Annotated in this window: 52 protein-coding genes (2 of these 52 running past the window's edge); 21 read left to right on the top strand and 31 right to left on the bottom strand. The window is 67.7% G+C overall.

What is annotated here, in order from left to right:
- The 3 genes in view from nadC to nadA are tightly spaced (each overlapping or abutting the next) and all read right to left on the bottom strand, a layout consistent with a single transcriptional unit that may run on beyond the window.
- On the bottom strand, positions 1 to 786 hold the 5' portion of the coding sequence (nadC, locus tag OG921_RS23020; RefSeq protein WP_266114860.1) for a carboxylating nicotinate-nucleotide diphosphorylase. Its footprint begins 78 nt before the window's first position; 786 of the gene's 864 nt are visible here — the first part of the coding sequence; it begins with the start codon at positions 784 to 786; its stop codon lies beyond the left edge, outside the window.
- Positions 786 to 2,381 carry an L-aspartate oxidase gene (locus tag OG921_RS23015; protein ID WP_266114859.1) on the bottom strand — a complete coding sequence of 532 codons (1,596 nt, stop codon included), beginning with the start codon at positions 2,379 to 2,381 and terminating at the stop codon, positions 786 to 788. The genes nadC and OG921_RS23015 overlap by 1 nt, the downstream gene beginning before the upstream one ends.
- Complete coding sequence (gene nadA / locus OG921_RS23010) at positions 2,378 to 3,400, bottom strand: quinolinate synthase NadA (RefSeq protein WP_266114858.1); 1,023 nt, start codon at positions 3,398 to 3,400, stop codon at positions 2,378 to 2,380. Before nadA ends, OG921_RS23015 begins: the two co-directional genes overlap by 4 nt.
- A gap of 78 nt (positions 3,401 to 3,478) precedes the next feature.
- Here nadA and OG921_RS23005 point away from each other — a divergent pair, with 78 nt between their 5' ends.
- Positions 3,479 to 4,192 (top strand): NUDIX domain-containing protein, encoded by a 714-nt coding sequence (locus tag OG921_RS23005; protein WP_266114857.1) that lies wholly within the window; start codon positions 3,479 to 3,481, stop codon positions 4,190 to 4,192.
- Here the strand turns inward: OG921_RS23005 and OG921_RS23000 are convergent.
- From OG921_RS23000 to bioB, 5 genes are all read right to left on the bottom strand, one after another.
- Positions 4,126 to 5,253, bottom strand: coding sequence for an NAD(P)/FAD-dependent oxidoreductase (locus OG921_RS23000; protein ID WP_266114856.1), 1,128 nt, complete (start codon positions 5,251 to 5,253; stop codon positions 4,126 to 4,128). The genes OG921_RS23005 and OG921_RS23000 overlap by 67 nt on opposite strands.
- A gap of 107 nt (positions 5,254 to 5,360) precedes the next feature.
- Positions 5,361 to 6,986, bottom strand: a complete 1,626-nt coding sequence (locus OG921_RS22995; protein WP_266114855.1) for a LuxR family transcriptional regulator — start codon at positions 6,984 to 6,986, stop codon at positions 5,361 to 5,363.
- Between the two features lie 92 nt (positions 6,987 to 7,078).
- Positions 7,079 to 7,603, bottom strand: a complete 525-nt coding sequence (locus tag OG921_RS22990; protein WP_266114854.1) for a DUF2567 domain-containing protein — start codon at positions 7,601 to 7,603, stop codon at positions 7,079 to 7,081.
- Positions 7,603 to 7,833, bottom strand: coding sequence for a hypothetical protein (locus OG921_RS22985; RefSeq protein ID WP_266114853.1), 231 nt, complete (start codon positions 7,831 to 7,833; stop codon positions 7,603 to 7,605). The genes OG921_RS22990 and OG921_RS22985 overlap by 1 nt, the downstream gene beginning before the upstream one ends.
- 9 nt (positions 7,834 to 7,842) lie before the next feature.
- A complete protein-coding gene (gene bioB, locus OG921_RS22980) occupies positions 7,843 to 8,877 on the bottom strand; it encodes a biotin synthase BioB (RefSeq protein ID WP_266114852.1) in 1,035 nt (344 codons plus the stop codon).
- A 159-nt stretch (positions 8,878 to 9,036) separates the two neighbouring features.
- On the opposite strand from bioB, the gene OG921_RS22975 reads away from it, so the two are divergent.
- Both OG921_RS22975 and zwf (OG921_RS22970) read left to right on the top strand, forming a co-directional pair.
- Positions 9,037 to 9,642 (top strand): TetR family transcriptional regulator, encoded by a 606-nt coding sequence (locus OG921_RS22975; RefSeq protein WP_266114851.1) that lies wholly within the window; start codon positions 9,037 to 9,039, stop codon positions 9,640 to 9,642.
- A gap of 36 nt (positions 9,643 to 9,678) precedes the next feature.
- Positions 9,679 to 11,169: a glucose-6-phosphate dehydrogenase gene (gene zwf, locus OG921_RS22970; RefSeq protein ID WP_266114850.1), complete on the top strand. Its 1,491-nt coding sequence runs from the start codon at positions 9,679 to 9,681 to the stop codon at positions 11,167 to 11,169.
- A 25-nt stretch (positions 11,170 to 11,194) separates the two neighbouring features.
- Here zwf (OG921_RS22970) and OG921_RS22965 read toward each other — a convergent pair whose 3' ends face one another.
- From OG921_RS22965 to OG921_RS22945, 5 genes are all read right to left on the bottom strand, one after another.
- Positions 11,195 to 12,844, bottom strand: a complete 1,650-nt coding sequence (locus OG921_RS22965; protein ID WP_266114849.1) for a cytosine permease — start codon at positions 12,842 to 12,844, stop codon at positions 11,195 to 11,197.
- 63 nt (positions 12,845 to 12,907) lie between these two features.
- Positions 12,908 to 14,320: a Si-specific NAD(P)(+) transhydrogenase gene (gene sthA / locus OG921_RS22960; RefSeq protein WP_266114848.1), complete on the bottom strand. Its 1,413-nt coding sequence runs from the start codon at positions 14,318 to 14,320 to the stop codon at positions 12,908 to 12,910.
- A 31-nt stretch (positions 14,321 to 14,351) separates the two neighbouring features.
- Positions 14,352 to 15,047 carry a dethiobiotin synthase gene (gene bioD, locus OG921_RS22955; RefSeq protein ID WP_266114847.1) on the bottom strand — a complete coding sequence of 232 codons (696 nt, stop codon included), beginning with the start codon at positions 15,045 to 15,047 and terminating at the stop codon, positions 14,352 to 14,354.
- Entirely contained in the window at positions 15,044 to 16,186 is a 1,143-nt protein-coding gene (locus OG921_RS22950; RefSeq protein WP_266114846.1) for an 8-amino-7-oxononanoate synthase, read from the bottom strand. Before OG921_RS22950 ends, bioD begins: the two co-directional genes overlap by 4 nt.
- Positions 16,187 to 16,444: 258 nt before the next feature.
- Positions 16,445 to 17,725 carry an adenosylmethionine--8-amino-7-oxononanoate transaminase gene (locus OG921_RS22945; protein ID WP_266114845.1) on the bottom strand — a complete coding sequence of 427 codons (1,281 nt, stop codon included), beginning with the start codon at positions 17,723 to 17,725 and terminating at the stop codon, positions 16,445 to 16,447.
- A 77-nt stretch (positions 17,726 to 17,802) separates the two neighbouring features.
- On the opposite strand from OG921_RS22945, the gene glgX reads away from it, so the two are divergent.
- Genes glgX through treZ form a run of 3 tightly spaced genes read left to right on the top strand, consistent with a single transcriptional unit; the run spans position 17,803 to position 24,046 of the window.
- The gene (glgX, locus tag OG921_RS22940) at positions 17,803 to 19,935 is read left to right on the top strand and encodes a glycogen debranching protein GlgX (RefSeq protein WP_266114844.1); all 2,133 of its coding nucleotides are present in this window, start codon (positions 17,803 to 17,805) and stop codon (positions 19,933 to 19,935) included.
- On the top strand, positions 19,932 to 22,307 hold the full coding sequence (gene treY / locus OG921_RS22935) for a malto-oligosyltrehalose synthase (protein ID WP_266114843.1): 2,376 nt from the start codon (positions 19,932 to 19,934) through the stop codon (positions 22,305 to 22,307). The genes glgX and treY overlap by 4 nt, the downstream gene beginning before the upstream one ends.
- Before the next feature lie 11 nt (positions 22,308 to 22,318).
- A complete protein-coding gene (gene treZ, locus OG921_RS22930) occupies positions 22,319 to 24,046 on the top strand; it encodes a malto-oligosyltrehalose trehalohydrolase (protein WP_266114842.1) in 1,728 nt (575 codons plus the stop codon).
- A 22-nt stretch (positions 24,047 to 24,068) separates the two neighbouring features.
- On the opposite strand, the gene ilvA is transcribed toward treZ, so the two are convergent.
- Complete coding sequence (gene ilvA, locus OG921_RS22925; RefSeq protein WP_266114841.1) at positions 24,069 to 25,388, bottom strand: threonine ammonia-lyase IlvA; 1,320 nt, start codon at positions 25,386 to 25,388, stop codon at positions 24,069 to 24,071.
- Between the two features lie 61 nt (positions 25,389 to 25,449).
- Entirely contained in the window at positions 25,450 to 25,884 is a 435-nt protein-coding gene (locus OG921_RS22920) for a nitroreductase family deazaflavin-dependent oxidoreductase (RefSeq protein ID WP_266114840.1), read from the bottom strand.
- A 129-nt stretch (positions 25,885 to 26,013) separates the two neighbouring features.
- On the opposite strand from OG921_RS22920, the gene OG921_RS22915 reads away from it, so the two are divergent.
- Positions 26,014 to 26,268, top strand: a complete 255-nt coding sequence (locus OG921_RS22915; protein ID WP_266114839.1) for a hypothetical protein — start codon at positions 26,014 to 26,016, stop codon at positions 26,266 to 26,268.
- Here OG921_RS22915 and eda read toward each other — a convergent pair.
- The 3 genes from eda to zwf (OG921_RS22900) are packed head-to-tail and all read right to left on the bottom strand — an operon-like array spanning position 26,265 to position 30,201.
- Positions 26,265 to 26,879 carry a bifunctional 4-hydroxy-2-oxoglutarate aldolase/2-dehydro-3-deoxy-phosphogluconate aldolase gene (gene eda / locus OG921_RS22910; RefSeq protein ID WP_266114838.1) on the bottom strand — a complete coding sequence of 205 codons (615 nt, stop codon included), beginning with the start codon at positions 26,877 to 26,879 and terminating at the stop codon, positions 26,265 to 26,267. The two genes, OG921_RS22915 and eda, sit on opposite strands and share 4 nt — an antisense overlap.
- Positions 26,880 to 26,890: 11 nt before the next feature.
- A complete protein-coding gene (gene edd / locus OG921_RS22905; protein WP_266114837.1) occupies positions 26,891 to 28,723 on the bottom strand; it encodes a phosphogluconate dehydratase in 1,833 nt (610 codons plus the stop codon).
- Positions 28,720 to 30,201 (bottom strand): glucose-6-phosphate dehydrogenase, encoded by a 1,482-nt coding sequence (gene zwf / locus OG921_RS22900; RefSeq protein WP_266114836.1) that lies wholly within the window; start codon positions 30,199 to 30,201, stop codon positions 28,720 to 28,722. Before zwf (OG921_RS22900) ends, edd begins: the two co-directional genes overlap by 4 nt.
- A gap of 129 nt (positions 30,202 to 30,330) precedes the next feature.
- Between zwf (OG921_RS22900) and OG921_RS22895 the strand changes: the two genes are divergently transcribed.
- On the top strand, positions 30,331 to 31,503 hold the full coding sequence (locus OG921_RS22895) for an ROK family protein (protein WP_266114835.1): 1,173 nt from the start codon (positions 30,331 to 30,333) through the stop codon (positions 31,501 to 31,503).
- Positions 31,504 to 31,506: 3 nt separating this feature from the next.
- On the opposite strand, the gene dnaE is transcribed toward OG921_RS22895, so the two are convergent.
- Together dnaE and OG921_RS22885 are read right to left on the bottom strand one after the other, a co-directional pair.
- Positions 31,507 to 35,043, bottom strand: coding sequence for a DNA polymerase III subunit alpha (gene dnaE / locus OG921_RS22890; protein ID WP_266114896.1), 3,537 nt, complete (start codon positions 35,041 to 35,043; stop codon positions 31,507 to 31,509).
- A gap of 97 nt (positions 35,044 to 35,140) precedes the next feature.
- Positions 35,141 to 35,305: a DUF5302 domain-containing protein gene (locus tag OG921_RS22885; protein ID WP_266114834.1), complete on the bottom strand. Its 165-nt coding sequence runs from the start codon at positions 35,303 to 35,305 to the stop codon at positions 35,141 to 35,143.
- A 193-nt stretch (positions 35,306 to 35,498) separates the two neighbouring features.
- Between OG921_RS22885 and OG921_RS22880 the strand changes: the two genes are divergently transcribed.
- Positions 35,499 to 36,914, top strand: a complete 1,416-nt coding sequence (locus OG921_RS22880; protein WP_266114833.1) for an alkaline phosphatase PhoX — start codon at positions 35,499 to 35,501, stop codon at positions 36,912 to 36,914.
- Here OG921_RS22880 and rarD read toward each other — a convergent pair.
- Positions 36,840 to 37,802, bottom strand: coding sequence for an EamA family transporter RarD (rarD, locus tag OG921_RS22875; protein WP_266114832.1), 963 nt, complete (start codon positions 37,800 to 37,802; stop codon positions 36,840 to 36,842). The two genes, OG921_RS22880 and rarD, sit on opposite strands and share 75 nt — an antisense overlap.
- A 37-nt stretch (positions 37,803 to 37,839) precedes the next feature.
- Between rarD and OG921_RS22870 the strand changes: the two genes are divergently transcribed.
- Positions 37,840 to 38,700 (top strand): PhzF family phenazine biosynthesis protein, encoded by an 861-nt coding sequence (locus tag OG921_RS22870; protein WP_266114831.1) that lies wholly within the window; start codon positions 37,840 to 37,842, stop codon positions 38,698 to 38,700.
- Complete coding sequence (locus tag OG921_RS22865) at positions 38,697 to 39,617, top strand: alpha/beta fold hydrolase (RefSeq protein WP_266114830.1); 921 nt, start codon at positions 38,697 to 38,699, stop codon at positions 39,615 to 39,617. The genes OG921_RS22870 and OG921_RS22865 overlap by 4 nt, the downstream gene beginning before the upstream one ends.
- A gap of 2 nt (positions 39,618 to 39,619) precedes the next feature.
- On the opposite strand, the gene OG921_RS22860 is transcribed toward OG921_RS22865, so the two are convergent.
- Genes OG921_RS22860 through lspA form a run of 3 tightly spaced genes read right to left on the bottom strand, consistent with a single transcriptional unit; the run spans position 39,620 to position 41,662 of the window.
- The gene (locus tag OG921_RS22860) at positions 39,620 to 40,276 is read right to left on the bottom strand and encodes a hypothetical protein (protein ID WP_266114829.1); all 657 of its coding nucleotides are present in this window, start codon (positions 40,274 to 40,276) and stop codon (positions 39,620 to 39,622) included.
- On the bottom strand, positions 40,269 to 41,195 hold the full coding sequence (locus OG921_RS22855; protein ID WP_266114828.1) for an RluA family pseudouridine synthase: 927 nt from the start codon (positions 41,193 to 41,195) through the stop codon (positions 40,269 to 40,271). The genes OG921_RS22860 and OG921_RS22855 overlap by 8 nt, the downstream gene beginning before the upstream one ends.
- Positions 41,192 to 41,662: a signal peptidase II gene (gene lspA / locus OG921_RS22850; RefSeq protein WP_266114895.1), complete on the bottom strand. Its 471-nt coding sequence runs from the start codon at positions 41,660 to 41,662 to the stop codon at positions 41,192 to 41,194. Before lspA ends, OG921_RS22855 begins: the two co-directional genes overlap by 4 nt.
- A gap of 234 nt (positions 41,663 to 41,896) precedes the next feature.
- On the opposite strand from lspA, the gene OG921_RS22845 reads away from it, so the two are divergent.
- Positions 41,897 to 42,820, top strand: a complete 924-nt coding sequence (locus OG921_RS22845; RefSeq protein WP_266114827.1) for a hypothetical protein — start codon at positions 41,897 to 41,899, stop codon at positions 42,818 to 42,820.
- Positions 42,808 to 43,545: a hypothetical protein gene (locus OG921_RS22840; protein ID WP_266114826.1), complete on the top strand. Its 738-nt coding sequence runs from the start codon at positions 42,808 to 42,810 to the stop codon at positions 43,543 to 43,545. The genes OG921_RS22845 and OG921_RS22840 overlap by 13 nt, the downstream gene beginning before the upstream one ends.
- A 71-nt stretch (positions 43,546 to 43,616) precedes the next feature.
- Here OG921_RS22840 and OG921_RS22835 read toward each other — a convergent pair whose 3' ends face one another.
- The 4 genes from OG921_RS22835 to OG921_RS22820 are packed head-to-tail and all read right to left on the bottom strand — an operon-like array spanning position 43,617 to position 46,420.
- Entirely contained in the window at positions 43,617 to 44,114 is a 498-nt protein-coding gene (locus OG921_RS22835; protein WP_266114825.1) for a hypothetical protein, read from the bottom strand.
- Positions 44,115 to 44,165: 51 nt separating this feature from the next.
- A complete protein-coding gene (locus tag OG921_RS22830) occupies positions 44,166 to 45,509 on the bottom strand; it encodes a DNA polymerase IV (RefSeq protein ID WP_266114824.1) in 1,344 nt (447 codons plus the stop codon).
- On the bottom strand, positions 45,506 to 45,946 hold the full coding sequence (locus tag OG921_RS22825; RefSeq protein WP_266114823.1) for a TfoX/Sxy family protein: 441 nt from the start codon (positions 45,944 to 45,946) through the stop codon (positions 45,506 to 45,508). Before OG921_RS22825 ends, OG921_RS22830 begins: the two co-directional genes overlap by 4 nt.
- Before the next feature lie 12 nt (positions 45,947 to 45,958).
- Positions 45,959 to 46,420 (bottom strand): hypothetical protein, encoded by a 462-nt coding sequence (locus OG921_RS22820; protein ID WP_266114822.1) that lies wholly within the window; start codon positions 46,418 to 46,420, stop codon positions 45,959 to 45,961.
- A 120-nt stretch (positions 46,421 to 46,540) separates the two neighbouring features.
- On the opposite strand from OG921_RS22820, the gene OG921_RS22815 reads away from it, so the two are divergent.
- From OG921_RS22815 to OG921_RS22785, 7 genes are all read left to right on the top strand, one after another.
- Entirely contained in the window at positions 46,541 to 47,434 is an 894-nt protein-coding gene (locus tag OG921_RS22815; RefSeq protein ID WP_266114821.1) for a TIGR03619 family F420-dependent LLM class oxidoreductase, read from the top strand.
- A gap of 234 nt (positions 47,435 to 47,668) precedes the next feature.
- Complete coding sequence (kdpF, locus tag OG921_RS22810) at positions 47,669 to 47,767, top strand: K(+)-transporting ATPase subunit F (protein ID WP_266114820.1); 99 nt, start codon at positions 47,669 to 47,671, stop codon at positions 47,765 to 47,767.
- Between the two features lie 3 nt (positions 47,768 to 47,770).
- The gene (gene kdpA, locus OG921_RS22805; protein ID WP_266114819.1) at positions 47,771 to 49,456 is read left to right on the top strand and encodes a potassium-transporting ATPase subunit KdpA; all 1,686 of its coding nucleotides are present in this window, start codon (positions 47,771 to 47,773) and stop codon (positions 49,454 to 49,456) included.
- Positions 49,453 to 51,576 carry a potassium-transporting ATPase subunit KdpB gene (kdpB, locus tag OG921_RS22800; RefSeq protein WP_266114818.1) on the top strand — a complete coding sequence of 708 codons (2,124 nt, stop codon included), beginning with the start codon at positions 49,453 to 49,455 and terminating at the stop codon, positions 51,574 to 51,576. The genes kdpA and kdpB overlap by 4 nt, the downstream gene beginning before the upstream one ends.
- 5 nt (positions 51,577 to 51,581) lie before the next feature.
- Entirely contained in the window at positions 51,582 to 52,247 is a 666-nt protein-coding gene (locus OG921_RS22795; protein WP_266114817.1) for a potassium-transporting ATPase subunit C, read from the top strand.
- Positions 52,228 to 54,786, top strand: coding sequence for a sensor histidine kinase KdpD (locus OG921_RS22790; protein ID WP_266114816.1), 2,559 nt, complete (start codon positions 52,228 to 52,230; stop codon positions 54,784 to 54,786). Before OG921_RS22795 ends, OG921_RS22790 begins: the two co-directional genes overlap by 20 nt.
- Positions 54,783 to 55,463, top strand: a complete 681-nt coding sequence (locus OG921_RS22785; RefSeq protein ID WP_266114815.1) for a response regulator — start codon at positions 54,783 to 54,785, stop codon at positions 55,461 to 55,463. Before OG921_RS22790 ends, OG921_RS22785 begins: the two co-directional genes overlap by 4 nt.
- Positions 55,464 to 55,765: 302 nt before the next feature.
- Here the strand turns inward: OG921_RS22785 and OG921_RS22780 are convergent, their stop codons facing one another.
- The 3 genes from OG921_RS22780 to OG921_RS22770 form a co-directional block, all read right to left on the bottom strand.
- Entirely contained in the window at positions 55,766 to 56,623 is an 858-nt protein-coding gene (locus tag OG921_RS22780; protein ID WP_266114814.1) for a hypothetical protein, read from the bottom strand.
- Positions 56,624 to 56,760: 137 nt separating this feature from the next.
- On the bottom strand, positions 56,761 to 57,168 hold the full coding sequence (locus OG921_RS22775) for a type II toxin-antitoxin system VapC family toxin (RefSeq protein WP_266114813.1): 408 nt from the start codon (positions 57,166 to 57,168) through the stop codon (positions 56,761 to 56,763).
- Positions 57,165 to 57,401, bottom strand: coding sequence for a type II toxin-antitoxin system Phd/YefM family antitoxin (locus tag OG921_RS22770; RefSeq protein WP_266114812.1), 237 nt, complete (start codon positions 57,399 to 57,401; stop codon positions 57,165 to 57,167). The genes OG921_RS22775 and OG921_RS22770 overlap by 4 nt, the downstream gene beginning before the upstream one ends.
- Before the next feature lie 132 nt (positions 57,402 to 57,533).
- On the opposite strand from OG921_RS22770, the gene OG921_RS22765 reads away from it, so the two are divergent.
- On the top strand, positions 57,534 to 57,671 hold the start of the coding sequence (locus OG921_RS22765; protein ID WP_266114811.1) for a hypothetical protein. The gene runs 270 nt beyond the window's last position; 138 of the gene's 408 nt are visible here — the first part of the coding sequence; it begins with the start codon at positions 57,534 to 57,536; its stop codon lies off the right edge, out of view.

The following is a 57,671-nucleotide window of genomic DNA, read 5'->3' as shown; positions in this document are numbered from 1 at the left end:
GGCGTAGTCGGCGGCGACGTCGAGGGTGAGCCCACCGGAGGACTCGAGCTTGGTGCGCGGCGAGGTCTTGTTGCGCCGCTGCACCGCTGCCTGGGTCTGCCAGAGCGGAAAGTTGTCCAGCAGCACGAGTTCGACGTCCTCGGCGAGCACCGCGTCGAGCTGCTCGAGGCTGTCCACCTCGACCTCGCATTCGATGTCGGGACGCAACTCGCGGACGGCTCGGAGCGCGGCGACCACCGAGCCGGCGGCGACGACGTGGTTGTCCTTGATCAGTGCCGCGTCGCCGAGCCCCATCCGGTGGTTGACCCCGCCGCCGACGCGCACGGCGTACTTCTGCAGCGCCCGCAAGCCGGGCAATGTCTTGCGGCTGTCGCGGATCCGGCAGTCGGTGCCCGCCACCGCGTCGACCCACGCCGCCGTCGCGGTCGCGATTCCGGACAGGTGGCACAGCAGGTTCAGCATGGTCCGCTCGGCGGTGAGCAGTCCTCGGGTGGGCGCGTGCAGGGTGAGCACCGCCTGGCCCGGTGCGACGCGGGTGCCGTCTACGACCCGGTCGAGCACCTCGTAGCCCCCAGCGCCGAGAACCTCGTCGAGTACGAGCAGGCCGATGTCGATCCCGGCGACGGTGCCCATCGAGCGCGAGACGACTGCGGCCTTCGCCGACGCCTCTGCCGGAACCGTTGCGGCGCTGGTGATGTCGGGACCATAGCGCAGGTCCTCATCGAGAGCGGTGCGGATCAGGGCCAGCACCTCGTCGCGAACGGGACCGTCGAGCACGGAATCCATCAGGGCACTCCTGCCAGTGTCGAATCGACGGCGAGTTCACCGTCGGCGTTACGCCGCACCACGGTGCTGCGGCGCTGCGTGTCGTCGGTTTCGGGGTGGTCCGCGCGGGTATGGCAGCCTCGGCTCTCGGTGCGCACCGACGCCGCGAGCACGAGCGCCCGCGCCGTAACAGTCAAGGCCGAATCCTCCACCGCGGCAATGTCGGTGGACACCACCGCGTCGGCAAAGTTCAGCTGCGCCGTGGCATCGTCGAGTCCGAGACCGTCGCGAACGACACCGGCTTGCTCGGTCATCACGCGCTGCACGTCGGTTCGTGCGAGCACCGGTTGCGGCACGAGCGTGGCGTCGCGCACCTGCGCCCGTACGTCGCGCCGTTCGGCGGCCGCCGCACCGGCACGCTCACCGATCACGAGGCCTTCGAGCAAGCTATTGGACGCCAACCGGTTTGCGCCGTGCAGGCCGGTCCGGGCCACCTCGCCCGCGGCGTACAGGCCGGGCACATCGGTGCGGCCGTACAGGTCGGTCACCACGCCGCCACACTGATAGTGCGCGGCCGGAGCGACCGGGATCAGGTCGCGGCGCGGGTCGATCCCCGCGGCCAGACAGGAGGCGGTGATCGTCGGGAACCGTTGCGGGAAGCCATCGATCGCACGGGCATCGAGGAACACGTGGTCGGTTCCGGTCGCACGCAAGCGGGCCGCGATCGCCTTCGACACGACGTCGCGCGGCGCGAGATCCCCGAGCGGATGCACCCCTTCGGTCACCGACATCCCGAAAGCGTCGACGAGTCGTGCCCCTTCACCGCGAACGGCCTCGCTGATCAGCGGGCGACGACCGAGCCCACCGGCGGCAAACAGCACGGTCGGATGAAACTGAACGAACTCGAGGTCAGCGACCGCCGCGCCGGCGTCGAGCGCGAGCGCAACCCCGTCAGCCGTCGCCCCCGCCGGGTTGGTGCTGCACGCATACAACTGGCCGAGCCCACCGGTGGCCAGCAGCACGGCGGGTGCGTGGATCACCCCGCAACCCCGGTCCGACAACGCAATCACGCCCTGCACGCCGTCGCGCCCGGTGACCACCCGTGCCGCGGCGGCGCCGAACAGCACCGGCATGCCGGCGGCACCGAGCGCCCGCTGCACCTCCGCACCGGTGGCGTCGCCGCCCGCATGGATGATCCGGCGCGTGCTGTGCCCGCCTTCGCGGGTCCGCAGTACCCGGCCGTCACCGCCGTGGTCGAACACGGCGCCGAGGTCGGTCAGGATGCTCACCGCGTGCCTGCCGGCACCGACGATGGACTTCACCGCCTCCGGGTCGCACAGCCCCGCGCCCGCCGCGATCGTGTCCGCCGCGTGCGAGTCCTCGGTGTCGTCGATATCGGCAACGACCGCGATCCCGCCCTGGGCGTACTGCGTCGAGGTGTCGGTCGGCCCGCCCTTGCTGAGCGTGAGCACGCGCAGCCCGAGCAGGGTCGCGGTGCGGGCCGCGGTCAGCCCGGCGACGCCGCCGCCCACGACGACGAAGTCGGCGTTCGCCTCCCAGGTGACAACCAGGTCCGCCTCGGCCTCCCAGGAGGCCGCACGGCGGACCACGGTCACTCGCCCCCGCCCGGGTTACCGATCTCGATCATCCGCTGCACGGAGGTACGCGCCCGCGCGGCGGTCTCGGGATCGACGTGCACCTCGTCGGCACCCTCGGTGAGGCAGCGCAGCAGCGCCGCGGGGGTGATCATCTTCATGTACTTGCACGACGCGCGGTCGTTGACGGCCTGGAAGTCGATACCGGGCGCGGCCTTGCGCAACTGGTGCAGCATGCCGACCTCGGTGGCGACAAGCACCTGCGTCGAGCGCGACGCTTTCGCCGCGTCGATCATGCCGCCGGTGGACAGGATGTGCACCCGGTCGGCGGGGAACGAGCCCTCGCCGGCGAGATAGAGCGCCGAGGTGGCGCAGCCGCACTCGGGGTGCACGAACAGCTCGGCGTCCGGGTGGGTGCGCGCCTGTTCGGTGAGCTCGTCCCCGTTGATGCCGGCGTGCACGTGGCACTCGCCCGCCCAGATCTGCATGTTCTCTCGGCCGGTGACTCGCTTGACGTGCGCGCCGAGAAACTGGTCGGGCAGGAACAGCACTTCGCGCTCCGGGTCGATCGAGGCGACGACGTCCACCGCGTTGGACGAGGTGCAGCAGATGTCCGTGAGCCCCTTCACCTCGGCGGTGGTGTTCACGTAGGACACCACGACGGCGTCCGGGAACTCGGCCTTCCAGGCGCGCAGATCGTCGGCGGTGATCGAATCGGCCAACGAGCAGCCCGCGCGCTCGTCCGGGATCAGCACGGTTTTCTCCGGGCTCAGGATCTTGGCGGTCTCGGCCATGAAGTGCACGCCGCAGAAGACGATGGTCTCCTCGGGCACCTCGGCCGCAATCCGGGACAGGGCCAGCGAGTCGCCGACATGGTCGGCGATGTCCTGAATCTCGGGCAGCTGGTAGTTGTGCGCAAGGATCGTGGCGTTGCGCTGCCGCGCGAGGCGTTTGATCTCCTCGGCCCATTCGGGAGTGGCCGAAACGCCGCTGAACCCTTCCGGGCCGTTGTGGATCCGCTCCAGTGTCGACGTCGCCATGTCGAACTTCCTTCCCAGCGTCACCGGCCCGCGTGGCCGATTAACACCAATCGGAGTTTTCGACTTATGATCGAAAACATGCCACATGGTAGCACCGTTCACGAAGCGCTCACCGCGGTGTTCCAGGTACGTCACTTCAACGCCGCCGCAGCGGCCGGTAATGGACACCCTGAGCTGGCAGTTCTGCTCTGGCAACGCGCGCTGGAACCGCAGCGCGGCACCTGGTCGCTGCCGGGCGGCGCCCTGCGCGATGACGAGGATCTCACTGCGTCCGCCCGTCGTCAGCTCGCGGAGAAGGTCGACGTACGCAAGCTGTCACATCTCGAGCAGCTGTCGGTTTTCAGCGACCCGAACCGCGTCCCCGGCCCCCCGCGCCGGATCGCGTCGACCTTCCTCGGCCTGGTGCCCTTGACCGCCGATCCCCAGTTACCCGAGGACACCCGCTGGCATCCGGTGTCGCGGCTGCCACAGATGTCGTTCGACCACGGCATCGTCGTCGACTACGCCCGCACCCGACTGGCCGCGAAGCTGTCCTACACCAATATCGCCTTCGGCCTGTCCCCCGCCGAATTCAGCATGTCGACACTACGCGAAATCTATTGCGCGGCCTTGGGGTACGACGTGGACACCACGAATCTGCAGCGGGTGCTGACCAGGCGAAAGGTGCTGCGCCCGACCGGGACGACCGCCTCACCTGGACCCTACGGCGGCCGCCCGGCCGCGCTCTACCGCTTCACCGACACCGAACTGCGGGTCACCGACGAGTTTGCGGCGCTGCGCCCGCCGGGCTGAGCAGCGATCGCCGCCGCGACGTACGCCGCGTCCCTGCCGACACCACCGACGAGCATCGACGCGAACGCGTACTGGAACGGCAGCCCGACAAAGTAAAGGCCGGGGTGCTCGGTCGCGCAGCCGCGCTGCTGGCGCGGCCATCCGTCCTCGCCGGTCACATCGAGATCGATCCAGCTCAGATTCTTGCGGAACCCGGTGCACCAGACGATATTGCGGACGTCAAGCACCCGGCCGTCATCGAGTTGGGGCTTGCCGTCGCACACCCCGGCCACGCGCTGTTCGATGTGCTCGACACCCGCGGCCGCGAGATGAGACCGCTTGACCCGCAGCAGCGGACCACCGCCCGCGCGGACGTGCGTGCGCACCTTGCGCCCGATGGGGGTGCGCTCGGTCAGCACGTGGTTGGCCGCGAACCACATGATCGGCAGCGCGACACGCGCTACCGGGCCCTCGATGTCGAAGGGCAGCTCACCGTGCACCCGTCCCGCCACCACGGTCGGGTGCGTCGCCGACACGTCGAGGGCGATGTCACCGCCGCTGTGCGCGAGCCCGACGACGAGTACCGGACCCTCCTGCAGCTGGGTGGGATTGCGGTAGTCATGCGAATGTAATTGCCGCACGGCGGGATCGATCTCTGGCGCGAAGTCCGGCGTGTGCGGGGTCTGCCAACCGCCGGTCGCGTCCACAACATTCGCGCAGACGAACTGTTCGGTCCCGCAATCGACCAGATAGCCGTCCGCGGTGCGGGACAGTCGCTGCACCGCCATTCCGGTGCGGACCGGCAGGTCGAACCGGTCTACGTAGGCCTCGAGGTAGTCGCCCAACTCGTCCTTGGTGGGCCATGACCAGGCCTTGCCCGGCACGCCCCAGCCCGGCAGGCCGTCGTACTTCGCGGGGCTGTAAAGCCGCAAGGCATCGAATCGACGCCGCCATCCGTCGCCGACCCGGGCATGCGATTCGAGCACCGCGAAGTCGATGCCACGCCGTTGCAGGTGATACGCGGTCGAGAGGCCCGCCTGCCCGGCGCCGATCACAAGGGTATCGATCCGATTTGTCGCCATGGTGGCTCCTTTCCGTCCTTCGACGGTAGGAGTTCCTCTGCCCTGTCCGCGTCGGTCGAATTACCCAATCCGTGTCGGACACTGATGGGTAGTTCTGCGCACCGGGCTCAGAGCAGGTGCTGTTCGAAGGCGTATCGCGTCGCCGCCGACCGCGTGCCCACACCGAGCTTGGTGAAGATGTTGCTCAGGTGCCGGGCGATGGTCTTCTCGCTGAGGAACAATTCTGCAGCGACAGCCCGGTTGGTCTTGCCGGACGCCACGGCGCGCAGCACCTCCAGTTCGCGCGCAGTAAGGCCGCCTGCTCCCGACTCCGACACCGGGATGAGTCGCGCTGCGTCCGGTACGGCACCGAGGGCAGTGAAAGCCGCACGCGCCGCATCGAATTCGAGCTTGGCACTGTCGTCGTCGCCCAGACCCGCACAGGCCCGGCCGATGAGTTCACGGACTCGCGCCGCCTCGTAGGGCGCGCCGAGTCCGCGCCATCGCTCCAGCGCCTTTCGCAGGCGGGCCAACGCCGCACCGGCTTCACCCCGCGCCAACAGCACCTCACCGCCGCGATGATCGGCCACCGCGTGCAGGTAGGGCGCGTCGTAACGTTCCGCGGTCCGCCCGAGTTCCTCGGCCGCGGCACCCGCGGCGTCAAGATCGCCTGCCGAGACCATGATCTCGACGTAGGCAACGAGCACATTGGCCCGCAGCACGTCGCGCGGCTGGGGCTCGCTGTGCAGCCGCGCGATCGTGCGCACCGCGGTCTCGGGCTGGCCCTGCGCGTGCCGCAACAGCGCCAGGCCCGGCTGCGGATCTCGGCCGTATTCGCTGGCCCGCCAATAGGCCTCCTCGGACGCGTCGAATTCGCCCCGCAACCTGCGTAGCTCGCCGAGCAGATAAAACGACTCCCCCGCCGACACCTGATCGGTGGCGAGCACGGACCGCTCCCGGGCGCGTTGCGCGGTGAGCACGGCGTCGGTCCAATCGCCGTGCAGCCGCATGATTTCCGCACGATGTACTTGGCACGCAGCGGAGTACGGGATCAGATCCGGTTGCCGGTCGCAGAACTGGGCCAGGGCGGACGACCATTCGCGTGCCCGGTCCAGATCGAACAGGTCGTTGCACACCCCGATCACCGCGCAAAAGACGAGCCCGGCCACCGGTGCCGAGACCTCGCCGCCGATGACTCCCACCATGATCTCGTCCAGCCGCGCAATACCGCCGGTGAATTCACCGCGCTGCACCAGCACTTGTGAATGGATCAGGCCGGCGAGGCTGCGCAGGTCCGGGTCATGGAAGCGCTCGGCGATATCGGCGATCGCGAGCGCTCCGTCGAGCGCTTCCGTCGGCCGGCCCTGCCACAGCTGCTGCACCGCGATCGCCGAGGCGAGGTATCCACGTTGCACACAATCGATCCCGGCGGTGTCGAGCACCCGCATCGCCTTCGTGATCCAACCCCCCGCGCTGGCGAACTCGCCGCGGTTCAGCAACCCGAACACGAGCCAGTACGCGCAGCCCGCGGCCCGGTCCGGACGTCCGGTGGCGAGTTGGGCGTCGTAGGCACGTGCCCATGCGGCGGTGGACTCGGCATGCTGCCCGGTCAGGTACGCCGACGACGCCAGCAGCTCGAGATCGTCGGCCGTCAGGGATGCAGGATCGACTTGCGCAAGGCAGTCGAATGCACGCCGCCAGGAAGATTCCGCGAAGGCGGCGCGGCCCTGCTCCACCGGATCTGGGGCCTGCACCGTTCCAGCGTCGCGCACCGCGGCGATCCAGACAATCGGGTAGGCCGCTCCACTCCAAGTTCCGGTCGCTCCGCAGGCTCCGCTCGCGCGGTTCAGCGCGCGAGTTCGGCCTCGTGCACACGTTCGTCGGCGGCGTCGAGGTCGTCGCGCGGATTGAAGATGGCCAGCACGAGTATGGCCAGGCTCGCGATCATCGGCGCGACGATCAGCACCATCGCGGTGCCGATACCGGGCGCGAGCGCGATGAGCTCATCGACCTGCGGCGCCTGCACATGTGGATGACGCAGGCGCGCAACGCCTTCGCCGATCACGGCCATCGTCGCCGCACCGGTCACAGAGCCGAGCAGGATCCCGCCGTAGAGAACCGGTCCGCGCGGGCGAGCCAGTCGCCAGGCGCCGACCGCGGTGAGCACCGCGACGACCGCGGAGACGCAGGCGAAGATCGCAACCGCATCGAACTCGTGATCGCTCTCGCCGGTCACCGGCGCGGCACGGCCGGCGGTCACGACAATCGCCTGAATGGGCGGGGCGAGCAAGCCCCACACGATGCCACCAACGGCACCGAGCACGACGGCACCGAGGACCACGCGCGCGGCGGTGCGGACCTCGGCTCGCATCAACGCTGTTGTTCGCGCAGCGACGAATCGATGACACCGTGCCGTGAGCATTTCGCCCACCAGCCATCCGGGCTGACCTGCACGATCATCCGGCGCCCGCAATGCTCACAGAAGCGCGGCGGTTCCAGGCCCATGCTCGCCGCGCGTGGGGTGACATCGTCGATACCCGGCACCAGCCGTTTTCCCGTGTACGGGTTGTACCGTTCGTCCATCTCGACCAACGATTCCATGGTGTCGCCTCAGATTGTGGAGTTGAGCGCCTTGATCGGCATCTCCAGCTCACCGAGCAGGTCGAGGTCCGCCTCCGCGGGACGACCGAGCGTGGTGAGGTAGTTGCCGACGATGACCGCGTTGATGCCGCCCAGGATGCCTTGCTTGGCACCGAGGTCGCCGAGGGTGATCTCGCGTCCGCCTGCGAACCGCAGCATCGTGCGCGGCAGCGCGAGACGGAACGCCGCGACGGCCTTGAGCGCCTCGGACGCCGGCAGCACCTCGAGGTCGCCGAACGGCGTGCCCGGGCGCGGGTTGAGGAAGTTCAACGGCACCTCGTGCGGGTCGAGTTCGGCGAGGTTCGCGGCGAACTCGGCGCGCTGTTCGAGCGTCTCACCCATGCCGAGGATGCCGCCGCAGCAAACCTCCATGCCGGCATCGCGGACCATGCGCAGGGTCTCCGAGCGCTCTTCCCAGCTATGCGTGGTGACGACGTTGGGGAAGTGCGATCGGGCGGTCTCGAGGTTGTGGTTGTAGCGGTGCACGCCCATGTCGCGCAGCTGGTCGACCTGCTCCTGGCTGAGCATGCCGAGCGAGCAGGCGATCTGGATATCGACTTCGTTGCGGATCGCTTCGATACCCGCAGCGACCTGGGCGAGCAGCCGCTTGTCCGGTCCGCGCACGGCGGCGACGATGCAGAACTCGGTGGCGCCGGACTTGGCGGTCTGCTTCGCCGCTTCGACCAGACTGGGGATGTCGAGCCACGCAGAACGCACCGGGGACTCGAAGAGTCCGGACTGCGAGCAGAAGTGGCAGTCTTCCGGGCAGCCGCCGGTCTTGAGGCTGATGATGCCCTCGACCTCGACCTCGGGACCGCACCAGCGCATCCGCACCTCGTGCGCGAGCCCGAGCATCTCTTCGAGCCGGTCGTCGCCGAGCCGCAGCACCTCCAGGGTCTGGTCCTGCGACAGGCCGACGCCGCGCTCCAGCACCTGCTCACGAGCGATCGCGAGAATGTCGCCGGTCGCTTGGTCGATATCGGTCCTGACGGGTGCCTGGGTCACGGCGCGTCCCTCTCTCTTTCCGCGCAGTGGCGGTGGATCTGTTGCCGCGCAGCGGCGGTGCCACTGATGCCGCGCAGCGGCGAGCGAACTTGAACGGTGTTCAGGCTAGAGTAACGGCCATCACGGCGCAAAAGCAGGATCGAGTTACTGGGGGGTAGGGTGCAACTGCACAGAACGCACGTCCTCGACGGGGCCATCGCGATACTCGACGAGTACGGTCTCGCCGATCTCACCATGCGGCGTCTGGCCAGCTCACTCAGTGTCCAGCCCGGCGCGCTGTACTGGCACTTTCCGAACAAGCAAACGTTGCTCGGTGCGGTCTCGGATCGAATCCTCGAACCACTCGACGCACCGGTGGCGGCGCAATCCTGGGACGAACAGATCACCGAACTCGCCCACCGACTGCGCGACGCGCTGCTGTCACATCGGGACGGCGCCGAACTCGTCTCGGCGAGCCTGGCCGCCCGAACCACCACGAGCCGAGCACGGCGCAGGTTCATCGCCGCCGCGCTCGCCGCGAACATGTCCCGCACCGAGGCGGAACTCACCGCGGACACCCTCCTGTATTACGTCCTCGGCCACACCGTGGACGAGCAGGCGCGCATCCAGCTCGATTCGCTGGGCGTGCTCCCCGAGGGCGACTCCCCGATGTTCGAATCTCCAGACCCCACATCACGATTCGACTTCGGGCTCCGATTGTTCGTCGGCGGAATCAGCGAGGTGCTCGCGGGCGCCGATCCGAACCGGAACCGGCTGGCTCGGTAACCCTCGCGGAAGCGTCGGCGATGGGATCATCGGGGAATGAGTCAGCCACCGCAGACCATCGCCTATCCCGCACCGGGGTCACGCCCTACCGGCCAGATTCCCGAGCGGCTCGCACCGCACGTCGTGGTGCTATTCGGCGCCACCGGCGATCTGGCGCGCCGCAAGCTGTTGCCCGGACTGACGCATTTGTCGCTGTCCTCGCTCACCCCGGACATCGAGGTCGTCGCCACCTCACTGGAAGATATCGACACCGACAAGTTCCGCGACTTCGCCCACCAGGCCGTGACCGAATTCGGCAGCCGCAAGCTCGACGAGTCGCAGTGGTCGTCGTTCGCGCAACGGCTGCGGTACGTGCCGCAGAACGCCGGTCCGCAGGCGCTCGCCGACGCGGTCGCCGACGCGGAGGCCGCCCTGGGTCCGGACGTGCGGCGGCTGCACTACCTCAGCGTGCCGCCGAAGGCCGCGCTGGCCGTGGTCACCATGCTGTCCGACGCCAATCTCGTCGAGCGATCCGTGGTGGTGATGGAAAAGCCGTTCGGCACCGATCTGCAGAGTGCAATCGAGCTGAACGACCAGGTGCACGGCGTTTTTCGGGAGCGCCAGATCTTCCGCATCGACCATTTCCTGGGCAAGGAGGCCGCGCAGAACATCCTCGCGTTCCGATTCGCGAACGGCCTGTTCGAGCCGATCTGGAACCGCAACTTCATCGACCACGTCCAGATCGACGTGCCCGAGACGCTCGGGCTCGACCGCCGCGCCGGCTTCTACGAGTCGACCGGCGCGTTCAAGGACATGGTCGTCACGCACCTGTTCCAGGTGATGGCCTTCGTCGCGATGGAACCACCGACAGCATTGGAGCCGCGGGCGATCAGCGAGGAGAAGAACAAGGTCTTCCGCTCGCTACTGCCGCTCGATCCGAACCTGGTGGTGCGCGGCCAATACGCCGGGTACCGCAGCGAGGAGGGCGTGGCGTCGGAGTCCGAGACGGAGACTTTCATCGCGCTCAAGGCCGGCCTGGACAACTGGCGCTGGGCCGGCGTCCCGTTCTATCTGCGCACCGGCAAGCGGCTAGCCGAGGGGCAACGGATCATCTCGATCGCGTTCAAGGAAGCGCCGAAGTCGATGTTCCCGGCCGGATCCGGCGTCGGCACCGAAGGGCCGGACCACCTCACCTTCGACCTGTCCGACGACCCGAAGGTCTCGCTGTCGTTCTACGGCAAGCGACCCGGCCCCGGCATGAAGCTGGACAAGCTGTCCATGCAGTTCTCCGTCGACGAAACCGGTCACGCCGGGGAGGTGCTCGAGGCCTACGAGCGGCTGCTGCTCGACGCGATGCGCGGCGACCACACCCTGTTCAACACCGCTGAAGGCATCGAAAGCCTGTGGGAGCGTTCCACTCCCCTGCTGGACAACCCACCGCCGGTGAAGCCGTACGCGCCGGGCTCGTGGGGGCCCAACGCCATTCACCAACTCATCGCCCCGCACGCCTGGCGGCTGCCGTTCGAGCGGACGTGGCGAGAGCACTGAGCGGTGGGCGCGGGTGATCGGGCGCCTACGTGTGCGCCGGCAGCACGTGGTCGGCGACCTTGTCCGTGCTCAGGCACAGCGAACAGATATGCGCGTCGTGCGTGTCGCAGGCAGCCATGTCGGGCCGCTCGTACTCGTGATGGCAGACGTGGCAAAGCAAATGCTCGCCCGAGGGGTTGCCGTGATCGTCGTACATCGGCAGATCGATGCCATCGTGTTCGCGGCGCAGGTAGTACTTCCCCTTGGTCGCGATCGCCAGGATCGGCGGCAACACCAACGCCAGCCCGATCGCGACGAGCGGCGAGTAGGGCTTGATCGCCGAGCCGAGCACACCGAAGAACGCGAGAATCGAGATGCCCGCCGCAACCAGCATGGACACGAAGCCGACCGGATTGATCGCATACAGCATGCCGCGACGGAACTCGGGTTCCTTCGGCGAGATCTTCAGCAGGTACTTGTTGATCGCGATGTCCGAGGCCACCACGACCACCCAGGCCATGCCGCAGTTGGCATAGAACCCCAGGATGGTGTTGAGGAAGTCGAACATGTTGGCTTCCATCAGGATCAGCGCGATCGCCAGATTGACGGCGAGGAACACCAGTCGGCCCGGGTAGTGCTTGGTCACCCGGGTGAACGAGTTGGTCCACGCCAGCGAGCCGGAGTAAGCGTTGGTGACGTTGATCTTGATCTGGCTGATCACCACCAGGATGACGGCGAGTGTCATGGCCAGCCATCCGGGCATGAAGTTCTCGTAGATCTCCAAGAACTGATGCACCGGCTGGTTGGCGATCGAGGCACCGTCGGCCACGTTGGCGATCAGGTACACCGCCAGGAACAACCCGACGACCTGCTTGATCGCGCCGAAGATCACCCAGCCCGGGCCGGCGAGGACCAACCAGGTCCACCAACTGCGCTTGTTCTCCGGCGTGCGCGGCGGCATGAAGCGCAGATAATCGATCTGCTCGGCGATCTGCGCGATCAGCGACAGGCACACGCCCGCGGCGAGCAGCATGGACCCGAAATCGGCTGCGCCGTTGCCCTCTTCGCCCTGGTAGGCGAAGAAGTCACCGACCGACTCCGGATGACTGATCACCAGATAGGCGAACGGAAACACCATGAGGAACAGCCATAGTGGCGTCGTCCACACCTGCAGTTTGGACAGCACCTTCATGCCGTAGATCACCAGCGGGAAGATGATCAACGTCGAGGCCGCATATCCGACGGGCAGCGGAATGTTGAGCCCCAGTTCGAGTCCCTGCGCCATGATCGAGCCCTCGAGCGCGAAGAAGATGAAAGTGAACGTCGCGAAGATGACGTTGGTGACCACCGAACCGTAGTAGCCAAAGCCGCTGCCGCGGGTGATCAGGTCCAGATCGATGTTGTAGCGAGCGGCGTAGTACGCCAACGGAAATCCGGTCACGAAGATCACCACGGCGAAGATGAGAATGCCCCACAGCGCATTGGTCGTTCCGTAGGACATGCCGATGTTGGCACCAATGGCAAAATCGGCGAGGTAGGCGATTCCGCCGAGGGCGGAGATCCCGACGACGCCGGTGGACCACTTGCGGTAGCTGCGTGGCGCAAACCGAAGCGTGTAGTCCTCCAAGGTTTCCTTGGTGGCGGTCATCGTATCGAGATCGGCTTCCACCGCTCGGTTTTCGATGTGCTGCGACATGTACAGCGACGTTAGAACTGCCGTGTTTCTGGTTCGTTACCCAGCCGTTCCAGCGATATGGCGCTAGTCGCCGATCACGGCGAGCTGGCGGATTTTGTTGGTCGCATCGAGCGCGGCGACCTTGTACGCCTCGGACAGCGTCGGATAGTTGAACACCGCGTCGACGAGGTAGTCGACCGTACCGCCACAGCCCATCACCGTCTGACCGATATGCACGAGTTCGGTTGCCTGCGTACCGAATACGTGCACCCCGAGGATCTTGCCGTCGGTTGGCGAGACCAGCATTTTCAGCACACCGTAGGTGTCACCGGTGATCTGGCCGCGGGCGAGTTCGCGATACCGGGAGATGCCCACCTCGAACGGCACCTTCTCGGCGGTCAGTTCTTCCTCGGTCTTCCCGACGAAACTGATCTCGGGGATCGTGTAGATCCCGATCGGTTGCAGCCCGTTCATGCCGTGCGCGGGCTCGCCACACGCGTGATGCGCGGCGAGGCGGCCCTGCTCCATCGAGGTCGCCGCCAGCGCGGGAAAGCCGATCACGTCCCCGACCGCGTAGATGTGGTCCACCTCGGTCTGGAAATTGTCGTTGACGGCGATCCGGCCCCGCGCATCCGAATCGAGGCCCGCCTTGGGCAGGTCGAGGTCGTCGGTCACGCCCTGGCGACCCGCCGAGTACATCACCGTCTCGGCGGGAATCTTCTTCCCCGACTCGAGGACCGTCACCGCACCGTGCGCATACCGTTCGACCGCGGCAACGGTCTCACCGAACCGGAACGTGACCGCGAGATCGCGCAGCCGAAACTTCAACGCCTCCACGACTTCCTGATCGCAGAATTCCAGCATTTGCGGCCGCTTCTCGATCACCGTCACCTTGGTGCCGAGCGCCGCGAACATCGACGCGTACTCGATGCCGATCACGCCCGCACCGACGACGACCATCGAGGTCGGCACCCGGTCGAGTTGCAGGATGCCGTCCGAATCGATGATGGTCGCCCGATCGAACTCCACCGTCGACGGACGCGCCGGCTTGGTACCGGTGGCGATGATGATCTTCTCGGCGTGCGCAATGGTCGCGCGGCCCGTGCCGTCCTCGACCTCGATGGTGTGCGGATCGGTAAATCGTCCGACACCGGTGAGCACCGTGACGTGATTGCGGGTGAGCTGGCTGCGGACGGTGTCGATCTGCCTGCCCATGACGTGCTGAGTGCGGGCGGTCAGATCCTCGGTGGTGATCTCTTCCTTCACCCGGTACGACGAGCCGTACATCTCGCGCTGGTTCATGCCGGTGAGATAAAGCACCGCCTCGCGCAAAGTTTTCGACGGGATGGTGCCGGTGTTGATGCAGACACCGCCCATCATGTCGCGGCGTTCGACGATGCCCACTCGCTTGCCGAGCTTCGCCGCCGCGATGGCAGCGCGCTGACCACCCGGCCCGGTACCCAGGACCAAGACATCGAAGTCGCTCACACTGTGCATTGTCGCAAGGACTTCCGTACGCCGCAGTGCGTCATGTTTCCAACAGGTAGCGCACCGTCCAAGTCTTGTCCAGCCATCCCGGCGAATCGGACACAAAAGTCTCGCGTGGCAGTGCCCCCGACCCCGCAGGTATCGCACCGGCCAGCGGCACGCCGGTCACCTCGGGCAGGTCGGCAAGGTTGCACTGCGCGGCCAGGTCGGGTTCATCGGGCCACGCTCCGATGATCAGGCCCGCACATTCGACGTCGGCCGCGGCCAGCGCGCGCACGGTGAGTTCGCTGTGGTTGAGCGTGCCCAGTCCGGCAGCGGCGATAACGACGACGGGGGCGCCGAGTTCGCGTGCGATATCGACCACGGTAAAGCCGCGCTCACCAAGTCGGACGAGCGCACCGCCCGCGCCTTCGACAATCGTAAGATCGTGCGCCGCATCGAGTTTGCGCACCGCACTGGTCACGTCCCCGAGCCGGAGCAGCGGCAGGCCGCTGCGACGAGCGGCCGTGTCCGGCGCCAACGGCTCGGGATAGCGCGCGAGTTCCACGGTGTCTCGGACGTCGGCGAGTCGCGCTATCTCGGCGAGATCACCGGGTTCGTCGGGCGCGACACCGGTCTGAGCCGGTTTGCAGACCGCGACTGTTCTGCCCGCGGCCAAGGCCACTGCGGCCAGCGCGGCCGTAGCGACGGTCTTACCGACCTCGGTGGAAGTCCCTGTGACGACCAGGATGCTCATCGCGCAGCGGCCGACAGCACATCCGCGAGTACCGCCTCGATGCGCGCGAGTTCTTCCGGGGTGAGATTGGCGCGGGCGGTGAGCCGCAGCCGCGAGGTGCCGGCGGGTACCGACGGGGGGCGGAAACAACCGACGCTCAAACCTTGTTCGCGGCACGCGACCGACGCGTCGAACGCCCGCTGCGCATCACCCAGAATGACCGACACCACCGCCGACTCCGGCGTGGCGACACCAGCCATCCGCGCGATGTCGGCTGCGCGATCCAGCACCGCTTGCGCGCGTTGCGGCTCGCGGCGCAGCACGCCGAGCGCGGCGCGCGCGGCACCGACGGCGGCGGGCGCGAGTCCGGTATCGAAGATGAAGGTGCGCGCCGTGTCGATCAGGTGCGCCCGGACGCGCTCCGGCGCGAGAACGACACCACCCTGCGCGGCAAGGGATTTCGACAACGTTGCAGTCACGACGAGGTCGGGCTCGCCGGCCAGGCCCAGTTCGTGCACCAGTCCGCGGCCACCTTTGCCGCGCACGCCGATGCCGTGTGCCTCGTCGACGATGAGCACGGCGTCCTGCGCTCGGGTGATGCGGTGCAGTTCGCGCAGAGCGGCGAGGTCGCCATCTGCGCTGAATACCGAATCGGTCAGCACCAGCGCGCGGCGTTCGGTGCGCTCTCGCAGTGCGCGTTCGACGAACTCGAGATCGCCGTGCGGGGCCACCTGCACGCGCGAGCGCGAGAGCCGGCATGCGTCGACGAGCGAGGCGTGACTGCCCGCGTCCGAGACCACCAATGCTTCTCGGCCCGAGAGCGCGGTCACGACTCCGAGGTTGGCGGCATAGCCGGAGGCGAAGACCAGACCGGATTCGGTGCCCACGAACTCGGCGAGCTCGCGCTCGAGCAGTTCATGTTCGGCGGTGGTGCCGGTGACCAGGCGTGAGCCGGTGGATCCGGTCCCCCAGCGTCGCACGGCGGTGATCGCACCCTCGATTACATCGGGGTGGCGGACCAGGCCGAGGTAGTCGTTGGAAGCGAGATCGACGAGCGTCGATCCGGCGGTCCGTGGGCGCAGCGTGCGGTGCAGGCCGGCAGCATTGCGCTCGTCGGCGCGGTCGTCGAGCCAGCTCAGCGCATCACGATCGGTTCCCACGGGTGACGAGCATACTTGAACGGCGTTCAAGCGTCCCGTGCCGGCTCCTCGCCCCCGAGTTGATCACGAGCAAATGGCCCCTCGAAAGGGTGGAACAGCGGCCATTTGTTCGGGCTCGCGACACCGAACAAATGGCCCGTGAAAGCGCCCCGAGTGGGGCCATTTGCTCGTGATCACCGCGAGAGGGTGCGCGACAGGGCGAGAGGGGGTGTGCGGTGCGGCGGGGTGTGCAGACCGAGAGGGGTGTACGCGGCTCGGTCAGGCAGCCCCGGCGGCGGCCAGCATCCCGCGCGTGATCGTGGCCACGTCATCGGCTGTACTGATGAACGGCGGCATGGTGTAGATCAGCTTCCCGAACGGCCGAAGCCATACCCCGGCATCGAGCGCGGCATCGGTAGTGACCTGCATGTTCACCGGCTCGGTCTTCTCGATCACCCCGATCGCACCGAACACCCGCACGTCCGCAACCCCCGGCAGGTCCAGAGCCGGGGCGAGACCGGTTCGCAGCGCCGCCTCGATGCCGGTGACTTCGGCGCGCCAATTCCGCGCGAGCAGCAGTTCGATCGACGCCACCGCCACCGCACAGGCCAGCGGGTTACCCATGAACGTCGGGCCGTGCATCAGCCCGCCATGCCCTGCGCTGATCGACTCGGCGATCCGGTTGGTGCACAGCGTCGCCGCCAGCGTCATGTAACCGCCGGTCAGCGCCTTGCCGACGCACATCACGTCCGGCGCGACACCGGCGTGGTCGGCCGCGAACAGCGCACCGGTGCGACCGAAGCCGGTGGCGATCTCGTCGAAGACCAGCAACACCTCGTTGGCGTCGCAGATCCGGCGCAGCTCGGACAGGTAGCGCGGGTCGTAGCGGCGCATCCCGCCCGTCCCCTGCACCACCGGCTCCACGATCACCGCCGCCAGCTCATCGGCGTGCGCGACGAGCAGCGCCTCGAACTCGGCAACATAGCCGGGGTCGAACTCGACCGGCGGGCGCGGCGCGAATACCTGTTCGGTGAGCACGTCGGTCCACAGCGAATGCATCCCGCCGTCCGGGTCGCAGACGCTCATCGCCGTGAACGTGTCGCCGTGGTAGCCGCCGCGCCAGGTCATCAGCCGCTTCTTGTCCGGCCGGCCGACACTGCGCCAGTACTGCAGGCACATCTTCACGGCCACCTCGACCGAGATCGACCCGGAGTCGGCCAGGAAAACTTTGTCCAGTCCGGCGGGCGTCAACTCGACCAGCAACTCGACCAGCCGCGCCGCGGGCTCGTGGGTGAGGCCACCGAACATCACGTGGCTCATCCGATGTACCTGGTCGATGAGTGCCGCATCCAGGACGGGGTTGCGATAGCCGTGCACGACAGCCCACCACGAGCTCATCGCGTCGATCACCTCGCGGCCGTCGGCCAGGCGCAGCCGCACCCCCGCAGCGCTGTCCACCACGAGCGGCGTCGTCGACGGCGGGAACGCACCGTAGGGGTGCCAGACGTGCGCGGCGTCGATGGCCGCGACCTGCTCGGACGTCATGCTCGCTGAGCTCACCGACTCACCCTACGACCGACGAGGATCACCGATTGCCGGCACGGCACACGGCCCGATCCGGCGTTAGGGTTCTTGGTATGACTCCGCCCGTGTCCTCCTCGAAGGCCGAAGCCGCCGACACCGGCCCGTTCGGCGTGTGGCCCGGCAGTGCCTATCCGCTCGGCGCCACCTACGACGGTGCCGGAACAAACTTTTCGCTGTTCTCCGAGGTCGCGGAACGCGTCGAACTGTGCTTGATCGCCCGCGACGGCACCGAGACCCGGGTGCCGTTCGACGAGGTGGACAGCTACGTCTGGCACGCCTACCTCCCCTCGGTGGCGCCCGGTCAGCGCTACGGCTACCGGGTCTACGGACCGTACGACCCGAAGCAGGGGCTGCGCTGCGATCCGAGCAAGCTGCTGCTCGACCCGTACGGCAAGGCCTTCGACGGCAACTTCGACGGGCACGAGTCGCTGCACACCTACGGCATCGACTCGCTCGGGCACACCATGACGACCGTGGTGATCAATCCGTTCTTCGACTGGGCTGCCGATCGCCAGCCGAAGCGGCCTTATCACGAAACGGTCATCTACGAGGCCCACGTCAAGGGCATGACGGCGACCCACCCCGGTGTCCCGGCCGAACTGCGCGGCACCTACGCCGGACTCGCCCATCCGGCGGTCATCGAGCACCTGAAGGAACTCGGGGCGACCGCGATCGAACTGATGCCGGTACACCAGTTCCTGCAGGATCAGACGCTGCTCGATCAGGGGCTGCGAAACTATTGGGGCTACAACACTTTCGGCTTCTTTGCGCCGCACGCCGACTACTCTTCGGCAAACAAGCCGGGTGGCACCGTCTCCGAGTTCAAGGCGATGGTGCGCACTTTCCACGAGGCGGGCATCGAGGTGATTCTCGACGTGGTCTACAACCACACCGCCGAGGGCAACCACCTGGGCCCGACGATCAACTTCCGCGGCATCGACAACGCCGCGTACTACCGACTCGTCGACGGCGACCCCGAGCACTACATGGATTACACCGGCACCGGCAACAGCCTCAACGCCCGACACCCGCACACCCTGCAGCTGATCATGGACTCGTTGCGCTACTGGGTGACCGAGATGCATGTCGACGGTTTCCGGTTCGACCTCGCCTCCACCCTCGCGCGCGAGTTGCACGACGTCGACCGACTGTCGGCCTTTTTCGATCTCGTCCAGCAGGATCCGGTGGTCAGCCAGGTCAAGCTCATCGCCGAACCGTGGGACATCGGTGAGGGCGGCTACCAGGTCGGCAACTTCCCCGGCCTGTGGACGGAGTGGAACGGCAAGTACCGCGACACCGTGCGCGACTACTGGCGCGGCGAGCCGTCCACCCTGGGCGAGTTCGCCTCCCGGTTCACCGGCTCGTCGGACCTGTACAAGGACGACGGGCGACGCCCATCGGCGAGCATCAACTTCGTCATCGCGCACGACGGTTTCACGCTGCGGGACCTGGTGTCCTACAACGAGAAGCACAACGATGCCAACGGTGAGGGCAACCGCGACGGCGAGAGCCACAACCGGTCGTGGAACTGCGGGGTGGAGGGGCCGACCGATGACCCGGACGTGCTCGACCTACGGGCCCGCCAGAGCCGCAACATCATTGCCACGCTGATGCTGAGCCAGGGCACTCCGATGCTCGCGCACGGTGACGAGATGGGCCGAACGCAGCAGGGCAACAACAACGTCTACTGCCAGGACTCCGAACTGTCGTGGATGGACTGGTCGCTGATCGAGAAGAACTCCGACCTGGTCGATTTCACGCACAACGCGATCACCCTGCGCCGCAAGCATCCGGTATTCCGGCGTCGTCGGTTCTTCGAGGGCCGGCCGATCCGCTCTCGCGACCAGCGCCGCGACATCGCCTGGTTCACCCCCTCCGGCGAGGAGATGACCCCGGAGGATTGGGACAGCGGCTTCGGCAAGTCGCTGGCGGTGTACCTCAACGGCGACGGCATTCCGGAACCGGATCAGCGCGGTGAGCGCGTCGTCGACGACTCGTTCGTGCTGTGCTTCAACGCCCATCACGAATACATCGACTTCACCCTTCCGCCCGCCGATTACGGGACCAAGTGGGCGGTGGTGCTCGATACTGCCGTTTCGACCGGGCTGTCCGACAATGTCCACGAGGCGGGGGCGGAGGTCCCGGTGAAGAGCAGGTCCCTGCTCGTGCTCCGACGCACCGCATGACATCGAAGGTTCTCAGCACATACCGGCTGCAACTGCGCCCCGACGCGCTGACGCTCGGCGACGCCCGCGAGATCGTCGACTACCTGCACCGACTCGGGGTCACCCACCTGTACTTGTCCCCGATTCTCACCGCGGCCCGCGGCTCGACGCACGGCTACGACGTTACCGACCCGACCTCGGTGTCTGCCACGCTCGGCGGCCCCGACGCGCTGCGGGCCCTCGCGGCCGAGGTCCGCCAGCGCGGTATGGGACTCATCGTCGACATCGTGCCCAACCACCTCGGCGTCGGTGATCCACGACAGAACCCGTGGTGGTGGGACGTACTCAAACACGGCCGCGACTCGGCCTATGCCGACTGGTTCGACGTGGACTGGAGCCAGGACAACGGTGCCGGCGGCCGGCTCGCCCTGCCCATCCTCGGCAGCGCGGCCGATCTGAGTTCGCTGTCCGTCGACCGGTCCGGCGCCGAGCCGACGCTGGCGCTGTACGACAAGCATTTCCCGATCGCGCCCGGCTCCGACGACGCCGATCCGGTGCGCATCCACGATCGGCAGTTCTACCGGCTGGTGCCGTGGCAGGCCGGCATCTCGACCTACCGCCGGTTCTTCACGATCAACGAACTCGCCGGGGTGCGCCAGGAGGATCCGCGGATCTTCGAGGCCACCCATCACGAGCTCGCGCGCTGGATCGCCGAGGACCTGATCGACGGGGTCCGCGTGGACCATCCCGACGGGCTGGCGGACCCCGCGAAGTATCTGCGTTGGCTGCGCACCCTCATCGGGCCACAGCGGCTGCTGCTGGTCGAGAAGATCCTCGGCGAACACGAACCGCTCGACCCCAGCCTCGCCGTGGACGGCACCACCGGGTACGACGCACTCGCCGAGCTCGGCGGCGTCCTGGTGGATCGCGCCGGCGAAGCGGCGCTCACCGAGCTCTCGACCACGCTCACCGGAGCTCCCGGCGATGCCGCCTGGCTGCACGCCAACGAGTTTCGGATCAAGCAAGGCGTCCTGCAGACCGCCCTGGCTCCCGACCTGCGACGGCTCGTCACCGCGATCCGCCGCGTCGCACCAACGCAATGCAGCGTCGCCCAGCTCAGCACCGCGCTCGTCGAACTGCTCACCAACGTGCCCGTCTACCGTACCGATTACAGTCCGCTCAGCGGGCTGCTCGGCCGGGTCGCCGGCGAGACAGAGAAACGCAATCCCAAACTGGCCGAACCACTTTCGGTTATCACCCGGGCACTACTCGCGGGCGGCGAACCGGCCACACGGTTCAACCAGATCTGTGGTGCGGTCACCGCGAAGTCCGTCGAGGACTGCCTGTTCTATCGCACCGCGCGGCTGGTCTCACTGCAGGAGGTCGGCGGGTCGCCCGGCACGTTCGGCCGCACACTCTCGGAGTTCCACTTCGCCAACAGTGAGCGGGCGATCCGCTGGCCCGCCGCGATGACGACGCTGTCGACCCATGACACCAAGCGCGGCGAGGATGTGCGCGCCCGCATCGGGGTGCTTTCGCAGGTTGCACAGCGCTGGGCCGACAAACTCACCGGGTGGGAGAAGCTCACCCCGAGCCCGGATGGGCTGACCGCTCTGTTCTTGTTGCAGAACATGTTCGGTGTCTGGCCGGCCGACGGCGGTCCCACCCCCGCGCTGCGCGAGCGACTGCACGCCTACGCAGAGAAGGCGATGCGCGAGTCCGGGCGCAAGACGAGCTGGGACGAGCCGGACGCCGAGTTCGAAGACGACGTGCATGCGTGGATCGACGCCGTCATCGACGGACCCGTCGGCGCCGAACTCGGTGAGTTCGTCGCCGAACTCGCTCCGCATGCCTGGTCGGACAGCCTCGCGCAGAAGCTGCTTCAGCTGTGCGCGCCCGGCATCCCGGACGTCTACCAGGGCACCGAACTGTGGGAGGACAGCCTTGTCGATCCGGACAATCGCCGCACGGTCGACTTCGCCGCGCATGCCGAGATCCTCCGCTCGCTCACCGCGCGCCCGCCCCTGGACGGCACCGGTCGCGCAAAGCTCTGGGCGGTCGCGCATTCGCTGTGGTTGCGCCGCGACCGGCCGGACTGCTTCGTCGGCGGCGGCTACGCCCCGGTGCTGGCCGACGGTGCCGCCGCCGACCATATCGTCGCGTATGCCCGCGGCGTCGTCGCACCGACCGGCCTCGATGCTCAGGTCGTCGTAGCGGCTGCGCGCCATACCGTTTCGGTGGGCGAAACCGGTTGGCGCGACACTGTTGTCGCACTCCCCGAGGGTCGGTGGACCGATCGGCTCAGCGGGCACAGCTACTCGGCGAAGGCCCGCGCGGTCGACCTGTTCGCCGACCTGCCCGCCGTGTTGCTGGTACGCGACGCCCAACGTTGACGAGGTGGGAGATGACGGTCTTCGAGGTGTGGGCGCCGAACCCGGATCGGGTGCGGGTCGAGGTGGACGGCACGCCGCATCCGCTGCGCCGCGCGCCGGACGGGTGGTGGCGCGCCGAGGTGGCCGCCGGTCCCGACGCTCGCTACGGCTTCCTGCTCGACGACGACGACACGGTGCTGCCCGACCCGCGCTCGCCGCGGCAACCCGACGGCGTGCACGCTCGATCGCAGCGCCACGAGCTCGATCCCGCGGGCTGGACGGACTCCGCGTGGACGGGTCGCCCGCTCGCCGGTGGCGTCGTCTACGAGCTGCACATCGGCACGTTCACCCCGGCGGGCACGTTCGACGCCGCCACCGAGCGGCTCGATCATCTCGTCTCGCTCGGCGTCTCGTTCGTCGAGATCATGCCGGTGAATGCGTTCAACGGGACGCACAACTGGGGCTACGACGGCGTGCTCTGGTACGCGGTGCACGAGACCTACGGCGGACCGGATGGCCTGCAGCGCTTCGTCAATGCCTGCCACGAACATGGCCTGGCGGTGCTGCTCGACGTGGTCTACAACCACCTCGGTCCGTCCGGCAACTATCTCGACCGCTACGGCCCCTACCTCACCGAGGGCAGCAACGCCTGGGGGCAGACGCTCAACCTGGCCGGTCCGCAATCGGCAGAGGTGCGGCGCTACATCGTCGAGAACGCGCTGCGCTGGATGCGGGACTTCCACATCGACGGGCTGCGTCTGGACGCGGTACATGCGCTCATCGATACCACCGCGGTGCATCTGCTCGAGGAACTCGCGATCCGCACCGAGGCCCTCGCCGCGCACATCGGGCGCCCGCTGACGCTGATCGCCGAGAGCGACCTCAACGACCCCAAGCTCATCACTCCCCGCGCGGCAGGCGGTTACGGACTGCAGGCGCAGTGGGACGACGACATCCACCATGCGATCCACGCCGCGGTATCGGGCGAACGGCAGGGCTACTACGGCGATTTCGGGTCGATGTCGTGCCTGGCGTTCACCCTCGGGCACGGCTTCTTCCACGCCGGCACCTATTCGAGCTTCCGTGGCCGTGTGCACGGTCGCCCGCTGGACATCGCGCACATTCCGGCGAGTTCGCTGTTCGCCTACACCTACACCCATGACCAGGTGGGCAACCGCGCGATCGGCGACCGCCCGAGCGCCTACCTCGACGACGGACAGCTCGCGGTGAAGGCGGCGCTCGCGCTGCTCGCCCCGTTCACGCCGATGCTGTTCATGGGCGAGGAGTGGGGCGCGAGCACCCCGTTCCAGTTCTTCACTTCCCACCCCGAACCCGAACTCGCCGAGGCGACCGCGCAGGGGCGCAAGGCAGAATTCGGCGAACACGGCTGGGACACAGACGATGTCCCGGATCCACAGGATCCGCAGACGTTTGCGCGGTCCAAGCTGAACTGGAACGAGCTCGACGAGGATCGGCACGCGCGGCTACTGCGTTGCTACCGCGATCTGCTCGCGCTGCGACACGATCGTGCAGAGATCACCGAGCCGTGGCTGACCGAGTTCGGTGTGGACTACGACGAGGACGCACGCTGGATCGTGCTGCACCGCGGCCGGTTGCGGGTGGTATGCAACCTCGGCGCGGATGCGGTGGATGTGCCGGTTGGGGGCACGCCGGTGCTGTGGTGGGAACCGGTGACGTCGAATCCGACCGCCTCGGCGACGACCGTGCCGGGGCACTCGTTCGTGGTGATCGAGCAGTAGCCGTCTGCGCGCAGGGGCTCGCTCAGGTGAGGTAGCGGTAGGCCGGCGAACCCGGTTCGAGCTGCTCGATCTGCAAGCGCGACTTGTCCATCCGCTCCAGCAACGGCTCGAGCCCATCGCGGCGACCGAGTTCGACGCCGACCAGCGCCGCGCCGGTCTCCCGGTTGTTGCGCTTGACGTACTCGAACAAGGTGATGTCGTCGTCCGGGCCGAGCACCTCGTCGAGGAAGCGGCGCAGCGCGCCCGGCTCCTGCGGGAAGTCGACGAGGAAGTAGTGCTTGAGACCGAGGTGGACCAGCGAGCGCTCCACGATCTCGCCGTAGCGAGAGACGTCGTTGTTGCCGCCGGACACCAGGCACACCACCGTCGAGCCGGGGTCGGGCGGGAAGGACGCCAGCGCGGCGATCGAGAGCGCGCCGGCCGGCTCGGCGATGATGCCCTCGTTTTGGTACAGCTCGAGCATCGCGGTGCAGATGGCACCCTCGTCGACGTGGGACAGCGCGAGTTCGCCGGGCGCACCGGTCACGGACCCGACCCGCGCCCCAAGCGCGGCCATGGCCGCGTGCGTCACGTCCCCGGCGCGGCGAACCGCGGCGCCGTCGACGAACGGGTCGATCTCGGGCAGCGTCACCGGACCACCCGCCACGATCGCGGCGGTCATGCACGCCGCGCCCGCAGGCTCGATGCCGAGCACACTCGCCTGCGGTGCGCGCTCGCGCAGGTAGGTCGTGATGCCCGAGATGCAGCCGCCGCCCCCGACCGGGACCACGACCAGATCCGGCGCCCGGCCGAGCTGGTCGAGAATCTCCGCCGCGATCGTGCCTTGCCCGGCGACGGTGCGTGGGTCGTCGAACGGCGGGACCATGACCGCGCCGGTGCGTGCCACGTCGTCCCGGGCGGCCGCCGCGGCGTCGTCGAAGGTGTCCCCGATCGCGATCAGTTCGACGAACTCCCCACCGTGCACGCGGATCCGGTCGCGCTTCTGCTTCGGCGTATTGCGTGGCACGTAGATACGCCCGTTGATGCCGCGGCTCTTGCACGCGAACGCGACACCCTGGGCATGATTGCCCGCACTGGCCGTGACGACACCCCTGGCCAGCTCCTCGGGATCGAGCTGAACGATCAGGTTGTAGGCCCCGCGCAGCTTGTAGCTGCGCACCACGCCGAGGTCCTCACGCTTGAGATAGATCTCCGCGCCGGTGACCGCGGACAGCCGGTCGCAGCGCTGCAGCGGAGTGGCGGCAATGACGGGCGAAATCCGCGCGTTCGCAGCATCGATGTCCTCCGCGGTAACCACGGTGGACAATTCGGTCGGCTCGGTCACGTTCGGAGTTCCGGACACCCGCAATATGCTGCCACTTTCGCGGGCGGGTCCGGTACCGGGGTGGCTTCCGACGTTCGGGCTACTGCCGGGTCAGCACGAAGACCGGAATGACCCGGTCGGTCTTGGTCTGATACTCGTTGTAATCCGGCCAGACCTCGGCTGCCCGCTGCCACCACAGGTCGCGCTCCTCGCCGTGCACCTCACGCGCCGTGTAGTCGTGGCGCTCGGCGCCGTCCTGCAGTTCCACATGCGGTTCGGCGACGATGTTGTGGTACCAGACCGGGTGTTTCGGCGCGCCACCGAGCGATGCCACGACGGCATACTCGCCGTCGTGCTCGACACGCATGAGCGGCGTCTTGCGCAGCTTGCCGGTCTTGGCTCCCTTGGTGGTGAGCAGGATGATCGGCACATCCTTCATGGTGTTGGCCTCGCGGCCGTCGGTCTGCTCGAAGGTCTCCGCCTGTTCGCGCGACCAGGCGCTGGGACTGGGTTCGTATTCACCGATCAATGGCATGCCCGATGCAACCATGCTGCACGGCGACTATTCCCGAGAACGCGATTTCCACACGCGAGAAGGCGCCTTGCACAACTGAACTCGAAAGTTCGGCTGGCCGAAATCAAGTCCGCGCAGTACCCTCACAACATGACGACCGTGGAGCGCGCCGGAACGGCAAGTTCGCCCCGCACCGGCATCGAGATCGCTGGGACGGTGTGGCCGCTGTACAAGCTCGAAGCCCTCGCCGGTGCCCTGGTCGTGCTCCTCTTCGCGCTATTGGCTACCCAGTCCGCCCAGGTCGCCGTGCTCGGTGGCGCCGCGGCCGGCACGGTGGTCTGGGTGCTGGGCCTGCTTCGCGAGCGGCGGGCACCCACGCCGAGCCGCGCCGCGCCGAATACTTAGAGGCGCGCCGCGCCGCGGGCATAGCCCGCGATCGCGGTCCAGTCCTGCGCGTCGAGCGCGTCCGACGGCGTGATCCACGATCCGCCCACGCAACCAACGTTCGGCAGCTTGCGGTAGTCCGGGGCGTTATCCGCAGTGATGCCGCCGGTCGGGCAGAACCGCGCGGCCGGCACGGGCGAATGGATCGAAGCGAGGAACTTCGCGCCGCCGCAGGCCTGCGCCGGGAAGAACTTCATCTCGGTGTAGCCCGCCTCGAGCAATCCGAGCACCTCCGAGACGGTCGCCACACCGGGTAGATGCGGCAGACCGGTGTCGGTCATCGCGCGCAGCAGCGCCGGCGTGCTCCCGGGCGAGACCAGGAACTGTGCACCGGCGTCGGCAGCCTGCTTGGCCTGCGCGGGCGTGACCACGGTGCCGGCACCGACGAGGATTTCCGGCACCTCGGCGGCGATCCGTTCGATCGCATCGAGCGCGTCCGGCGTGCGCAGTGTCAGTTCGATCACCGGCAGGCCGCCGAACACCAACGCCCGGGCCAGCGGGATGGCGTGCTCGACGTCGTCGATGACGACGACGGGAACGACGGGTGCTCGGTCGAGCAGCGATTCGGTCATTTCTGATCTCCTCAGTTCTGGGTAGCGAAGGGAAAGATGCTGGCGCCCTGGTCGGCCGGGCCGACCGTGGCACGCATGGTCGCGAAGATCTCCCGACCGGTGCCGACCCACTCGTCGTCACCGAGCCGGCGCCCGGTCTCGGGACGCGCGGCGAGTTCGTCATCGGAAAGGTGCAGGGTCAGTGCGCCGGTGGCCGCGTCCAGGGTCAGCAGGTCGCCATCGCGCACCTTGGCGAGCGGACCGCCCGACGCCGCTTCCGGGGTGAGATGGATTGCGGCCGGCACGTTTCCGGACGCGCCCGACATCCGGCCGTCGGTCACCAGCGCGACGCGCCGCCCGCGGTCCTGCAGCACACCCAGGGCCGGGGTGAGCTTGTGCAGTTCCGGCATGCCATTGGCCCGCGGCCCCTGGTAGCGCAGCACCGCGATCAGGTCGGTGTCGAGTTCGTCCGCGGCGAAGGCCGCGAGGAAGTCTGCCTGATCGTCGAACACCCGTGCCGCAGCGGTCACCGTCAAGTGTTGCGGCGCAAGCGCCGATGTCTTGACCACTGCTGCGCCCAGGTTTCCGTCGAGCACCCGCAGGCCACCTTCGTCAGCGAACGGATCCGTGGTGCTGCGCAATACGTCGGTGTCGAGGCTTGTGCGCGTGCCGGGGCGCCACTCGACGCGATCGGCGGCGAGCGTGGGCTCCGCGGTGTAGCGGCGCAGGCCGCGACCGGCGACCGTGGCCACGTCCTCGTGCAGCAGGCCCGCATCGAGCAACGAGCCGACGGCGAAGCCGAGTCCACCCGCTGCGTGGAAGTGGTTCACGTCCGCGCTGCCGTTGGGGTAGATCCGCGCCATCAACGGCACGACCGCGGACAGCTCCGCGATGTCGTTCCAGGTCAACGTGATTCCGGCGGCCCGGGCAATGGCGACCAGGTGCATGGTGTGGTTGGACGACCCGCCGGTGGCGAGCAGCGCGACACACGCGTTGACGATCGCACGTTCGTCGACCAATTCACCGAGCGGGGTGTAGTCGTCGCCGAGATCGGTAAGCCGGGTCACCCGGCGGCCGGCCTCGGCAGTCAACGCCGCACGCAACGGGGTGCCGGGATTGACGAAACTCGAGCCGGGCAGGTGCAGCCCCATCACCTCCATCAGCAACTGGTTCGAGTTCGCGGTGCCGAAGAACGTGCAGGTGCCGTCGCCGTGGTAGGACTGCGCTTCCGCCTCGAGCAGCGCGTCGCGATCGACCTTGCCCTCGGCGTAGAGCTGGCGCACCTTGGCCTTCTCCCCGTTCGGCAGTCCCGATGTCATCGGTCCGGCCGGGACGAACATCGCGGGCAGGTGGCCGAAACCGAGTGCGCCGATGAGCATTCCGGGCACAATTTTGTCGCAGACACCGAGCAGCAGGACCGCGTCGAACATGTCGTGCGACAACGCGATCGCGGTGGACATGGCAATCACATCGCGACTGAACAGCGACAATTGCATGCCGTCACGGCCCTGGGTGATGCCGTCACACATGGCCGGTACGCCGCCCGCGAACTGCGCGATCCCGCCCGCCTCGATCACCGCTGCCTTGAGCTGATCCGGGAACTCCGCCAGTGGCTTGTGCGCGGAGAGCATGTCGTTGTATGCGGAGACGATGGCGATGTTGGGCTTGACGTTGGCGCGCAACGCGCGTTTCTGTTCGCCGGCGGCGGCGAAACCGTGCGCGAGGTTCGCACAGGCCAGGCGGCCGCGGGCAGGGCCACGTCGTGCTGCGTTCGCGATGCGAGCGAGGTACGCATCGCGTTGCTGGGCGCTCCGCTCGGCGATGCGCTCGGTGGTGTCCCGCAGTACCGGATGAATATCGCTCACGCGCTTGCTCCTTCGTGCCAGATTCGACCGTCGCGCTCGATCAGGGTGTTGGCGGCGGTGGGTCCGTCGGTACCGGCGGGATAGCTGCGCGGCCCGCGTTCGGACTCCTGCCATCCGACCAGTACCGGCTCCACCCATGCCCAGGCCGCTTCCACCTCGTCGCGGCGCATGAACAGCGTGGGGTCACCCTTGACGACGTCCATCAGCAACCGCTCGTAGGCATCCGGGGACGGCGTGCGGAATGTGTCGGTGTAGTTGAGATTCAGCGAAACGGGGCGTAATCGGATCCCGCCCGGACCCGGCTGTTTCGCGGTCATGTGCAGCCGCATACCCTCGTCCGGCTGCAGCCGGATGACCAGCTTGTTCGGCTCGGTGGTGCCGGTGGCGTTCGGGAACATCGGGTGCGGAACGGGTTTGAAGGCGATCACGATCTCCGACGTGCGCCGCGCCATCCGCTTGCCGGTGCGCAGATAGAACGGCACGCCGGCCCAGCGCCAGTTGCGCACCTCCGCCTTGATCGCGGCGAAGGTCTCGGTACGGGACGCCGGATTGTCGGCTTCGGCGGTGTAGGCCGGTGCTGCCGCGCCGTCCACCAGGCCCGCGGTGTACTGGCCTGCGACCGTGCGGGTAGCGACATCGTCGGCGGTGAGCGGCGCGAGCGCCTGCAGCACCTTCAGCTTCTCGTCGCGCACGGTTTCGCGTCCGACGTAGGTGGGTGGCTCCATCGCAACGAGGCAGAGCACCTGCAGCAGATGGTTCTGGATCATGTCGCGCAGCGCACCTGCGGATTCGTAGTAGCCGCCGCGACTTCCGACGCCGAGCGTCTCGGCGACGGTGATCTGTACGTGATCGACCGAACCGGAATTCCACAACGGCTCCAGCACGGTGTTGGCGAAACGTGTGACCAGCAGGTTCTGCACGCTCTCCTTGCCGAGGTAGTGGTCGATCCGGAAGATCTGCGATTCGGAGAAGACCTCTCCCACAGCGTCGTTGATGGCCCGCGCCGAGGCGAGGTCATGGCCGATCGGCTTCTCCAAGACGACGCGGGACCGCTCGTCGACCAGACCTCGGTCGGCCAGGCCGGCACAGATCGGACCGAAAAGCTCTGGTGCGCAGGCGAGATAGTAGACCCTCGTGGTACCGGGGCGGACGTGCAGCGCCTCGACGAGTTCGTCCCACCTGCCGGGGTCGCAGACGTCGACTGTGGCGTAGTCCAGCCGAGCCAGAAAGCGCTCCGCTATCGTCGCGTCGAGCGATTCGGCGGGGACGAATCGGGCGAGTTCGCCGAGCACCTTGTCGCGGTATCCGGCGGTGTCGAGACCCGATCGCGATACGGCGACGATTCTGGTCTGGATGGACAGGCGACCGGCGCGGTCGCACTGATAGAGGGCGGGCAACAACTTTCGGACGGCGAGGTCTCCGGTCCCTCCGAACACCACGAAATCACAAGAATCCACGGCCTGCGTGCTTGTCGGCATGACGCCTCCTTAGGGCTGGCGGTCGTGCTCAACCGTAGAGACACTTTGGCCCGATGGAAAGCGTACTTATGTTTTTTCTGGGTAAAAGTCGGAGTTGCCGCACGTTACTTCGGTTGCTTCAATGGCCATATGCGCATGTCACGGCACTCGACGGCGGTTGCGACCGTAGGCGACGTCTTCGTGCTCATTCGTGACGGCATCGCGGACACCCGCGCCGAGGTCGGCCGGGTGACCGGACTGTCGCGCACCGCCGTCGCGGCCCGGGTATCGGATCTGCAGACCCGTGGCCTGGTCACCGAACGAGCCGACGGTTCGTCGACCGGCGGGCGACCGCCGGTGCGTCTGGTGTTCGATGCGGACGCAGGCGTGGTGCTCGTCGGTGCGATCGGACGCAGCCGCACACAGCTCGCGGTGTGCCGGCTCGACGGCGAGATCCTCGCGATGACCAACGTCGACCAGGAAATCGGCATCGGCCCCGACGACCTGATGCCCGACCTCGCGAAGCGGCTCGAAGTGCTGCTCGCCGAGTCGGGCCACGCTGGGGCCCCAATCCTCGGAGTGGGGTTGTCCCTTCCCGGGACCGCCGACACCGAGCGCGGCTGCAGCCTGGACTCCCCCGTGATGAGCGGCTGGGACGGGGTGCCCCTGGCCCCATATCTCCGGAAGCTGACCGACGCGCCGGTGCTGCTGGACAACGACGCGAACGTCATGGCGCTGGCCGAGCGACGCGATCGTCGCGAGGGCTATCGGGACATGCTGCTGGTGAAGGCCTCGACCGGGCTGGGCGCCGGGATCATCTCGGGCGGCAAACTGCAGCGCGGCGCACTCGGGGCGGCCGGGGAACTGGGTCACACGAAGACCGCGGCCGCGGCAGGCGTGCGCTGCCGATGCGGCGACACCGGCTGTGTGGAGGCGATCGCGGGCGGGTGGGCCCTGGTCCGCGCGCTGCAGCAGCAGGGCCGTCCGGTCGGGCACATCCGCGATGTTGTCGACCTCGCGTTGGGTGGCGATCCCGAGGTGCGGCGGATGCTACGCGAGAGCGGCCGGCATCTCGGTGAGGTGCTTGCCGCCGCGGTGAACCTGCTCAACCCGGACGCGATCATCGTTGGCGGCGACATGGCGCAGGCATACGACACGCTGGTGGCCGGCCTGCGCGAGACGCTGTATGGCAACGCGGCCGCACTCCCGACCCGCGAACTGCGCATCCTGCCGTGGCTACACGGCGAGCAGTCCGGCGTGATGGGTTGTGCGGCACTGATACTCGATCACGTTCTGAGTGCGCGGACGATCGACGCGGGGTAGCGGCTAGGTCGCCAGGCAGCTCGGTCCGAGCAGCGCCTTCAGATCGCCCATCAGTGCCGGCGACGGCGTGACCCGCAGACTGTCGTCCAGCTTCATCATGGTCACCTTCTCCCCGCTCAACAGCCGCAGGTGCACATCCGACGTGCCGGGATGACTGGTCAGTACGCGCTTGAGGGCACCGACCTTGTCGGGTGTGCACATCCGGGTGGCGATGCTCACCGCGATCGGCTTCGCCACACCCACCGCCGAAAGATCGGGCACAGCAAGGTCGTTGGCGATCAGCGACACTCGATCGTCGCGGACCGAGACGCGCCCCTTCACCAACACGACCGTGTCCTCGGCGATGTCCATGCCATAGACCGAATACGACTGCGGGAAGAAGAGCACCTCGATCCCGCCGACCAGGTCCTCGAGCTGCGCGGAGGCCCACGCCATGCCGTTCTTGTTGATCCGCCGGTTCACCGACGCGAGAATGCCGCCGACGATCACCTGCGCACCGTCCTTCACATCCCCTTCCAGGATGCTCGGGATCTGAGTGTCGGACTGGGCCGCGAGCAAATGCTCCACACCGTTGAGTGGATGTCCGGACACGTACAGCCCCAACATTTCCCGTTCCAGGGCGAGCCGATGCTTGGCGTCCCATTCCTCGTCCGGGATCTTCACGTCGAACACCCCGGCGATCGCGTCGTCTGCGTCGCCGCCGCCGAACAGGTCGAACTGGCCGATCGCCTCGGCTTTCTTCGTCCCCATCACCGCGTCGATGGCGTCCGAGTGGATCAGGAGCAGACCCTTGCGCGGGTGCCCCATCGAGTCGAACGCACCGGCCTTGATCAACGACTCGGTGACCTTCTTGGCACACGCCAGGGCATCGATCTTGTTCAGGTAGTCGGAGAAGTCGGTGAACTTCGTTTTCGCGTTGCGCGCATTGATGATCGACGTCACCACGTTCGAGCCCACGTTGCGTACCGCGCCGAGACCGAACCGGATGTCCTCCCCCACCGAGGCGAAGTTCAGCTCGGACTCGTTCACGTCCGGCGGCAGCACGGTGATCCCGAGCCGGCGGCAGTCGGCGAGATACACCGCGGCCTTGTCCTTGTCGTCGCCGACGCTGGTGAGCAGACCGGCCATGTACTCGGACGGGAAGTTCGCCTTGAGGTAGGCGGTCCAGAACGACACCAGGCCGTAGCCGGCCGCGTGCGACTTGTTGAAGGCGTAACCGGCGAACGGAAGGATGGTGTCCCACAACGCCTTCACCGCGGCCTCGGAAAAGCCGTTACTGGTCATGCCCGCGCGGAAGCCCTCGTACTCGGCTTCGAGCACTTCGAGCTTCTTCTTGCCCATGGCCTTGCGCAGCGCATCGGCTCGGCCCATCGAGTAGCCGGCGACCTTCTGCGCGATGAACATGATCTGTTCTTGGTAGACGATCAGGCCGTAGGTCTCGGCGAGGATGTCGCGCAGCGGTTCCTCGAGTTCGGGATGGATGGGCTTGATGGGCTGGCGCCCGTTCTTGCGGTCGGCATAGTCGTTGTGCGCGTTCATGCCCATCGGGCCGGGGCGGTAGAGCGCGAGCACCGCGACGATATCGTTGAAGCCGGTCGGCTGCATTCGCCGCAGCAGGTCGCGCATCGGCCCGCCGTCGAGCTGAAACACGCCGAGAGTGTCACCGCGGGAAAGCAATTCGTATGTTGCCAGGTCTTCCAGCGGAAGCGTGTCGAGATCGATATCGATGCTGCGGTTGGCCTTGATGTTGTCGATCGCGTCACCGATGACGGTGAGGTTGCGCAGACCGAGGAAGTCCATCTTCAGCAGGCCGATGGCCTCGCACGACGGGTAATCCCAGCCGGTGATGATGGCGCCGTCCTGGGCGCGCTTCCATACCGGGATCGAGTCCATCAACGGTTCCGACGACATGATCACCGCGCATGCATGCACACCCGCGTTGCGGATCAGGCCCTCGAGTCCCTTGGCGGTCTGGTAGATCTTGGCCACGTCGGGGTTGGTGTCGATCAGCTGCCGAACCTCGACGGCTTCCTTGTACCGCTCATGGGTGGGATCGGTGATGCCGGAGACCGAGATGTCCTTGGCCATGATCGGCGGCGGGAGCGCCTTGGTGATCTGATCGGCGATGGCAAACCCGGGCTGGCCGAACTGAACTCGCGCCGAGTCCTTGATCGCGGCCTTGGTCTTGATGGTGCCGAACGTGATGACCTGCGCGACGCGGTCGCTGCCCCACTTCTCGGTGGCGTAGCGCACCATCTCGCCGCGGCGGCGATCGTCGAAGTCGATATCGATATCGGGTGCGGACGGGCGTTCCGGGTTCAGGAACCGTTCGAACAGCAGTCCGTGCGGGATCGGGTCGATATTGGTGATGCCCAGGGCGTAGGCAACCAGCGAACCGGCCGCCGAACCACGGCCCGGTCCAACCCGGATGCCGACCTCCTTGGCATGCGAGACCAGGTCGCCGACCACCAGGAAGTAGGCCGGAAAACCCTTCTGCTTGATGACGTCGAGCTCGAAGTAGGCGCGGGTGTAGTACTCGTCGGGGACACCGGCGGGGAAACGACGCTCGAGGCCACGGTCGACCTCCTTGCGCAACCAGGAATCCTGGTCCTCGCCTTCGGGCACCGGGAAGATCGGCATTCGGTCCTTGAAGGCCCAGACGTCGTCGTAGGGCTGGACGCGCTCGGCGATCAACAGCGTCGAGTCGCACGCGTCGGGCACCTCGCTGTCCCAGATCGCCCGCATCTCGGCGGCCGACTTGAGGTAGTAACCGTCACCGTCGAACTTGAACCGGGTGGGGTCGGACAGCGTCTTTCCGGTCTGAATGCACAGCAGCGCTTCGTGATTGGACGCCGCGTCCTTCGTGACGTAATGGCAGTCGTTGGTCGCCAACGCCGGAATCTCGAGCTTGCGACCGATATCGATCAGGCCCTCGCGGACCCGGCGCTCGATGTCGAGTCCGTGGTCCATCAGCTCGAGGAAGTAATTGTCCGGGCCGAAGATCTCCTGCCATTTGGCGGCGGCCTCGAGGGCTTCGCGGTCGTGCCCGAGCCGCAGCCGGGTCTGCACCTCACCCGACGGGCAACCGGTGGTGCCGATGATGCCCTCGGCATGCTGGGCGATGAGCTCTTCGTCCATGCGCGCCCACTTGCCGAGCTGACCCTCGATCGAGGCCAGCGACGACAGCTTGAACAGGTTCAGCAGACCGGTCGAGTTCTCCGCGACCAGCGTCATATGCGTATAGGCACCGCTGCCGGACACGTCGTCGGACTTCTGGGCCCGATCGCCCCACAGCACGCGCTTGGTATCGAACCGCGAGGCGGGCGCGACGTAGGCCTCGATGCCGATGATCGGCTTGATATCGAACTTCTTGGCGGTGTTGTAAAACTCCGACGCGCCGTACATGTTGCCGTGGTCGGACATGCCGACGGCGGTCATGTCCAGGCGTTTCGCCTCTTCGAACATCGGCGATATCTTGGCTGCACCATCGAGCATCGAGTACTCGGTGTGGTTGTGCAGGTGGACGAACGAGTCTGCCAAGGCCATCCCTCCGGTGTCGCGTCCTAGGCAGTCTAGGCGGGTGGACCGACACCGGAAGGAGGCACGCGGGGGTGTGACGAATGAGGCGCTGTGATACTCAGCCGCTCTTGCGGCGGAACTCCCGCTTGTGCGAGGCGGAAGACTGCGCATGGTCGGCCTTGGCGTGCCCGTCCAGGTGCGAGGTCCCCGTCTTGCTCTGGTGATTCTTGCGGTCGAGCGCTTCCTTGAAGCGTCGCTTCTGATCGTCGTCGGCGGCGGTCATCCTGTGCTCCTCCCTGTCGTTATTACCGGCTGAAACTACGCCGAACGGGCGCAATCCGCCTCCGGTTTTTCCGGCGGTCCCGGGTACCGCGAATTCTCGGACCGTTCATACGGGGGCAACCCGCACGCCACCGAACACGGCGGGCGGCGTCCTAGCGTCCAGTATGTCCGCAAACTCGTGACCGGAGGTAACGTTGGCCCCGACAGTCGGATTCAATCGTCGTGGATTCCTCGAACGAACCACACTCGCCGGGCTCGGCCTTACGCTCGCCGGCAGTATGGAGGGGCTTTTGCGCCCCGAAATCGCCAGCGCTGCACCGCCATTCGGCTACGGCCCGCTGATTCCCGACCCGAACCGCATCCTCGCGCTGCCGCTGGGCTTCTCCTACGCGGTGCTCAACCGATCCGGCGAGACCAAGCTCGACGACGGCAGTCCGGTCCCGAGTGACCCCGACGCCAACGGCGTCTTCGGGCGCACCCTGGTGACCAACCACGAGATCGGCAGCAACGAGCCGTTCGGGGTACCGACCGTCGCGGGTCTCACCTACGATCCGGCCGCGCGCGGCGGCACCACGACCACCACGGTCGGCGCGGACGGTCGCCGGCTCGGCCAGTACGTGAGCCTGGCCGGCACGGTGAACAACTGCGCGGGCGGCAGCACGCCGTGGGGCACCTGGCTGACCTGCGAGGAAACCGAGGACCGCGCGGGCAGCCATGGGTTCTCGCGCGACCACGGCTACGTTTTCGAGGTCGATCCGGCCGGCCAACCGACGAACCTCGGCAAGAGTCCGGTGCCGCTGAAGTTCCTCGGCCGGTACGCCCACGAGGCGGTGGCGGTGGACCCGGGTTCCGGCGCGATCTACCTCACCGAGGACGCCACCGGGCCGAACGGGCTGTACTACCGCTGGTTGCCACCGGCGGGGTTCCGGCCCGGCCCCAACGCGCTGCGAGTTCTCGCGCAGGCAGCGGGCGGGGACACCGCGGGCGAACTCACCGCGATGACCTGTTACGACGGTGACCGGCTCGTGCCCGACCTCGCCGTGGCTTCGGCCCCGGGCGTGCGCTACGCGGTGCGCTGGGTGCCGGTTCCGGACCGCGACGCCCGCGCCGCCTCGACGCGAAAGCAGTTCACCGACGACGCGATCACCCGCAGCCGCAAGCTCGAGGGCCAGTGGTGGGCCGACGGCGGCGCCTACTTCGTCGCCAGCTATGCGCGCAACAGCGACGGCAGCGCCGCCGAACACGACGGGCAGGTGTGGTTTTACGACCCGCGAACCGAGACCGTCACGCTGAAGAACCTGTTCGGCGTCAACCCGGACCCGGCCGCGGATACCCACTACGACGGACCGGACAACATCACCGTGTCCCCCTACGGCGGGCTGATCCTCGCCGAGGACGGCGAGGGCATCAGTCACCTGATCGGAGTGGCCGCCGACGGATCGGTGTTCCCCATGGCCCGCAACGAGCTCAACGAGAGCGAGTTCTGCGGACCCGCATTCAGCGGCGACGGCCAGATCCTGTTCGCCAATATCCAGTCACCCGGCCTGACTCTGGCGATCACCGGCCCCTGGCGCCCCGCTCTCGGCGGGTTCGGTTCCTCGGGCACTTAGCCGCGTGCGACGGGCCCGGCGCAGCGCGTCTGTCGTGAAGATCGCCAGCGCCAGCCAGATCAGCGCGAAACCGATCCAGCGCGACGCGGGCATCGACTCGTGCACCACAGCGATTCCCCACGCCATCTGCAACGCGGGTGTCAGGTACTGCATCAGTCCCATCGTGCTCAGTGGAACCCGTTGGGCCGCAGCGCCGAAGAGCAGCAGTGGAATCGTGGTGATCGGCCCGCAGCCGATCAGCAGCAGCGTGGTGCGGAGGCCGTCGGTGACGAACGCGCCTGCGCCGGTGACGGCGAGGAAGACCAGGTAGCCGAGCGCGAAGGGCGCCCCCACGATGCCCTCCGCGGTCAGGCTGCGCAGCGGGTCGAGCGGCACCACCTTCTTGATCAGCCCGTAGGTGGCGAACGAGCAGGCCAGTGTCAGCGCGATCACCGGCGGGCTACCGTAGTCGACGGTGAGGACGATGACCGCCACCGCGCCGAGCGCGACGGCCGTGACCTGGGCGCGGGTGAGCCGCTCGCGGAAGATGACGACGCCGAGCATGACACTCACCAATGGATTGATGAAGTAGCCCAGCGCGCATTCGACCACCCGATCGGTCGCCACGCCGTAGACATACATGCCCCAGTTCACCGAAATCGCCGCCGACGCGGCGGCAGCGAGTAGCCACGTGCGCGGGGCGATGGTGAGCATCTCGGCCAGGCGACCGAGCACCGCGAGCACGATCAGCATCACCACGAGGGTGAAGACGATGCGCGAGGCGAGTACCTCGAGCGCACCGACCCCTTTGAGCAGACCGAAGTAGGCAGGGAACAGGCCCCACAACAGGTACGCCCCGGCCCCGGCCGCGAGCCCCGCCGACACCGGGGTCGACCACGGTCGCTTCACCTGCCCGAGCGTAGGCGCAACCGATAGCGTGCAGGCCATGGACCTCGCGCTGTACCAGATCGACGCGTTCGCCGACACACCGTTCTCGGGCAATCCCGCGGCCGTGATGCCCCTGCCGCACTGGCTGCCCGACGCCACACTGCAGGAGCTCGCACTGGAGAACAATCTGTCCGAAACCGCCTTCTACACTGCCGCTTTGCCGCCCGACGCGGGATCGGCGCCGGACTGTCCGTCCTATCACCTGCGCTGGTTCACCCCGGGCGCCGAAGTGGACTTGTGTGGCCATGCCACGCTGGCCACCGGCTCGCACCTGCTCGCCGACGTGCACGCAGACGCAGCGCGGGTGGCGTTCTTCACCCGCAGCGGGTGGTTGGAGGTGGCGCGCAGCGATGCCCAATTCGACACAGTCGAACGCAGCGGTGCCGGTTTCGACATGGACCTGCCCGCCGAACCGCCCGCGCCCACCGAGCCCCCGGCCGAACTCGTGGCTGCGCTCGGGGTGGCGGCCGTGCGTGCGTTGCGCGCGACCGACGAGATCATCGTGGTCGCCACCTCCGACGAAGTACGAAGCGTGACACCGGATTTTGCGGCGTTCCCACCGTTGCACCGCGGCGTCGCAGTCACCGCACAGGGCGACGAGCCCGGTGTCGATTTCGTCTCGCGCTTCTTCGCCCCCGCAGTGGGCATCCAGGAGGACCCGGTGACCGGTTCCGCGCACGCCCAACTCGCACCGTTCTGGGCCGCCGAATTCGGTCGCACCGAACTCGTGGCTCGCCAGCTTTCTCGGCGCGGCGGCACCGTCCGCTGCCGGGTGACCGGTGATCGCGTCGTGCTGACCGGTGCATGCCGCCGATTCCTCGACGGAACGGCGTACCTGCCCGACGAGGTGACCCGGTGACCGACGAGACGACACGGCCCGGTCCCCAGACGGTCGAGATACATCTGCCCGAGGTCTCCCTGACCGCGCTGTGCTGGGGGCCCGAGGACGGACCGCTCGCGGTCTGCCTGCACGGCTATCCGGACACCGCATGGACGTGGCGGCACCTCGGTCCCGTGCTCGCAGCGCGCGGTTGGAGGGTCGTGGCACCGTTCACGCGCGGCTACGCGCCATCGGAGATCCCCCGTGACGGCAGCTATCACGTCGGCGCCCTGATGGACGACGCGATCGGCGTGCACCGTGCACTCGGCGGCGACGAGCGTGCGGTGGTCATCGGTCACGACTGGGGCGCGATCACCGCGAACGGTCTCGGGGCCTTCCCGGAATCGCCCTTCCGCCGGGTGGTTTCGCTGGCGGTACCGCCGATCCCGGCGATGCAGCCGGAGCGTGCGTCGTGGCGGCGCACTCCGAGGTTCGCGCTGCTGCTGCTGAAGCAGTCGAGGATGAGCTGGTACATCGCGTTCAATCAGATCCCCCGCCTCGCGGAGCGGTCACTCGACCGGCTCATCCCCTTGCTATGGCGACACTGGTCACCCGGTTATGACGCGACCGAGGATCTCGACCATGTCATGACCAGCCTCGCCTCGCCGGCGAATCGTGCTGCGGCGCTGGGGTATTACCGTGCGGTTGCGGGCCGGAGGAAGGTACCCGCTCGGTACCGCGATGCGCAGCGGTACTGGATCTCCGCCCCCGAGGTGCAGACGCTCTACCTGCACGGCGACGACGACGGATGCCTCGCCGTGGGATTGACTGCCCGCGTCGGCGAAGCCCTGCCCGCGGGCAGCGAGGTGGTCCACGTCGCGAACGCCGGCCACTTCCTGCAGCTCGAACAGCCCGAGACCGTGCACCAGGCGATCGTGGCGTTCGTCGAACAGTAGGTTCAGCGTTGGGGAATCACGCCATCGTCGGGACCCGGTTCCACGACGCGGTCCTGCTCGGGCAGCAGCGGCATCACCGCGAAGCGGCCGTACACCGCGTCGGCCGGCAAAGCCTGCACCGCGCGTACCCGGTCGCGCCGCGCGATCTCGCCGAGCGTCGTGGCATCCGCGCGTACCAGTGCCGCTGCGACACAGGCACATCCGGCAGAGAGCCGATCCGCCGATAGCGCGGCCGCTGCCGCGGCCCGCTCGGTCGCCGCCCCGGAACTGCGGATTCGTTCGGCGGCGGCGTCGGCGGACCGCAGCGCGGCATCCGCGTTGTCCGGTACCGCCACCTCGACGATCGGTGTCTGCACTCGTGGGATCGGCACGTGGTGGATCAACTCCGAGACCCGCGCCCCTTCCACCGTGGCCAGCGCATCGGCGGGCGCGAGCGTCGTGGTGAACGACACGAGTGCGAAACGCGGATCGGACGTGTCATCGGACAGGGATTCGGTCGCCCGCGCCAGGTACGCATCGACCGCCTCGTTCGGCTCCGGTCCCAGCCGATCGGTGATCACAGCACCGTCACGCGGACCTGCGAGTGCGCCGAAGGCGATGAGCGCTCCGGCCAGCACGAGAACCGCGAGGACGGTGAAAAGCGTCCGCGGGCTAGGCATTCCGGAGAACGTCGAGCGCATTCTGCAGATCCGCCGGATACGCGCTGGTGATCTCGATCCACCGGCCGTCGCTCGGGTGGGCAAAGCCGAGCGCTCGGGCGTGCAGCCACTGCCGCTCCAAACCGAGCCGCTTGGCCAGCTTCGGATCCGCACCGTAGGTCAAGTCACCGCAGCACGGGTGGTGAATCGCCGCGAAATGCACCCGAATCTGGTGTGTCCGACCGGTTTCGAGATGGATGTCGAGCAGACTCGCCGCCTGAAACGCCTCCACCGTGTCGTAGTGCGTGACGCTCGGCCTGCCGTCGGCGGTGACCGCAAACTTCCAGTCGTTACCGCGCGCCCGCCCGATCGGGGCGTCGATGGTGCCGCTGCTCGGATCGGGGTGCCCTTGCACGAGCGCGTGGTATCGCTTGTCCACGGTCCGCTCCTTGAACGCGCGCTTGAGCACCGTGTAGGCGCGCTCGGAGGTCGCGACCACCATCACGCCCGAGGTACCGACGTCGAGCCGGTGCACGATGCCTTGGCGCTCGTGCGCCCCCGAAGTGGAGATCCGGTAGCCCGCGGCCGCGAGTCCGCCCACCACGGTGGGACCGGACCAGCCGACCCCGGTATGCGCGGCCACACCGACGGGCTTGTCGACGGCGACGATGTCGTCGTCGGCGTAGAGGATGTCCATGCCCTCGACGGGTTTGGGATCGACGCTGAGCGGGCGCTTCGGCTCGGGCAGTTCGACCTCGAGCCACGCGCCGGCAGCAAGCTTCTCCGACTTCGCCACCGGCACACCGTCGATGGCGACGGCGCCTTCCTCGGCCAACGCCGCGACTGCGGTGCGGGACAGTCCCAGCAGGCGGGACAGGCCGGCGTCGACCCGCATACCGTCCAGGCCGTCCGGAACCGGCATGGACCGGCTTTCCCTCATGCGGCCGGCCTTCGGCTGCCGTCCGGTTCGTAACCGAACAGGGTGAGCGCGATCATCAGAATCGCGCCGCACACCACGGCAGAATCCGCGACGTTGAACACCGGCCACCAGCCCACCGATACGAAGTCGACGACGTGACCACGCAGCGGACCGGGCGAACGGAAGAAGCGGTCGATGAGGTTCCCGATCGCACCACCGAGCACCAGGCCGAGGCCGAGTGCCCACCACGGCGAGCGCAGCCGACGCGCCATCCGGATCACACCGATGACGACCGCGACGGCGATGATCGTGAGCAGCCACGTCATTCCGGTTGCCATGGAGAACGCGGCGCCGGGATTGCGTACCAGCTTCAGGGTGACGAGGTCACCGATGACGTGCACCGGATTGCCCGGTTCGATGTTCGCGACGACGAGGCATTTGGTCAGGACATCGAGCGCGATGACGGCCGCCCCCACGGTCAGCAGCATGCGCAGCCGCAACGGTGGACGCGCCGTGCCATCCACAGCGGTCGGCGTGCCGGGCGCGTCGCCCCCCGGGGTTACGGGCGCGTCGCCCCCCGGGGTTACAGCCGGGTCGCCATCCGTCGGTCGATCGGTACTCACCGGGCCATCATCCCTCATCGGCACCGCCGGTCCGCATTCCGGCCGGTCGCGGCCCCAACCTCACATCCGATGCTCAGGGTCGGCCCGTAGCCTGTGCGTGTGGCGGCGTTGTTGATCCCCGCGCGCTGCGGCGCGCTGTTCGTAGCAGTGGCAGTGGGCTGCGCAACCCTGGTTTCGGGATGCAGCGGCTCGGCAGGTAACTCCGACACCGACGACGTGGAACCCGCCGCGAACGAAGTCACCGTCCCCATCCCGCCCGTGCAGACCCATGTGCTCGATCCCGGGGCCGAACCGCGCAGCCGGCTCACGCCGAGTTCTGCGCCCGGCACCGAGCAGAACGCCACGCTGCACACCGAGAACGGCGTGCACCAGCAGGTGGACAACCAGCCCGACCAGAACTTCTCCACTCCGCCGATGACGATGCCGCTCGCGGCGACGATGGCCGACGGCGGTGTCGACCTCATCATCGGCGCGATCACGTGCCCGGACGCCAACCTGCAACAGGCGCTCGCCGTCGCGGAGGGTTCGCACGCCGGGCTCACGTTCGCGGCCAACGGCGCGGTCACCTCATTGCAGATCACGCCCGCCGCCGACGCGTCCGACTCGGCTCGCCGGGCGATCGAGCAGGCGTTCTACCAGGCCGTCTACCAGACCGTGGTGTTTCCCGACGCCGATCTCGGAGTCGGCGCAGTGTGGACGATCGAACAACAGATCACCGGCGGAGTGACGCTCGACCAGGTCGCCACCGCGTCCCTGCTCGCCCGCGACGGCGACGTGCTCACCATCGGGCTCGACGTGGCGCAGACCCCGCGCGGGGACGTGTGGAACCTGCCCAACGGTGCGGGCATGCTCGACATCGATCGATACGATATGCACGGCACCGGACAGGTGACGATCGACCTCCGGATGCCGCTGCCGGTGGAGGGCACCGTCACGATGGCCGGTCAGCAGGCCTACCACGTGCCCAACGACGTGACACACCTGAATCAGACCATCAACACAACGGTGCAGTGGCTGAAGTAGCTGCACGGCTGTGCGTGGCCTGGGCGGCGGTGACCCTCGCCGTGGCGGGCTGCGGGTCCGACACCGAAACCACTCCCGGCACCGCGCCGGCGCCGCTGCAGCCGGCGGTGACCGCGCCCGGCGTGGCCACCGCGCCACCGATTGCCGACTCCACGGCGCTCGCCGCCGAGTTGCTCACCGCAGCGGATCTCCCACCCGGCTACGCGTCCCTCGACCTGCCGACCGATCCCGGCGGCGCCGCGACCGACGATCCGCCGGCGGACCAGTCGCACACCGATCCCGCCGAGTGCGCCGGCGTCCTCGCACCGATTGCCGATCAGGCACCGGGTGGGCCTGCCGAGGCCGGTGAACGGTTCGGCGGCCCGGGGTTTTCCAGCATCGATATCGACGCGGCGAGCTACCCGGCCGACAGCGTCGCCGCTGTCTTCGACTCGGTGCAGCAATTGCTCGGTCGGTGCACGGCCTACTCCGGCACCGATGCCGACGGTGTCACCGTCGAGTACCGCATCGCCGACCTCAGCGGGCCCAGAGTCGGCGATTCCTCCCGATCGGTCCGCGTGACGACCATGAGCGACGGGCTGACACTGACCTCCGATGTCGTCATCGGCGTGGTCGGTTCGACGGTCTTCCAGCTTTCCGCGACCGCGACGTCACCGGTCGACGGCGCGCTGCTCACCGGCCTGGCACAGACGCAGGCCGATCGGTTGCGCGGTCCCGCCCAGTAGCCGAACGGGACCCACCGCGAAAACGAAAATGCCGGTACCCGAGCGGGTACCGGCATTTCGCGATTCGTACGTCAGACGCAGGCAGGCGACTGAATCTGCAGATTCATCAGCGCCGAGCAGGCCCAGGTCTTCTCGATCTTCCACTTGCCGTCCTCGGCGACGAACGGCACCGTGACCGGGTTCGTCTGACCGTTGATCGTGAAGTCGGCGTTGGCCTGCAGCGATCCGCCGAGGTCCTGCACGCCGGTCACCACGATGGTGGCGCCGGACTGCTGGTAGGCCTGCGCAAGAGTGTTGGGCAGCTCCGGATCGGCCTCGGCGCCCTGGACCATCTCTGCCTTCTCCGCGGACGGCACCGACGGGTCGAGCGCGCGCTGCAACTCGGCGTTGAGGTCTTCGACCGTCGGCACCGGTGGGACGTCGGCCTGCGCTGTGCTCGCGCTCGTCGTCGCCTTGGTGGTGGTGCTGCTTCCGCCGTTGTCATCGTCGGAACTACACGCCGTCATGGTGAGAGCGGCGACTACCGCCATCCCCGCAACCACTGCCCTACTGGTCTTCCTAAACTTCAATTGCCCGTCCTTTGCGTCGTACGGTTTCGCGGTTCGTGCCCAGGCTACCTGTCATCGCAGACTGTCCAGCGGATCGGCTCCGACCAGGCCGGACGCGTCCGCCGGGAACGTTCGGGCCGGTCCGGGGCCCGTGGAGCGGGTCTCGAACCGCACGGTGACCACCCCGTGGCCGGCGCCCTGCACCCAGCCGTGCCCGAACTCGATATGGCATACGTCGAGGCCCGGACGCCACAGTTGTTCGGCGGCAGTCTCGAGTTCGGTGGCCTCGTCGTCAGGATCGTGGTCGGTCGCGGCGTCCGGTTCGAAGGGCAGGTCCAGCTCGGGAAACAGCGAGGTCTGCCGCACGGTGGACAGTCCGCCGTAGCCGACGCCGACGAGCCGGACCGGCCCCAGCTCGACCGGGTCGATCGCCGATCGTTGCGCGGCGGCGGCGAGGGTCGCGAGCTCGGTCGTCGCGGCCGGCAGCGTCACCGAGCGGGTGAGCACGCTCATATCGGTCTTCTTCAGCTTGAGCACGACGGTGCGGGCGGCGCGACCGTCCTTGCCGAGGCGGCGGTGCGCCGACGCGGCCAGCGACTCGATCGCCGCACGCAGCTCCCCGAGCGTGACGAGGTCGGCGGCGAACGTCGTTTCCGCCGAGATCTGCTTGGCCTCGGCGCGCTCCTCCACGGCCCGGTCATCGATACCACGCGCCAGCCGATGCAGCGCGGGGCCGACGGTGCCGCCGAGCAGCGATGCGACCTCGGATTCGGGCATCGCGGCGAACGCGCCGATCGTCTCGACGCCCAGCCGGCGCAGCTTCGCTTCGCCGACCGGCCCGATCCCCCACAGCTTGCGCACCGGCAGCGCGGCGAACAGGTCGTGCTGTTCGGCCGGCGACACCACCCGGACCCCGTCGGGCTTGGCCAGTCCCGAGGCGATCTTGGCGATCTGTTTGCCACTGCCCGCGCCGATCGAGGCGACAAGTCCGGTGCGTTCGCGGACATGGGCGCGCAACTGTTCGCAGTACCCCCAGACGGTCGCCGCGTCGGCCCCGATGAGCTCGGCGGGCTCGCCGAACGCCTCGTCGGTGGACAGCTGCTCCAGTACCTGCAGCCGCTCGCGAACGGTGTCGAACACGGTCTTGCTCATCGCCGAGTACAGGCTGCCCCGCGGTGGCAACACCACTGCGGTCGCGCCGACGAGCCGGCGGGCCTGATGCATCGGCATCGCCGAACGCGCGCCGAACACCCGCGCCTCGTAGCTCGCGCCGGCGACGACGCCGCGGCCGCCGGTCCCCCCGACCAGGACCGGACGGCCACGCAATGTCGGCCGAGTGAGTTGCTCGACCGAGGCGAAGAACGCGTCCATATCGAGGTGCAGCACCCACCGGGCACTGCGCGTCGGATCAGTCACGTCTTTGCGCGGGACTTTTTCGGTTTCGGGATGGGCAGCACGTCGGCGGTGGCCTGCACGAAGGCCTGCAGCCAGTCGATGTCGGCGAGCCGCTCGGCCGGGACCGCGTGGTAGTCCTTGGCGTTCGGGTACGGACGGCCGAATGGGAGCTCGGCCGCGAACTCCGGCGACACGGTGGTGATCTTCATCAGCAGGGTGTCGTCACAGACGAAGCCGACCACCTTTTCGTCGCAGTACAGCGCGTACTCACCGAACATCGGGTGGCTACGCACGTCGAGCGGACGCAGCTGCTCGAGCACGAGGTCGATCGTTTCCCGTCGGGTGCTCACGGGAAGAAAGCTACGCCGACTCACCGACACGTCGAAGACGTGTCGCATGGATACCGACACGTCGAAGACGTGTCGCATGGATACCGACACGTCGAAGACGCGTCGCATCGAACCCGCACCTCACATGACGTCGTGCGTCTCGATGTGGGTGTAGCCGCCCTGGGCCTCGAAGCCACCGTGCGCACCGAACTCACCCTGCCCGTCGAGACCGAGCTCCGGGCCACCCGGAATGTCGAGCGAGGCCTCGATCCCGCCGCCGAGATCGACGCCGCCGTAGCCGGCCACCCCGCCATGGAGGGTGTCGATGGACAGCGAATCGCCGACAGGGCCCCCGTCGTCGGCCGCGATGTGGGTGTAACTGCCTTCGGCGGCGATACCGGCATCGGCCGAGGCGTAGCCGTCGGCACCGAACGACAGCTCCGGCCCGCCCGGTACCCCGACCGAGGCTTCCACGCCGCCGTCGGCGTCGAACCCGGCCTGCCCCTGGACAACGCCGTCGAGGATGTCGATCGAGACGTTGGCCGGCGCGCCGCCGAGCAGGTCGTCGAGGTTGGGGATCTGCGGAAGGAAGGGGTTCGTCATTGTTTTCACTCCTCGGTGTCGGGTCCGCGAGCCGATCGGCTGCGGCTGAACATTGGATACGGCGCGCGGCGGGAATGTTCCCGTTGGGTTCGTGCCGGGTCGGCGGGCAGAGTGGGGAGCATGAAACTCGGATTCGGACTACCCGTGTCGGGGTCGTGGGCGACGCCGGCCAACATCGTGGAGATTGCGCACCGCGCCGAGGAGCTCGACTACTCGACGCTGTGGAGCTTCCAGCGCATCCTCGTCGCCGAATCGGCCCCGCTCGGTCCACCGTATGCGAGCGTGCTCGATCCGATTGCCGCGCTTGGCTTCGCCGCCGCGGTAACCGAGCGGATCCGGCTCGGGACGGGCATCGTGAACGTGCCGTTCCAGGCACCGGCGATCCTCGGCAAGCAGCTCGCCACCCTCGATGTGCTGTCGAACGGGCGGCTCGACGCCGGGCTCGGCCTCGGCTGGTCGATCGACGAGTTCGTCGCCGCCGGTGCCGACTTCGAACGACGCGGCGCGCGGGGCGCCGAGTACGTCGCGGCGCTGCACGCGGTGTGGGGCGCCGATCCGGTCGAATTCGACGGCGAGTTCTACCGGATTCCACGGTCGAGCATCCGGCCCAAGCCGGTGCAGCAGCCGAACCCGCCGATCATCCTGGGCGGCAGCGCACCCGCGGCGCTGCAGCGCGCGGGCCGGCTCGCGGACGGCTGGATGAGCAGCAGTCGGACGAACCTCACCGAGATCGGCGAACAGGTCGAGATCGTGAAATCGGCGGCGCGCGAGGCCGGGCGAGACGAGAACGCGCTGCGCTTCGTCTGCCGGGGCGTGCTGCGCAATGCCGAGCGCTCGACACCACTCACAGGCTCGTTCGACGAGATCCGCGCCGATCTCGACCAGCTCGCGCGCGCCGGCATCACGGAGACCTTCCTCGACCTGAACTTCGATCCGAGTGTCGGGAACCCCGATGCGGACCCTCTTGCGTCGATGCGCTGGGCGCACGAGGTGCTCGACACGCTGGCCCCCTAACCCGCTCGAGTAGTACCGGCATCAAGAAGTCGTCAAGACTCCAGGTCACCGTGTCAGGGGTCCGTCAACGACCGCTGCACGCCCTTCTCCGCGCGCGATGCTGCGTGCGACGGGGAACCGCCCTGTCGGTCGAGAAGGGAAGTCGATGGCCGACCTTGCATTCGTGCTGCTCACCCTCGCGATGTTCTTCGGGTTGGCGCTGCTGTTGCGCGCACTGAACACCAAGGCCGCGAAATGACTGCGGCCGGTGTGATCAGCGCACTGCTGCTGGCGATCTCGGTCGCGCTCGTGCTCTATCTCCTGGTGGCCCTGCTGGATCCGGAGAGGTTCTGAGTCATGAATCCCGCGCTTGCTGCGGGACTGCAGAGCGCGCTCGTCATCGGCGTGCTCGCGATCGCCTACGTCCCGGTCGGCGACTACATCGCCAAGGTCTACACCTCGGACCGCGACCTGCGGGCCGAGTCGCTGCTCTATCGCGTGTGCCGGATCGACTCCGGGCGTGAACAGACCTGGTTCGGCTACGCATCGAGCCTGCTCGGCTTCTCGCTCGCCGGAGTGCTGTTGCTCTATGTGCTGCAACGCGTCCAAGGCGTGCTCCCTTTGCACGGTGACCTCGCCGGAGTAAGTCCGGCGGTCGCGTTCAACACCGCGGTCTCGTTTGTCACGAACACCAACTGGCAGTCCTACGTTCCCGAGACGACGATGAGCAACTTCACCCAACCGGTAGGGCTCGCGGTGCAGAACTTCGTTTCGGCGGCGGTCGGACTGTCCGTGGCTATCGCGCTGATCCGCGGCCTCGTCCGCGTCCGGGCGGGCGGTGAGATCGGCAATTTCTGGGTCGACATCACTCGTGGCACGCTGCGAGTGCTGCTGCCACTGGCGTTTCTGATCGCCCTGGTCCTGCTGACCCAGGGCGTCGTGCAGTCGTTCCACAGCGGGTTCACCGCGACCGGATTGGACGGTACGCCGGTGACAAATGCGTTGGCACCGGCCGCTTCTCAGGAGGCGATCAAGGAACTCGGCACCAACGGCGGTGGCATCTTCAACACCAACTCGGCGCATCCGTTCGAGAACCCAACCCCGATCAGCAACATCGTGCAGGTAATTGCGATCCTGCTGATCCCGGTCTGCCTTACCCGCACGTTCGGCACGATGGTCGGCAACCGCCGCCAGGGCCTCACATTGCTGACCGTGATGGGCATCATCTGGGCCGGCCTGCTCGCGTTCACCCTCTGGGCCGAGTCGAACACCCGGGGGATCGCGGCGCAGGCGGCCGGCGCCATGATGGAGGGCAAGGACGTTCGCTTCGGGATCCCCGGCTCGGTGCTGTTCGCGGTGAGCACCACCGGCACTTCGACCGGTGCGGTGAATTCCTTCCACGACAGCTACTCGGCGTGGGGTGGCGGCGCATTGCTGCTCAACATCCTGCTCGGCGAGATCGCGCCGGGCGGAGTCGGTACCGGGTTGTACGGCATTCTCGTGCTCGCACTGATCGCGGTGTTCGTCGGGGGACTGCTGGTCGGGCGCACGCCCGAATACCTCGGAAAGAAGCTGCGCCAGCGGGAAATCACGCTCGCCGCGCTATCCGTGTTGGTGATGCCCGCGCTGGTGCTGACGGGTACGGCGATCACCGTGATCCTGTCCTCCACCACCGGTTTCCAGGGCAACAGTGGCCCACCCGGAGCGCCCGGGTCGATTCACGGGTTCAGCGAAGTGCTCTACGCCTACGCATCCGCCTCGAACAACAACGGCAGTGCGTTCGGCGGGCTTACTGTGACGAGCGACTGGTTCCAGTCCTCGCTCGGCGTCGCCATGCTGCTCGGCCGGTTCCTGCCGATCATTCTCGTACTGGCACTGGCCGGTTCGCTCGCGACCCAGACCCCGCACCCGGCCGGACCGGGCACCCTGCCCACGAACGGCCGAATGTTCGTCGGCCTGCTCACCGGCACCGTCGCACTGGTCGCGGCGCTCACCTTCTTCCCCGCGCTTGCGCTGGGACCGATAGCGGAGGCACTGCAATGAGTTCGACCGTCGAACGGGCCGACCGGGTCGGTGGGCTGCCGACCTCGGCGGCACGGGCTCGTGACGATGCGGGCCACCATGGGGTGTCGCCGGTCGCCGCGGGTGTGTTCGATCCCCATCAGTTGTGGACGTCGCTGCCCGGCGCGGCCCGCAAGCTGAATCCCCGTCATATGGCCCGCAATCCGGTGATGTTCGTGGTCTGGGTCGGGTCGGTGATAACCACCGCCTACGCAGTGGCAGAACCGACTCTGTTCACCTGGTTGATCGCGGTGTGGCTGTGGTTCACCGTGCTGTTCGCCAACCTCGCCGAGTCGGTCGCGGAGGGCCGCGGCAAGGCGCAGGCCGCCAGTCTGCGCGCGGTCAAGCGGGACACCGTCGCCCGGCGAATCGGCACGGACGGCCGGACCGAGGAGATTTCCGGAACCGCACTGCGCCCGGGTGACCGAGTCGCGGTGGCGGCGGGCGAGGTGATTCCCGGCGACGGTGACGTAATCGAGGGCATCGCCACCGTCGACGAGTCCGCGATCACCGGTGAATCGGCGCCGGTGATCCGGGAATCGGGCGGTGACCGGTGCGCGGTCACCGGCGGCACCACCGTGCTCTCCGACCGGATCGTCGTGCAGATCACCGCGGCACCCGGAGAGTCCTTCGTGGACCGGATGATCGCGCTGGTGGAAGGCGCCGCGCGGCAGAAGACCCCGAACGAGATCGCACTGAACATCCTGCTCGCCGCGCTGACGATCATCTTCGTGTTCGCGGTCGTCGCGATCGGGCCGATGGGCCAATACGCGGGTAGCGCACCCGATCCGGTGAAGCTGATCGCATTGCTGGTGTGCCTGATCCCCACCACCATCGGAGCGCTGCTCTCCGCGATCGGCATCGCCGGGATGGACCGACTGGTGCAGCGCAACGTGCTCGCGATGTCCGGACGTGCGGTCGAGGCGGCGGGCGACATCGACACGCTGCTGATGGACAAGACCGGCACCATCACCTACGGGAACCGGATGGCCACGGCCCTGCATCCCGCGCCCGGGGTGAGCGCCGACGAATTGTCCGTTGCCGCACGACTGTCCAGCCTGGCCGACTCGACCCCGGAGGGGCGCAGCATCGTGGCGCTCTGCGCGGAGCAGTCCCACCTCGACCCGTATCCGAGCGAGGCCGAGAGCGTCGGCGGGTTCGTCGCGTTCACCGCGACGACACGGATGAGCGGGCTGAACCTCGACGGCACCGAAATCCGCAAGGGTGCGTCCGATTCCGTGCTGGCCTGGGTGCGTGAGCGCGCCGGGGAAGTTGCCGCATCGATTCCCGACACGGTGGACGACATCGCCGGCCGCGGTGGCACTCCCCTTGTGGTCGCGAGGTCCGCCGGCGATGCGGTCCGCATCCTCGGCGTGATCGAGCTATCGGATGTGGTGAAGCCGGGCATTGCCGAGCGGTTCGCGCAGTTGCGGGCTATGGGTATTCGCACCGTGATGATTACCGGCGACAACCCGCTCACCGCCAAGGTGATCGCCGCGCAGGCCGGGGTGGACGATTTCTTGGCCGAGGCGACGCCCGAGGACAAGCTCGCGCTGATCCGGCGCGAGCAGGAGGGTGGGCGCCTCGTCGCCATGACCGGTGACGGCACCAATGACGCTCCCGCCCTTGCCCAGTCGGACGTCGGCGTGGCGATGAACACGGGCACCTCGGCCGCCAAAGAAGCCGGGAACATGGTCGACCTTGACTCCGACCCGACCAAGCTCATCGAGATCGTGCAGATCGGCAAGCAACTGCTGATCACCCGCGGCGCGTTGACCACGTTTTCGCTGGCCAACGACCTCGCGAAATACTTCGCGATCCTGCCGGCGCTGTTCAGTGCCATCTATCCGCAACTGGACACGCTCAACATCATGCGTCTCGCGACACCGGAGTCGGCGATCCTGTCCGCGGTCATCTTCAATGCGCTCGTGATCGTCGCGCTGATTCCGTTGTCGCTGCGCGGCGTTCGCTACCGGCCGTCGTCGGCCTCGGCGCTGCTGGGGCGAAACCTGTTGATCTACGGCATCGGTGGGGTCATCACGCCGTTCATCGGCATCTGGGCGATCGACCTCGTCGTCCGTCTCATTCCTGGGATCGGGTGATCGAAATGCGATTCGTCATCGGACTGCTCCGGCAAACGTGGGCCGGATTACTGGTAATGCTCGCGCTCACGCTCGTGCTCGGCATCGGCTATCCCGCGGCAGTGTGGACCGTGAGCCGGATCGACGCGAGCGCCGCCGAGGGGTCGGCGCTCGCAGACGCCAACGGTTGCGTAGTCGGTAGCCGATTGATCGGAATCGACCCGCAGGTCCCGGCCGGGGAACCCGATCCGTTCTTCCACGCGCGGGTGCTCGGCTCGGTGGCGGACCAGGACCCGTTTGCCACCGGCGACCCGGCCGCGTCGGCGGCGTCGAATCTCGGGCCGAGCAGTGAGACGCTCGCCGACTTCGTCGCGCAGCGCCGCATGGCGATCGCCGAACGCGACGGCGTCGATCCGTCCGCCGTTCCCGCGGACGCGGTCACCGGATCCGGCTCCGGGCTCGATCCGCAGATCAGTCCGGCGTACGCCGCGATCCAGGTGCCGCGGGTGGCGCGGGTCAACGGCATGGCGGAGGACCGGGTGCGGCAGTTGGTCGAAGAGCACACCTCGACCCGCACGTTGGGGTTCCTCGGGGCAGAGCGCGTCGATGTGCCCGAACTCAATCTCGCGCTCGGGCACGCCGCGCCCGAATGCGGTCACAACGTCGCTCCGCATGCTCCGCTCGGTGGATGATCTAGGTGTGAGCTTGTCGGACAAACCCAAACGGGGCGAGCTGCGGATCTACCTCGGTGCCGCACCGGGGGTCGGCAAGACCTACGCGATGCTCGGCGAGGCACATCGCCGACTCGAGCGCGGTACCGATCTGGTCGCAGCAGTCGTGGAAGCGCACGGGCGCACGAAGACCCTCGAGCTGCTCGACGGAATCGAGATGATCCCACCGCGTTTCGTGCCTTATCGCGGTACCCGGATGCCGGAGCTGGATGTGCCGTCGGTGCTGCGGCGCAGACCTACGGTGGTGCTGGTCGACGAGCTCGCGCACACCAACACCCCGGGCAGCGCGAACCCCAAGCGGTGGCAGGACGTGGAAGAGCTGCTCGCCGCGGGCATTACGGTGATCAGCACTGTCAACGTGCAGCACCTCGAGAGTCTCAACGATGTGGTGCAACAGATCACGGGGGTCGTGCAGCAGGAGACGGTGCCCGACGAGGTGGTGCGCGGCGCGGCGCAGGTGGAACTGGTGGACATCACCCCGGAAGCGCTGCGGCGCCGGCTCGCGCACGGCAATGTCTATGGCCCCGAGAAGGTCGACGCCGCGCTGAGCAACTACTTCCGGCCGGGCAACCTGACCGCGTTGCGGGAGCTGGCCTTGCTCTGGCTGGCCGATCAGGTCGACGCCGCTCTGGCAAAGTATCGCGCGGAGAAGGACATCACCGACACCTGGGAGGCCCGGGAACGGGTGGTGGTCGCCGTGACGGGCGGCGCGGAATCCGAGACGCTGCTGCGGCGCGCGAGCCGGATCGCGTCGAAATCGAGCGCGGAACTGATGGTGGTGCACGTCGTGCGCGGCGACGGACTCGCCGGGGTCTCTGCGCCGAAAATGGGCAAGGTGCGCGGGATCGCGTCCAGCCTCGGCGCGACCGTGCACAGCATCGTCGGCGATGATGTGCCCACCAGCCTGCTGGAGTTCGCCCGGGATGTGAATGCCACCCAGTTGGTGCTCGGTACTTCGCGCCGATCGCGCTGGGCCCGGATTTTCGACGAGGGCATCGGCGCGGCCACCCTGCAACAGTCGGGCAAGATCGACGTGCACATGGTCACGCACGAAGAGGCACGCACCGGATTCCGGTTCGCCTCCCTCGCACCCAAGGAGCGCCGGGTGTTCGCGTGGCTCGCGGCGATCGTCGTGCCCTTGGTCGCGTGCGCCGTGACCGCGCTGTTCCTCGACGGGATCCTGGATCTCGGCGGCGAGAGCGCGGTGTTCTTCGTGGTGGTGCTGCTCGTTGCGCTGCTCGGCGGCATCGGACCTGCGGTGTTGTCGGCGCTGATCTCCGGCGCCATGCTCAACTTCTTCTTCGTCGACCCGCGCCACAGCCTGACGATCGCCGAGCCGGACAGCTTCGTCACGGTGCTGGTGCTGCTGGCGGTGGCGGTGGCGGTGGCCGCGCTCGTCGACAGCGCGGCGAAACGCGCCGCGCAGGCGCGCCGCGCCTCGCAGGAGGCCGAGCTACTGGCATTGTTCGCCGGTTCGGTGCTGCGCGGCGCGGACCTGCCCGGGCTGTTGGAGCGGGTGCGCGAGACGTATTCGCAGCGTGCGGTGTCGATCGTCGGCCGAGCCGAGGGGGCGATAGCCTCCGTCGGCACCGACCCGCCGAGCACGCCGGCGGACGCGGACACCGCGATCGAGGTCGGTGAGGGCGACTATTTCCTGCTGCTGGGCGGCGCCGAGTTGCCTGCCCGCGACCGCCGGGTCCTGAACGCCGTCGCCAATCAGGCCGTCGGGCTGATCCGGCAGCGGCAGCTCGCCGACGAGGCGGCCTCGGCGGCGGCGCTGGCCGAGGCCGACCGGCTACGCCGTTCGCTGCTGTCGGCGGTGAGCCACGACCTGCGCACGCCACTGGCCGCGGTGAAGGCGGCCGTCTCGAGCCTGCGCAGTCACGACGTCGAATTCTCCCCCGACGACACCGCCGAACTCCTTGCCACCGTGGAGGAATCGACCGACCAGCTCACCGCGCTCGTCGGTAACCTGCTCGATACGACGCGGCTCGCGGCGGGGGTGGTCCGGCCGGAACTCCGGCGCGTTTACGTGGACGAAGCCATCCACCGGGTGCTCCTCGGCATCGGCACCGGCGCGAGCCGGCTGCGACCGTCCCTCGACCGCGTCGAAGTGGACGTCGGCGACGCCTGCGTGCTCGCCGACGCCGGCCTGCTCGAGCGGGTCTTGGCGAATCTCGTGGAGAACGCGCTGCAGTACGCACCGGCGGGCAAGGTCCGGGTGGCGGCGGCGCAGACCGGGAACCGGGTGCTCATCACCGTCGCGGACGAGGGTCCGGGCATACCGCGCGATGAGCAGGAGCAGATGTTCGACGCGTTCCAGCGCCTCGGCGACCGCGACAACAGCACCGGCGTCGGGCTCGGGCTTTCGGTGGTGCGCGGGTTCGTCGAGGCGATGGGCGGCACCGTGACAGCCACCGATACCCCCGGTGGCGGGCTGACCATCGTGGTGGAACTCGCCGCCGGCAATCCGCTCGGCCGGATCGAGGACGCACCGTGACGCGAGTGCTGGTGATCGACGACGAGCCGCAGATCCTGCGTGCGTTGCGGATCAACCTGTCCGTCCGGGGTTACGACGTGACAACCGCGGCATCCGGCGCGGGCGCTTTGCGGGCGGCCGCGGAAAAGAGCCCGGATGTGATCATTCTGGATCTCGGCCTGCCGGACATGGACGGCGTCGAGGTGCTCGCGGGACTGCGTGGCTGGTGTGCTGCACCGGTTATCGTGCTGTCCGCGCGCACCGACTCCGCCGACAAGGTGGAGGCGCTCGACGCGGGCGCCGACGACTACGTCACCAAACCGTTCGGCATGGACGAATTCCTCGCGCGGTTACGCGCCGCGGTGCGGCGCGGGTCGGTGGCCGCGGACACGGACGAGCCGGTCGTCGCGACCGAGTCGTTCACGGTGGATCTTGCCGCGAAGAAGGTCACCAAAGCAGGCACGGATGTGCACTTGACCCCGACCGAGTGGGGCATCCTCGAGATGCTCGTGCGCAACCGCGGCAAGCTCGTCGGTCGCCGGGAGTTGCTGCAGGAGGTGTGGGGCCAGGCCTATGCCAACGAGGGCCACTACCTGCGGGTGTACCTCGCGCAGCTGCGGCGGAAGCTGGAGGATGACCCGTCACACCCTAAACATCTGCTCACCGAGGCGGGGATGGGCTACCGCTTCGAAGCGTGACCAGCGCCGGATAGTTGGCGCAGGCTCCGGTCGGCGAAGCTCCCAAAAACGTTCCAGGCCAAGCGTGGTCGACCGAGCCGGTCCACCAGAGTTCCCCCTTTCGACATCAGACACGAAAAGGTGGACGGTCGCAAAGACCGAGCGCCGTCCTGACGCCCCCGAGCCCTTGGCCAACAGCCGTTGAATATCGGCTTGCCAGCCCAGAAACTCGGAGCAGGTGTGACCATCGACGCTCCGTCACGACAATGTCCGAGTACGGGGTGGCGACACCCAGCGCCATGAGGTCGGTCTTGTCGTGCTGTTCATTGCAGACCAAGATCCTTGTGCTTCCACCAGCGAAGCCTCACGACTACATCCACACTAGGAATCTCAAGTACGACTTTGCGAATGGCATCAGCAGGCGTGCCTCCGCGCCCAAGGATCAGAATGTGGGGGTCTGTTTCGCGTTCCCGGCAGGCCCTATTGATCGCATCAGTCAGGTCGGTTATCTCTTCGGTGATGATGTAATCCAGAAGTCGCGAACGAAGCGATGGATCCGCCGATATTCGACGGCGTAGATCCAGCTCTTGGTCCACGTATCGGCTTCCATGACGATGTTCGGGCGTCCGATCGAGGCCGTCTGCCGCTATGAGTTCTTGGGTGCCTACAAGGTGTATCCACTCCCAGAGTGGTGGCTGCGCCCGAAGGTCCTCGACCCCGACCGGCGCATCGGCCGCCGACCCCTCCGGCTCGTCCGCGGTTTCGATCGACGACACAAACCGAAGCCGGCCGTGGGGCGAGTCGGAGGCATGAACGACTCCCCTCGCAAGAAGATCCGGTGCCTCTATCCGGCGCCGGCCACCAAGGTGGCGATCAACTAGCGCATCGACTTCCAAGTCGCGCACTCGCTGAATTGGCGATAGGGACACGTAGTCCGCGATGTCGCGCATCAGAGCGCCCACAGCCTCGCGTGAGGCCTGGTCACGGCGGTGCCAGAGTTCCATGTAGTGCGCCGCACTGAGAGGAACCACTAGTCGGGACTCTCGAACCGCAGCCTTTAGTTCGTCGGCAGCAGCCAGCCAGTCCGGGTTACCTATTTTCAGGCCCTTCGCCATCTCGACCCACACATTCATGTCGAAATAGGCGGCTATGGGGAATGGTGCTTCGTGACAGTCCACCATTAACGGCCCATCCTCACCTTGCAGGCAAGAGTCGCGCCTCGGCCAGCCAGCCCGGGCTGGGAAATCGCGCGAGCCCGCAGTTGACTTATTTTATCGGGATCGTGATAGTCGAGGACTTCACCGGTCGCGTCGGCAGTTCATCGGCGTAGGTCGAGAGTCGGCGACATGGCGCCGGCGAGAATTACCTCGTCGCTGCTGGCCAACGTCAGACCGCGCCGAGCAGCTTGCGACACCAGCATCCGGTCGAAGGGGTCCCGGTGCGGCCACGGGAGACCGCCCGCCATGATCGCGTCCGCGGCCGTCATGTCGATCGCCGTCGCGCGGATACTCGCGAGCGTCTCGTCCCACACGGATAGCAACGCCTCACCACCGGCAAGCTTGCCCAAGCGGGTCTTGATCGCCACCTCCCATGCCGATGCCGCCGACACGAACACCTGCGTCGACGGGTCCGCCAACCGCTCACGCACATCCGGTCCGATTCGGTCGGGATCGACAACCCACCACAGCAATGCGTTTGTATCGAGCAGGACGCCGGTCGAAATCACTCGCCACCCTCCCAGCGTGCAAGATCGGCGTCATCGAGAGGCGTGTCGAAATCGGCGGGAATGGTCAACCGGCCAGCCATCTGCCCGAATCGACGTGGGATCGGCACAGCGGGAGACAGGACGGCCACGGGCTTCCCGTGACTGGTGATGGTGATCGGTTCCCCGGTCTCCGCAACCTCCGCCAGTAGCGCATTAAGCCGCGCCTTGGCCTCGGTGCTGGTAGTCGTCCTCATGTCCGCAAACGATACTCGTAATTGACCGGTCGGACCAGTCACACTAGTCCGACCTGCCTCGCCAGCCTGCGTAACGAACGACCGCGCACATCGGAAGTAACTGCGGAATTTGTTGCAAGAGCGAGGAGTTGCGTGGTGCGAACAATTGGCGGACTGGTGGTCGGTGTGCTCGGAGTCGGGATGTGGATCGGCTCGACGGCGCCCGCCGCCGCCGAACCGGTGACATTCGACGGCGCGACCACGCTGCAGGTGCCGGGAGTGATTGTCGGG

Source organism: Aldersonia sp. NBC_00410 (assembly GCF_026342035.1).
GTDB lineage: Bacteria > Actinomycetota > Actinomycetes > Mycobacteriales > Mycobacteriaceae > Aldersonia.
This window is presented reverse-complemented; position numbering and strand designations above follow the sequence as displayed.

Coding starts and splice junctions, on each gene's coding strand:
- OG921_RS22990 (WP_266114854.1), bottom strand. CDS start 7,603: ATGCGAGCCGAGGTCCGCACCGCCGCGCGCGTGGTCCTCGGTGCCGTC.
- OG921_RS22780 (WP_266114814.1), bottom strand. CDS start 56,623: ATGGTGGACTGTCACGAAGCACCATTCCCCATAGCCGCCTATTTCGAC.
- OG921_RS22820 (WP_266114822.1), bottom strand. CDS start 46,420: ATGACGAACCCCTTCCTTCCGCAGATCCCCAACCTCGACGACCTGCTC.
- lspA (WP_266114895.1), bottom strand. CDS start 41,662: ATGCTGCTGACCGTGGGGGCGGCCGTCATCGCGCTCGATGTCCTGACC.
- OG921_RS22920 (WP_266114840.1), bottom strand. CDS start 25,884: ATGCCATTGATCGGTGAATACGAACCCAGTCCCAGCGCCTGGTCGCGC.
- OG921_RS22790 (WP_266114816.1), top strand. CDS start 52,228: ATGCTCCGCTCGGTGGATGATCTAGGTGTGAGCTTGTCGGACAAACCC.
- OG921_RS22795 (WP_266114817.1), top strand. CDS start 51,582: ATGCGATTCGTCATCGGACTGCTCCGGCAAACGTGGGCCGGATTACTG.
- OG921_RS22855 (WP_266114828.1), bottom strand. CDS start 41,195: ATGAGGGAAAGCCGGTCCATGCCGGTTCCGGACGGCCTGGACGGTATG.
- OG921_RS22815 (WP_266114821.1), top strand. CDS start 46,541: ATGAAACTCGGATTCGGACTACCCGTGTCGGGGTCGTGGGCGACGCCG.
- eda (WP_266114838.1), bottom strand. CDS start 26,879: ATGACCGAATCGCTGCTCGACCGAGCACCCGTCGTTCCCGTCGTCGTC.
- zwf (WP_266114850.1), top strand. CDS start 9,679: ATGAGTCAGCCACCGCAGACCATCGCCTATCCCGCACCGGGGTCACGC.
- OG921_RS22870 (WP_266114831.1), top strand. CDS start 37,840: ATGGACCTCGCGCTGTACCAGATCGACGCGTTCGCCGACACACCGTTC.
- OG921_RS22770 (WP_266114812.1), bottom strand. CDS start 57,401: ATGAGGACGACTACCAGCACCGAGGCCAAGGCGCGGCTTAATGCGCTA.
- sthA (WP_266114848.1), bottom strand. CDS start 14,320: ATGCACAGTGTGAGCGACTTCGATGTCTTGGTCCTGGGTACCGGGCCG.
- kdpB (WP_266114818.1), top strand. CDS start 49,453: ATGAGTTCGACCGTCGAACGGGCCGACCGGGTCGGTGGGCTGCCGACC.
- kdpA (WP_266114819.1), top strand. CDS start 47,771: ATGAATCCCGCGCTTGCTGCGGGACTGCAGAGCGCGCTCGTCATCGGC.
- OG921_RS22985 (WP_266114853.1), bottom strand. CDS start 7,833: ATGGAATCGTTGGTCGAGATGGACGAACGGTACAACCCGTACACGGGA.
- OG921_RS22885 (WP_266114834.1), bottom strand. CDS start 35,305: ATGACCGCCGCCGACGACGATCAGAAGCGACGCTTCAAGGAAGCGCTC.
- glgX (WP_266114844.1), top strand. CDS start 17,803: ATGACTCCGCCCGTGTCCTCCTCGAAGGCCGAAGCCGCCGACACCGGC.
- nadA (WP_266114858.1), bottom strand. CDS start 3,400: ATGGCGACGTCGACACTGGAGCGGATCCACAACGGCCCGGAAGGGTTC.
- bioD (WP_266114847.1), bottom strand. CDS start 15,047: ATGAGCATCCTGGTCGTCACAGGGACTTCCACCGAGGTCGGTAAGACC.
- OG921_RS22825 (WP_266114823.1), bottom strand. CDS start 45,946: ATGCGACGCGTCTTCGACGTGTCGGTATCCATGCGACACGTCTTCGAC.
- OG921_RS22860 (WP_266114829.1), bottom strand. CDS start 40,276: ATGCCTAGCCCGCGGACGCTTTTCACCGTCCTCGCGGTTCTCGTGCTG.
- zwf (WP_266114836.1), bottom strand. CDS start 30,201: ATGCCGACAAGCACGCAGGCCGTGGATTCTTGTGATTTCGTGGTGTTC.
- OG921_RS23005 (WP_266114857.1), top strand. CDS start 3,479: ATGCCACATGGTAGCACCGTTCACGAAGCGCTCACCGCGGTGTTCCAG.
- OG921_RS22965 (WP_266114849.1), bottom strand. CDS start 12,844: ATGTCGCAGCACATCGAAAACCGAGCGGTGGAAGCCGATCTCGATACG.
- OG921_RS22915 (WP_266114839.1), top strand. CDS start 26,014: ATGACGACCGTGGAGCGCGCCGGAACGGCAAGTTCGCCCCGCACCGGC.
- OG921_RS23000 (WP_266114856.1), bottom strand. CDS start 5,253: ATGGCGACAAATCGGATCGATACCCTTGTGATCGGCGCCGGGCAGGCG.
- OG921_RS22895 (WP_266114835.1), top strand. CDS start 30,331: ATGCGCATGTCACGGCACTCGACGGCGGTTGCGACCGTAGGCGACGTC.
- treY (WP_266114843.1), top strand. CDS start 19,932: ATGACATCGAAGGTTCTCAGCACATACCGGCTGCAACTGCGCCCCGAC.
- kdpF (WP_266114820.1), top strand. CDS start 47,669: ATGACTGCGGCCGGTGTGATCAGCGCACTGCTGCTGGCGATCTCGGTC.
- treZ (WP_266114842.1), top strand. CDS start 22,319: ATGACGGTCTTCGAGGTGTGGGCGCCGAACCCGGATCGGGTGCGGGTC.